This window comes from Paraburkholderia sp. MM6662-R1 (genome assembly GCF_050436245.1).
GTDB classification, from domain to species: Bacteria; Pseudomonadota; Gammaproteobacteria; order Burkholderiales; family Burkholderiaceae; genus Paraburkholderia; species Paraburkholderia tuberum.
In genome coordinates, this window is sequence record NZ_JBNDLV010000001.1 from 1,600,155 (window position 1) to 1,656,581 (window position 56,427).

Below are 56,427 nucleotides of genomic sequence, written 5' to 3' on the forward strand. Positions count from 1 at the left end.
GACCTTCCCGTTCGAATACGAAGTGGACGGCGAAATCGAGCGCGTCGCGATGGATAGCACGCTCGCCGTCAACGACGGCTCGGTGTACATCACGGCGGGTGTGTTGGGCCACGGCATCATCCAGCCGTCGCGCTTCATGGTCGCCGAGCTGATCGAGCAAGGCGCGCTCACGGAGATTCTCGGCAACTACACGAGCCCCGGTACACCGCTGTCGATTCTGTATGCGCATCGCCGCAATCTGAGTTCGCGGCTGCGCGCGTTTATCGATTGGGTCAGCGAGCTCGCGCGCAACAATCCGGACTTGCGTTTGCCCGAGGCGGCGTAACGGCTGCAAAAGAACAGAAGCCCCATGCGCAATTCAACGCATGGGGCTTTTCTGTAGTGACGGATTCAGCGCTGAGGCGACGACTTACGCAATCCGCTCTTCATTCGCCGGATCGAACAACACCGCCTTCGACGTATCGAACAGCAGCGTCGCATTGTTCTCCGGTTGCGGGTTCGACGCCGGGTGCACGCGGCTCACCACGCGCTTGCCGTTGATCTGCGCGAACACCAGCGTGTCCGGACCAGTCGGCTCGATCACGTCGACCTTCACTTCGACCGGCTGCAGCTTCGAGTCGTCGCCGTGCGCGCCGCGCGCATCGGTGATGCGTTCCGGACGCAGGCCGAGAATCACGTTGTTGCCGACGTGCGAGCGCACCTTCGCCGAATCGAACGGCAGCACCAGCGCCTTGCGCGCGACGCCCGTATCGAGTTCGATGCCGACGCCCGAGCCCTGCTCGACCAGCTTGCCTTCGATGAAGTTCATCGGCGGTGCGCCGATGAAGCCCGCGACGAACAGGTTCGACGGCGAGTCGTAGATTTCCTGCGGCGCGCCGAACTGCTGAACGATGCCGTCCTTCATCACCGCGATGCGGTCGCCGAGCGTCATCGCTTCGATCTGGTCGTGCGTCACGTAGACGATCGTCGTGCCGAGGCGTTGATGCAGCAGCTTGATTTCCGAGCGCATCTCGATGCGCAGCTTCGCGTCGAGGTTCGACAGCGGCTCGTCGAACAGGAACATCACCGGATCGCGCGCGAGCGCGCGGCCCATCGCGACGCGCTGACGCTGGCCGCCCGACAGCTGACCCGGCTTGCGATCGAGCAGATGCTTGATCTGCAGCGTGTTCGACACACGCTCGACGATCTGCGTCTGCTCCTGCTTCGGCACCTTGCGGATGTTCAGGCCGAACGAGATGTTGTCGCGGACCGTCATCGACGGATACAGCGCGTACGACTGGAACACCATCGCGATGTCGCGATCTTTCGGCGACAGGTTGTTGACCGTCTTGCCGTCGATCTGGATCTCGCCCTTGGTCACGGTTTCGAGACCGGCAATCATGTTGAGCAGCGTCGACTTACCGCAGCCTGAGCCGCCGACCAGAATCAGGAACTGGCCGTCTTCGATGTCGATGTTGACACCCTTCAGAACCGGCACCCCGTTCGGGTAGGTCTTGTACACGTCACGGATGGAAAGGCTTGCCATGCTGTGAATCCTCTAGTCTCTGGTACTGCTTGAAAACGTCTTGTCAGGCGACGACGGCACGCGTTCGGTGAAACGCCGTCGCTCCAGGGTGATTTAGCCCTTCACCGCGCCCGCGGTCAGGCCGCGCACGAAGTAACGTCCGGCGATGATATAGACGAGCAGCGTGGGCAGCGCCGCGATGATCGCGCCGGCCATGTCCACGTTGTATTCCTTCACGCCGGTCGAGGTGTTGACGAGGTTGTTCAGCGCCACGGTGATCGGCATCGAATCGACGCCGGAGAACACGATACCGAACAGGAAGTCGTTCCAGATCTGCGTGAATTGCCAGATCAGGCACACCATGAAGATCGGCAGCGACACCGGCAGCAGGATCTTCGTGAAGATCGTGAAGAAACCCGCGCCGTCGATCCGCGCGGCCTTCACGAGTTCAGCCGGCACGCTCACGTAGAAGTTGCGGAAGAACATCGTCGTGAACGCGATACCGTAGATCACGTGCACGAGCACGAGGCCGCTCACCGTGTTCGCCAGGCCGAGGATGCCTTCGAGGCGCGCCATCGGCAGCAGGATCGCCTGGAACGGAATGAAGCAGCCGACCAGCAGCATCGTGAAGATCGGATCGGCGCCGCGGAAACGCCAGTGCGTGAGCACGTAGCCGTTGAACGCGCCGATGATCGACGAGATCAGCACGGCCGGAATCACCATGCGCACCGAGTTCATGAAGAACGGCTGCATGCCGTCGCAACGCACCCCCGTACACGCGCCGCTCCACGCCTTGAGCCACGGCGCGAAGCTCCAGCTCGTCGGCGGCGTCAGCAGGTTGCCGGTGCGCAACTGGTCGATGTCCTTGAACGACGTCGACAGCATCACATACAGCGGGAACAGGAAGTACAGCGCGAACAGAACCAGAGCCGCGTAAATGACGGCACGGCTAATCGTCATCTTAGGCTGCATTGCGGGTGCTCCTCGATTCCAGATACATCAGCGGCACGAGCACGGCCACTACGGTAGCGAGCATCATGATCGACGATGCCGCGCCGACGCCGAGCTGCCCACGGTTGAACGAAAACGTGTACATGAAGATGGCCGGCAGCGACGTCGACGTACCCGGACCGCCGGCGGTCAGCGCGACGACCAGGTCGAACGTCTTGATGGTGATGTGACAAAGGATCAGCAGCACGGAGAAGAACACCGGCCGCATGCTCGGTATCACGATCTTGCGGTAGATGGTCGGCAGGTTCGCGCCGTCCATCTGCGCGGCCTTGAAGATCTCGCTGTCGACGCCGCGCAAGCCGGCGAGGAACAGCGCCATCACGAAGCCGGTGGACTGCCAGACCGCCGCGATCACGATACAGAAGATCGCCCTGTCCGGGTCGCCCAGCCAGTTGAACGAGAAGCTCGTCCAGCCCCAGTCGTGAAACACCTTCTCGATGCCGATGCTCGGCGTCAGAATCCATTGCCACGCGGTGCCGGTCACGATGAACGACAGCGCCATCGGATACAGGAACACGGCGCGCAGCGCGCCTTCGTTGCGGATCTGCTGATCGAGCAGGATCGCGAGCAACAGACCCAGACCGATGCAGATACCGATGAACGGAATGCCGAACCAGCCGAGGTTCGCGGCCGAAGTCCAGAACACGTCGTTCTGGAACAGTTCGCGATAGCGGTCCAGACCCGCGAACTCCCAACGAGGCATCAGCCGCGAAGTAGACAGCGACAGATAGCCGGTGATTGCGATAAAGCCATACACGAAGATCAGGCTGATCACGACGCTGGGTGCGAGCACCAGCTTCGGAATCCAGCGATCGGCAAGGGCCGCCATGGGCGACGTGCGGCGGGTGACGGTGGCCGTTTTCCCGTTCCCGCTGATGGAAGCAGTCACTACTCGACTCCTGCTGAAACTGTACCGTCGGGCTGCCCGTGCACGCATGGCGCGGGACCGCGACGGTCTGGGTGTGACTCCATGAAACCAGGGTGAGCCGCGTGGCGCCGGACTGCGCTGCGAACGAAAGCAGCTCGAGGTCCGACTCGACACGGCCCGAAGGGCGCGCCCGGTGCTTCGGATGCAAGCCGCCGGGCGCAACACTTCGTACTTACGCTTACTTGGTCTTCGCTGCCTTCGCGAGAGCCTGAACCGCGGTCTTCGAATCTTCCTGCGAATTCATGAACTTCGTGACGACGTCGGAGATCGCGCCTGCCGCGGCATCCGGCTGAGCCATGCCGTGAGCGAGCGACGGCACATAACCGCCGGCCTTGATCGCGATCTGCTCATCCGCGTACGACTTCTTCGCGCAGTCGTCGAACTTGTCCATCGGCACGCCGAGACGCACCGGGATCGAGCCCTTGTACAGGCTGAACTGCTCCTGGAACGCCGGCGACATGATCGTCTTCGCGAGCGCGAGCTGGCCCGGCGTCGCGGCCTTCTGGCCCTTCTGCTGGAAGAACACGAACGAGTCGACGTTGAACGTGTAGGCCTTCTCCGTGCCCGGCACCACGGCGCAGACGTAGTCCGTGCCCGACTTCTTGCCGGCGTTGGTGAATTCGCCCTTCGCCCAGTCGCCCATGAACTGCATGCCGGCCTTGCCGTTGATGACCATGGCCGTCGCGAGGTTCCAGTCACGGCCCGTGCGACCCGCGTCGAAGTAGCCCTGGATCTTGCGGACCGTGTCGAACACGCCGACCATCTTGTCCGAGGTCAGCGTCTTCTCGTCGAGGTCGACGAGCGCCTTCTTGTAGAAGTCCGCGCCCTGCGACAGCACGACGTCTTCCCACAGCGTCAGGTCCTGCCAAGGCTGGCCGCCCATCGCGATCGGCTGGATGCCCGCGGCCTTCATCTTGTCGGCCACCGCGAAGAACTCAGGCCACGTGGTCGGCACCTTGCCGCCGGCCTTGTCCAGCGCAGCCTTGTTGATGTACAGCCAGTTCACGCGGTGCACCGAGAAGGGAGCGGCGACGTAGTGGCCGTCCGCGCGAATGATCTTGTCGATTTCCGGCGGCAGGTTCTTCTTCCAGTCGCCCGCGACCGAGTCGATCGGCACCAGCACGCCCTGCGAAGCCCATTCCTGGATCAGCGGACCTTTGATCTGCGCGGCGCTCGGTGCGTTGCCCGAGATCACCTGCGTCTTCAGTGCCGTCATGGCAGCCGCGCCAGCGCCGCCCGCGACCGCGAAGTCCTTCCACGTGTAGCCCTGCTTCGTCATGTCGTCCTTGAGGACGCCGACGGCCTTGGATTCGCCGCCCGAAGTCCACCAGTGCAGCACTTCGAGAGACTCGGCGGCCTGCACGGCCGACACGCCACACATCAGACCCGCAGCGCACAGAGCGCCCATGATCGCGCGAAATTTCATTGCTTATCTCCTCCAGACACCTGAACAAAAAAACGAATGGCCCCTGATGTCGCCAGGGTGCTGTGGTTGGTTCAAACAGGCAAAACACCGGCGATCGAGCACGGTCGGGCGCATGCGCGAGGGCATGTGCCGGCGGACCGATGTCCGGCCGCTGGACGCTCAAGAGGTGAGTGGTTCGGGATGCAACTGACTGTCTCCTCTTTTGATTTTTGCCTGCCCGCATCGCGCTGCAGACTCGAGGTACCTCATACGCCAACTCGACGCCAGCCTGACGTCGGCTGCGGGCAACGACCCCGCAAGCCCGTCGACTCCCCGGCTTTCCGTAAGGTCCGCCGGCACCCTGCTGGCGCGTACCGGAAGGCGTTGTCCCATTGTCCGTCAGCGTGCCGGGGACGCCCGCCGAGTCGCAAAAAGCGTGCATTCCGTCAGTACAGCGCACGCTCTTTTTTCATCGAATTAGCGCTACCTCTTGATTTGGATTGTAGTTAAACTACAATTCAGTGTCAAAAAATATTTTATCGGACTACGGTCGCTCTTCCGGGGCGCTGCGCGTGCAGTGTCCGATCAGCGCGGCGGCCCTTCAGGACATCGACGGAGACTCATGCATACCGACACAAGCTTCATCTTCGTTCTCTTCGGCGGAACCGGCGATCTGTCGATGCGCAAGATCCTGCCCGCGCTGTTCGAGGCGCACCGCGCGGGCGGCATGCTCGCCGACAGCGGCAAGATCGTGGCGCTCGCGCGGCACGTCGAGGATCGCGGCGAGTATCTGCAGTGGGTCGACGGGCACGTCAAGCCGCATGTGTCGAAGAACGGCCTCGACGAAGCCGCGTGGACGAGCTTCCTCGCGCGCATCGAGTTCGTGAAGATCGATCTCGGCAATCCGGATGACTTCGCGCAACTGCGCGACGCGATCCAGGAGATGCCCGGCATCCGCGTGTTCTATCTGGCGACGGGTCCGTCGCTGTTCGTGCCGATCTGCCATGCGCTCGCCGCGGTGGGCCTGAACCACAACGCGCGCATCGTGCTCGAGAAGCCGCTCGGCTACGACCTGAAGTCGTCGAACGCAATTAATGATGCGGTCGGCGAAATCTTCGCGGAAGAACAGATCTACCGGATCGACCATTACCTCGGCAAGGAGCCGGTGCAGAACCTGCTCGCGCTGCGCTTCGGCAATGCGCTGTTCGAGCCGCTGTGGCGCCGCGAGTGGGTCGAAAGCATCCAGATCACGATCGCCGAGGAACTCGGCGTCGAAGCGCGCGGCGACTTCTACGACAATACCGGCGCGCTGCGCGACATGGTGCAGAACCACCTGTTGCAGTTGCTGTCGATCGTTGCGATGGAACCGCCCCACTCGATGGATTCCGACTCGGTGCGCGACGAAAAGCTGCGCGTGCTGCGCGCGCTCAAACCGGTCGAGCCGCAGGACATCGGCAAGGTCGCGGTGCGCGGCCAGTATCATTCGGGCGTGATCCGTGGCAACACGGTCCCGGCCTACGCGACCGAGCACGGCGTGAAGCCCGATAGCTCGACCGAGACCTTCGTCGCGCTGAAGGTCGAGATCGGGAACTGGCGCTGGGCCGGCGTGCCGTTTTTCCTGCGCACGGGCAAGCGGCTCGCCGATCGCGTCGCCGAGATCGTCGTGAATTTCCGTGCGGTGCCGCATTCGGCGCTTGGCGCGTCGGCGCTGCGCGCGGGCGCGAACCGCCTCGTGATTCGTCTGCAGCCTAACGAGACGATTCGTCTGTACTGTCTCGCGAAGCAGCCCGGCGAGGGTATGAACCTCGCGAGCGTATACCTCGATCTCGCGTTCGACCGGTTCTTCCGCGAAGGCCAGATGGAGGCCTATCAGCGGCTGCTGCTCGACGTGATCCACGGGCGCCTCGCGCTGTTCGTGCGGCGCGACGAACAGGAAGCCGCATGGCGCTGGGTCGAGCCGATCCTGAACGAGTGGAAGGCCTCGACCAAGCCGCCCAAGCCGTACGCGGCGGGCACGTGGGGACCGGCCGCGGCGAGCGCGATGCTCGCCCAGCACGGCACCTGCTGGCTCGAGGAAGAGAATTGAGTTTGATGAATTGATGGACGGCGCCGCGCGCGATGAACACCTCGGCGCGCGGCGCCGGCAACACCACCGACGAACTGAACGGAGTCGCGCCGGTATCGCGTCATGCGTTTGCAGGCCACCCGCCTTGCAGGCGTCGCGCGAGAGTAGTCAGGCTGATTCCGAAGACCTAACAAGAAAGCAGCACGGAGGAGAAGTGATCGAGCTTCACGCTTTCGACGACCAGCGCGCCCAATCCGACGCGCTGGCGAAAGCGGTGGGCGACGCGTTACATGCGTCGCTTGCCGCACAGGCGGCCGGCACCGGCACGTCAACCCCGCTCGCGCGCCCGGCCATGCTGGCCGTGTCCGGCGGCAGCAGCCCGCGTCCGTTCCTGCAAACGTTGTCGACGCAGACGTTCGACTGGCCCCGCATCGCGATCACGCTGGTCGACGACCGCTGGGTGCCGGAGACCGATAGCGCGAGCAACGCGCAGCTCGCGCGCGCCACGTTGCTGCAGAACGCGGCGCAACACGCGACCTTCTGGCCGCTCGTCGACACCACCCAGGATCTGCATTCGCACGTCGCCGCGCTGAACGCGGACGCGCGCTTTGCCACGGCGCCCGACGTCGCGGTGCTGGGCATGGGCGAAGACGGCCATACCGCGTCGATCTTCGCCGACGCGCCCGAATGGGATCACGCGATCAACACGACCGAGCGTTTCGTCGCCGTGCATCCGGGCGCGGCGCCGCACGCGCGCGTGAGCTGGTCGCTGTCCGCGCTGAAGGACGTGAAGCATCTGTTTCTGCTGATCGCAGGGCCGCGCAAGATGGACGTGCTCAACGCCGCGTCCGCCGCGCTACAAAAAAATGCCATCTCGCAGCTGGCAAACGACAAGGGAGTGAGACTCGATGTCTACTGGTGTGCAAACTAAAGCTGTGCCGGGCGCGGTCCAGCACGCCGATGGACCGAGGCTGCTTGCCGACATCGGCGGTACCAATGCGCGTTTCGCGCTCGAGACGGGCCCCGGCGAAATCGGCTCGGTGCAGATCTATCCTTGCGCCGACTACCCGAGTGTCGCCGACGTCATCAAGAAGTATCTGAAGGACACGAAGATCGGCCGCGTCAATCACGCGGCGATCGCGATTGCGAACCCGGTCGACGGCGACCAGGTCAGCATGACCAATCACGACTGGACCTTTTCGATCGAAGCGACGCGCCGCGCGCTCGGCTTCGACACGCTGCTCGTCGTCAACGACTTCACCGCGCTCGCGATGGCGCTGCCCGGCCTCACCGATGCTCAGCGCATGCAGGTGGGCGGTGGCCAGCGCCGGCCGAACAGCGTGATCGGCCTGCTCGGCCCCGGCACCGGCATGGGCGTGTCGGGCCTGATTCCCGCCGACGACCGCTGGATCGCGCTCGGCAGCGAAGGCGGCCACGCCACCTTCGCGCCCGCCGACGAGCGTGAAGATATCGTGCTGCAGTACGCGCGCAAGAAGTGGTCGCACGTGTCGTTCGAACGGGTGGCCGCGGGGCCCGGCATCGAGGTGATCTATCGCGCGCTCGCCGGCCGCGACAAGAAGCGCGTGCCGGCCAGCGTCAATACCGCCGATGTGGTCAAGCGCGCGCTCGAAGGCGAGCCGCTCGCGGCCGAATCGGTCGACGTGTTCTGCGGCATTCTCGGCACCTTCGCCGGCAATATCGCGGTGACGCTCGGCGCGCTCGGCGGCATCTACATCGGCGGCGGCGTCGTGCCACGCCTCGGCGAGTTCTTCGCGCGTTCGTCGTTTCGCCAGCGCTTCGAGGCGAAGGGCCGCTTCGAAGCGTATCTGCAGAACGTGCCGACCTATGTGATTACCGCCGAATACCCGGCGTTCCTCGGCGTATCGGCGATTCTGGCGGAGCAGCTGTCGAACCGCGCGGGCGGCAGCTCGTCGGCGGTGTTCGAGCGGATTCGCCAGATGCGCGACGCGCTGACGCCGGCCGAGCGCCGCGTCGCCGAACTCGCGTTGAACCACCCGCGTTCGATCATCAACGATCCGATCGTCGATATCGCGCGCAAGGCCGACGTCAGTCAGCCGACCGTGATCCGCTTCTGCCGCTCGCTCGGCTGCCAGGGGCTGTCGGACTTCAAGCTCAAGCTCGCGACCGGGTTGACCGGCACGATTCCGGTCAGCCACAGCCAGGTCCATCTCGGCGACACCGCGACCGACTTCGGCGCGAAGGTGCTCGACAACACCGTGTCCGCGATTCTGCAATTGCGCGAGCATCTGAACTTCGAGCACGTGGAACGCGCCATCGACCTGCTGAACGGCGCGCGGCGCATCGAGTTCTACGGACTCGGCAATTCGAACATCGTCGCGCAGGACGCGCACTACAAGTTCTTCCGCTTCGGCATTCCGACCATCGCGTACGGTGACCTGTACATGCAGGCGGCCTCGGCCGCGCTGCTCGGCAAGGGCGACGTGATCGTCGCGGTGTCGAAGTCGGGGCGCGCGCCCGAGCTGCTGCGCGTGCTCGACGTCGCGATGCAGGCCGGCGCGCAGGTGATCGCGATCACGTCGAGCAACACCCCGCTCGCGAAGCGTGCGACGGTCGCGCTGGAAACCGATCACATCGAGATTCGCGAGTCGCAACTGTCGATGATCTCGCGCATCCTGCACCTCGTGATGATTGACATTCTCGCGGTCGGCGTGGCGATTCGGCGCGCGGTGCCGAGCGACGACGTCGCCGAGACGCTCGAGAAAGCGCGCGAAGGCGCCGACGACGACGCGACGGCCGTGCTCGACTGGCTCAGTCACGGCGCTGCGTCGTCGGCGCGCGACTGAGCCTCCGCTCACGGCTGTCCCGATCCGCTCGCGGTGAACGAACCCGCGGCGTGTGCATCGTCTTCGATGCGCCCGCCGCGGGTTTTCCTGTTTGGGGGCGCGAAAAGCGACCGATAATAGGCGCTCTATCTCCTGGCCGAACCGCTTTGCCATGATCATCCGCCCGCATCTCCACTGGTTTCACATGCTGCTTGCGTGGCGCGGCTCGGTGCTGCCGCAGTTGCTGCCGCGGCTCCTGCTGATCTTCTTCATCTCGATCATTGCGCTCGCCGCACACGATCATCTGCTGCCCGTCAGCCTGAACCTGAACTCGATCGCGCCGTTCTCGCTGGTCGGCATTGCGCTTGCGGTGTTTCTCGGCTTTCGCAACAACGCGAGCTACGACCGCTGGTGGGAGGCGCGCAAGCTGTGGGGGCAGTTGCTCAATGAGTCGCGCTCGCTGACGCGCGAGGCGCTGACGCTGCCGTCGCGCGAGTTGCCCAAAGAAGAAGCCGCCGCGTTTCTGGCGATACTGAGCGCGCTCCCGCATGCGCTGCGTCATCAGTTGCGCAAGACCGAACCGCGCGACGACCTTGCCGCGCGGCTGCCCCGCGCACTGTTTGAACGTGTGATTGGATCGCGCTACAAGCCAGCCGCGCTGTTGCTGTGCCTCGGCGAATGGGTGCAGCGCGCGGCACGCGCGGGGGCGCTCGATCCGATGGCGGTGCTCGCGTTCGACCGCAATCTGAGCGGGCTGTCGGATGTGATCGGCGGGTGCGAGCGCATCGCGTCGACGCCACTGCCGTTCGCGTATTCGGTGATGATCCACCGCACCGTGTACTTCTTCTGCGCGTCGCTGCCATTCGGACTCGTCAATAGCATCGGCATTTTCACGCCGGTGTTCGCGGTGTTCGTCGCGTACACGTTCATGGCGCACGAAGCGATCGCGTCGCAGCTCGAAGAACCGTTCGGCACCGACGACAATGACCTCGCGCTCAACACGATGTCCGCGATGATCGAGGATGCGATGCGCGATCTGCTCGGCGAGCCGGCGCTCGCGCCGCCGCAGCCGCGCGAAGACCGTTATCGATGGGATTGAATGCGCGGTGGGCCGCGCCGCTCGGCGGCCGTCAGTGGTTGCCGGCCGTTTCGGAAAGCCGTTTGATCGTCGCGACGCGCGCGCCGATGATGTCGATACGCCCGTGCTCGTCGACGAGCCGCGTCGACGCCGTCAGATACGCGCTCCACGCGCGTTGCGCGCGCACGAGCGTCGGCCGCGATTGCGCCGGCATCTTCGATTCGAGCACACGGTAGTAGCGGTTCAGATCGAACATCGCGTGTTCGCAACGCGCGTCGGCGTTGCAGGCGCGCGGCCGGCGCGGCGCCGGACCGTTCGCATCGGCGAGCGCGCTGCGCAGCGCGAGCGCGCGGTCGCGCACCGGTTGCAGCTGCATGTCGGCTTCGGAAAGCACGTACATCGAACCCTGGGTCGTGGCGAAGACCGCGGCAAGCAACTGCTTCTCGGCATCGCGCGACGCGAGCCAGCTCGACTGGCTCCTTTCCCACAGCCTGCGCCGCGCGGGCGGCAGCTTCGCGAGCAACTGCTGGTACGCGTTGTCGACCGCGACCTTCCAGCCGATGCGCGCAGCGTCCATGCACTGCACCTGCCCCATCGTCGTCGACATGTCGGCGCGCGCGAGACATGCGCGCATCGACGCGTCGATCGGATCGGCGGCGGCCACCTCGGCATGCGCCGCCGGACTCGCGATGCCGCCGAACACCACCGTGCCGGCCGCCAGCGCGAAGACCAGCACGCCGGCCCCGCGCCGCCAGCGGCCGATCGCTGCCAGGCCCGGCAGAAACGTCACCCACCCCATCGTCAGAGGCGCACGCAATCGACGAAGTATTCGATGCGCCCGTTGACCATTTCGCCGACGAGCCCGTGGATATCCGTATGGAAGCCCGGGAAGCGCTCGTTGAACTCGCGCGCGAAACGCAAATAGTTGACGATGGTCCTGTTGAAACGCTCGCCCGGAATCAGCAGCGGAATGCCCGGCGGATACGGCGTCAACAGGATCGACGTAACACGGCCTTCGAGCTCGTCGATCGGTACCCGATCGATCTCGCGGTGCGCGAGCTTCGCGAACGCGTCGGACGGCTTCATCGCCGGCTCCATGCTCGACAGGTACATCTCGGTCGTCAGACGCGCGATGTCGTTCGCGCGATACACGCTGTGGATCTGCTGGCACAGGTCGCGCAGGCCGACACGCTCGTACATCGGATGATGCTGCACGAACTCGGGCAGCACACGCCACAGCGGCTGGTTGTTGTCGTAGTCGTCCTTGAACTGCTGCAGCTCGGTCACCATCGAGTTCCAGCGGCCCTTCGTGATGCCGATCGTAAACATGATGAAGAACGAGTACAGGCCCGTCTTCTCGACGATGATGCCGTGCTCGGCCAGGTACTTCGTGACGATCGCGGCCGGAATGCCGGTTTCGCCGAAGCCGCCGTCCATGTCGAGACCCGGCGTGACGATCGTCGCCTTGATCGGGTCGAGCATGTTGAAGCCTTCGGCGAGCGGGCCGAAGCCGTGCCACGCGTCGTTGGGGCGCAGCATCCAGTCGTCGCGCGAGCCGATGCCTTCCTCGGCGAACTGGTCCGGGCCCCACACCTTGAAGAACCAGTCGTCGCCGTATTCGGTGTCGACCTTGGTCATCGCGCGGCGGAAGTCGAGCGCTTCAGCGATCGACTCCTCGACGAGCGCGGTGCCGCCCGGCGCTTCCATCATCGCCGCGGCCACGTCGCACGACGCGATGATCGCGTACTGCGGGCTCGTCGACGTATGCATCAGATACGCCTCGTTGAAGCGATGCTTGTCGAAGCGGCTGTTCTTCGAATCCTGCACGACGATCTGCGACGCCTGCGAGATGCCGGCGAGCAGCTTGTGCGTGGAGTGCGTCGCGTACACCATCGCGCCGATGCGCGGACGGCCTGCGCCGATGGCGTGCATGTCCTGATAGAACTCGTGGAATTCAGCGTGCGGCAGCCACGCTTCGTCGAAGTGCAGCGTGTCGAGCCATTCGCCCAACATCTCCTTGATCATCTCGACGTTGTAGATCACGCCGTCGTAGGTGCTTTGCGTGATCGTCAGAATGCGCGGCTTCAGGTTCGGGTTCTTCGCGAGCGCTTCGCGCGCGAACGGGTTCGCCTCGATCTTCTTGCGGATGTTCTCCGGTTCGAACTCGCTGCGCGGAATCGGGCCGATGATGCCGAAGTTGTTGCGGGTCGGCGTCAGGAACACCGGGATCGCGCCGGTCATCGTGATCGCGTGCAGGATCGACTTGTGGCAGTTGCGGTCGACCAGCACGATGTCGCCCGGCGCCACCGTGCCGTGCCAGACGATCTTGTTCGAGGTGGAAGTGCCGTTGGTCACGAAGAACACGTGGTCGGCGCTGAAGATGCGCGCGGCGTTGCGCTCCGAGGCCGCGACCGGACCGGTATGGTCGAGCAGCTGGCCCAGTTCGTCGACCGCGTTGCAGACGTCGGCGCGCAGCATGTTCTCGCCGAAGAACTGGTGGAACATCTGGCCGAGCGGGCTCTTCAGGAACGCGACGCCGCCCGAGTGACCCGGGCAGTGCCACGAGTACGAACCTTCTTCCGCGTACTGCACCAGTTCCTTGAAGAACGGCGGCGCCAGCGAGTCGAGATACACCTTCGCCTCGCGGATGATATGGCGCGCGACGAACTCCGGCGTGTCCTCGAACATATGGATGAAGCCGTGCAGCTCGCGCAGGATGTCGTTCGGCAGATGGCGCGAAGTGCGCGTTTCGCCGTACAGGAAGATCGGAATATCGGCGTTGCGGCGGCGCACTTCGGTCACGAACGCGCGCAGCGCGACGATCGCGGCGGCAAGCTCGGGCGTCTCGCCTTCGACGACCACGTTATCGACGTACGGCAGCAGCTCGTCGTCGTCGATCGACAGGATGAAGCACGATGCGCGGCTCGACTGCTGCGCGAACGAGGTCAGATCGCCGTAGCTCGTCAACCCGAGCACTTCCGCGCCTTCTTTCTCGATGGCTTCGGCCAAAGCCCGGATGCCGGAACCCGAGATGTTCTCGGAGCGGAAATCTTCGTCGATGATGACGACGGGGAAACGGAACTTCATGGGCGATTCTCCAAAAAGAAAACGACCGCTGCGTTACGTAAAAAGCGCAGCGGTCACCCGAATAACTGGTGGGTCAAGACGCTGCCGGCGTCACGTTTTCGGCAATGTGACGCCGTGCTGACCTTGATACTTGCCGCCGCGATCCGCGTACGACGTTTCACAAATCTCGTCGCTTTCGAAAAACAGCACCTGGGCGACGCCTTCGTTCGCGTAAATTTTCGCAGGCAAAGGTGTCGTATTCGAGAATTCGAGCGTGACGTGGCCTTCCCATTCCGGCTCGAACGGCGTCACGTTGACGATGATCCCGCAGCGCGCGTAGGTCGATTTGCCGAGGCACACGGTCAGCACGCTGCGCGGAATACGGAAATACTCGACCGTGCGCGCGAGCGCGAACGAGTTCGGCGGGATGATGCAGACGTCGCCCTTGAAATCGACAAACGACTTCTCGTCGAAGTTCTTCGGATCGACGATCGTCGAGTTGATGTTGGTGAAGATCTTGAATTCGTCGGCGCAGCGGATGTCGTAGCCATAGCTCGAGGTGCCGTAGCTGACAATCTTCCGGCCGTCTTCGGAGACGCGAACCTGATCGGGCGCAAACGGCTCGATCATCTTGTGCGACTCGGCCATGCGCCGGATCCACTTGTCAGATTTGATGGTCATAGGTGAGAGCTGCTCGACGTGAATATCAGGTGTGACGAAAGATAGATGAAAACGGCCGGCGGCGGCGCCCAGCCGGCAAAGGCCGCTTATTTTACGCGATCACGGAGACGCTGCCGCAGATGGCGCGAGGCGCGCCCGATGAAGGGGGTCCGCCGACTGGCACGACGCCGTTGCGGGGCGGGCGCGGCGAAAGCGCGCTCGCGCTTCACTGCTGGCGAATCACGCCGCAGGCGATCGCCGCGCCCGCGCCATGCTGAGGATAAGCGTAGGGATCGGTCGCATCGCGGTGGAGCAGTACCGCGCGCTGCAGCACCGAGCGGATGCCGTCGAGCGACACGTCCGGCGCGACGATGAAGCCGGTGGCCACGCCGTTCGCGTCCGCATGGATGTTGCCGAGATCGCCCTCGACGCGCGCGCCGGCCTTGAGCCGTTCGGCCGCCGGCGAAAACACCGGACCGGCGCTGGAGCCGTCGGCGGCGTTGCAGTCGCCGCGCTCGTGCACCTGCAGCGCGTGGTCGCTATTGGGCGGCAAGCCCGTGAGATTGTAGGTGACCTGGACGCCGTCCGAGCGCTCGATAAAGGTCACGAGACCGTGCGCCTGATTGCCCACGGTGGGCAGCAGTTGCGCGTCGGCGCGCTTTTCCTGTGGTCTCAGGAATACGCCACAGCCGCTCAACAGCACACAGCCGGCAGTCAGGACGATGAACGCATGTACCGCGTGCCCGTCGATTCGTTTTCCCATGCGATCCTCTTGTCGGCCTGGCGGCTGCCCCTGCGGCCGCCGAGCCGAACTCGTGAAGTCGACATGATACCGCGAGAGTTCGTGAAAATAGGGATCGAGATCACCCCTAATCCCTCGCCCGAACGGCCGCTCAGGTGTTCTGTACGACGATGTTCGGAAACTTCGAGCTCATGTCGCGCGCGCGTTCGGCGATATGCACCGCGACCTTGCGCGCGATCGAGCGATAGAGCTCCGCAATGCGCCCGTTCGGGTCCGCGACGACCGTGGGACGGCCCGAGTCGGCCTGCTCGCGGATCGTGATGTCGAGCGGCAGGCTGCCGAGCACCTCGACGCCATACTCCTTGCCCATGCGCTCGCCGCCGCCGGCGCCGAAGATGTGCTCCTCGTGCCCGCAATTCGAACAGATGTGCAGGCCCATGTTCTCGACGATGCCGAGAATCGGGATGCCGACCTTCTCGAACATCTTGAGGCCCTTCTTCGCGTCGAGCAGCGCGATGTCCTGCGGCGTCGTGACGATCACGGCGCCCGTAACCGGCACGCGCTGCGCGAGCGTCAGCTGGATGTCGCCGGTGCCCGGCGGCATGTCGACGATCAGATAGTCGAGTTCGTGCCAGTTGGTCTGGCGCAGCAGCTGTTCGAGCGCCGAGGTCGCCATCGGGCCGCGCCACACCATCGGGTTGTCCGCCTCGATCAGGAAACCTATCGAGCTGGCCTGCACGCCGTGGCCGGTCATCGGGTTCATCGATTTGTCGTCGGGCGATTCGGGACGACCCTCGATGCCGAGCATGGTGGGCAGCGACGGGCCGTAGATGTCGGCGTCGAGAATGCCGACCGCCGCGCCCTCGCTCGCGAGCGCGAGCGCGAGATTCACGGCGGTCGTGCTCTTGCCGACGCCGCCCTTGCCCGAGGCAACCGCGACGATGTTCTTCACGCCGGGCAGCAGTTTCACGCCGCGCTGCACGGTGTGTGCGGCAATCTGTTGCGAAACCTCGACGCGCACGTTCGCGACGCCCGGCACCGCGCGCAACGCGTCGGCGAAGCCCTGGCGGATCGCGTCGAACTGGCTTTTCGCCGGGTAGCCGAGCGTCACCTGAAGGTTGACCGCGTCGCCCTCCACAACCACGTTGCGGATGCTCTTCGCGGCCGCGTACGGCGCGCCCGTGTTGGGGTCAGTGACGGCCGCGACGGCGGCGTCGACCAAAGCCCGATCGATACTCATTGATACTCCGTGGGGAAGAGGTGCGGCGCGGCGAGATGGACCGATCGGCCACGCGGCGGAATTTGCAAGAAATTGTTATGCGGCATTGCGAAAATCGAACGTGCCGGGCACCCTTCGGGGCACGCGGGACGCCGTAGGGTCGCATCACTGTGTGTTTCAGGCACTATTGTAGTGTCTGACGGCACACGCTGCCCTAAGACCCTTCTTCGCTGTAGGACCGCGCGAAGCAAGGCGCAGGAATCGTTCCCGAACTTTCTGAGTGGTCGGTGCATTGCCGTAATGTTCGCTGCATAGACTGACCGCTACCCGCTAGCTCATTCGCACTCGAAAGGAAACCAAAATGAATGCAAGAATCATGACTCGCGTGGCCGTATTCGCCGTGGCCGGCTCGCTGGTGGCAGGCTGCGCAACCCAACAGGGCACCAACACAGCAGTCGGCACCGGCGTGGGCGCTGGTGCCGGCGCGGCGATCGGCGCGATCTTCGGCGGCGGCAAGGGCGCGGCGATCGGCGCGGCCACCGGCGCCGCGGTGGGCGGCATCACCGGCTACAACTGGGACAACATCCGCAACCGCATGTCGGGCGCGACCAAGGGCACCGGCACGCAGATCACCGAGCAACCTGACGGCTCGCTCAAGCTGAACATCCCGAGTTCGGTCACGTTCGACACCAGCAGCTACGCGATCAAGCCGTCGTTCGCACCGGTGCTCGACCAGCTCGCACAGACGCTGCAGCAGAATCCGGAAGTCGTCGCGTCGGTCGTCGGCCATACGGACAGCACCGGCTCGCTGCAATACAACCAGACGCTGTCGGTCAATCGCGCGCAGAGCGTGACCGGCTATCTGGCGCAACGCGGCATCGCGCCGCAGCGCCTGTCGGCCACCGGCATGGGCCCGAACCAGCCGATCGCCGACAACAACACCGAAGCCGGCCGTGCGGCCAACCGTCGCGTCGAGATCTATCTGCGCGCCACGGCCCAGCACGCGACCCAATAAGGGCAAGTCTCAAGGAGAAGGCGCCGCCGGGCCGGCCGGGCTTCAGCCGCACGCGCCCGGCTTGCGGGCGGGACGAGCCGCCGGACCGGTTTGTCGACGGATCGAAAAAATTTCGAACTCTGCGGAAAATCCGCGGTCTCTCTTTACGGTACGTGGCTGGCGAAGCCATCACGTCACCATTCTCCTCTTGTCGTTGTTGCTCCGGGGTTTATCGACCCCGGTTTTTTTTTGCCCGCGCGGTTTTGCACCCCGCTTCGCCAGGCATCGTTCCTGGCGGTCCCCCAACCGCAGCGCCCGCCCCCATCCCCCTCTGTTCCGCGCGTCCAGCCCGCCGCGCCCGGTCCGCGTGCGGCGTGCGCCCTGCTAAAATCACCGTTTCGTCCCACCGCAGGCACCCCCGATCCTTATGTCAGCACCCGCCACCGACCTCCCAGCAGGCGCGCCGCCCGGCCGCCGTCAGATTCTCGTCACGTCGGCCCTTCCTTATGCGAACGGGCAGATTCATATCGGCCATCTGGTCGAATATATCCAGACGGACATCTGGGTCCGGGCGCTGCGAATGCACGGCCACGAGGTCTACTACGTCGGCGCAGACGACACGCACGGCACGCCGGTGATGCTGCGCGCGGAACAGGAAGGTCTGACGCCGAAACAGCTGATCGATCGCGTCTGGCTGGAACACAAGCGCGACTTCGACAGCTTCGGCATTTCGTTCGACAACTACTACTCGACGGACTCCGACGAAAACCGCGTGCTCAGCGAAAACGTCTACCTCGCGCTGAAGGAAGCGGGGCTGATCGACGCGCGCGAGATCGAACAGGCGTACGACCCGGTCAAGGAAATGTTCCTGCCGGACCGCTTCATCAAGGGCGAGTGCCCCAAATGCGGCGCCAAAGACCAATACGGCGACAGCTGCGAGGTCTGCGGCTCGACCTACCAGCCCACCGAGCTCGTCAATCCGTACTCGGTCGTCTCGGGCGCGACGCCGATTCGCAAGACCTCGACGCACTACTTCTTCCGCCTGTCCGATCCGCGCTGCGAGAACTTCCTGCGCGCCTGGGTCGGCGGCCTCGCGCAGCCGGAAGCGACCAACAAGATGCGCGAATGGCTCGGCGACGCTGGCGAAGCCAAGCTCGCCGACTGGGACATCTCGCGCGACGCGCCGTACTTCGGCTTCGAGATTCCGGGCGCGCCCGGTAAGTATTTCTACGTGTGGCTCGACGCGCCGGTCGGCTACTACGCAAGCTTCAGGAACCTCGCCGAAAAGCGCGGCCTCGACTTCGACGCGTGGGTCCGCAAGGGCTCGACGGCCGAGCAGTACCACTTCATCGGCAAGGACATCCTGTATTTCCACACGCTGTTCTGGCCCGCGATGCTCGAGTTCTCGGGCCATCGCACGCCGACCAACGTGTTCGCGCACGGCTTTTTGACCGTCGACGGCGCGAAGATGTCGAAGTCGCGCGGCACCTTCATCACCGCGCAAAGCGTGATCGACACCGGCCTGAATCCGGAATGGCTGCGCTACTACTTCGCGGCCAAGCTGAACAGCACGATGGAAGACCTCGACCTGAATCTCGACGACTTCCAGGCGCGCGTGAACAGCGATCTGGTCGGCAAATACGTGAACATCGCGAGCCGCGCGGCCGGCTTCCTGATCAAGCGCTTCGACGGCCGCGTGCAGGACAGCGCGATGCATCATCCGCTGCTCGGCACGCTGCGCGCAGCGCTGCCGCAGATCGCCGCGCACTACGAGGCGCGCGAGTACAGCCGCGCGCTGCGTCAGACCATGGAGCTCGCCGACTCGGTCAACGCCTACGTCGATACCGCCAAGCCCTGGGATCAGGCGAAAGACCCGGCCAACGCGGTCGCGCTGCACGAGACCTGCAGCGTCAGCATCGAGGCGTTCCGTCTGCTGTCGCTGGCCCTGAAGCCGGTGCTGCCGAAGCTCGCCGAAGCGGTCGAGGCTTTCCTCGGCATCGAGCCGCTCGTGTGGGCCGACGCCACCGTGCCGCTCAGCTCGGCGCGCCCGATCAACGCGTACAAACATCTGATGACGCGCGTCGATCCGAAGCAGATCGAGGCGCTGCTCGCGGCCAATCGCGACTCGCTGCAGGCCACGCCGGAAGCGGCGCCGGCCGACGCGAAGGCCAAGGCGAAGGCCCACGCCAAGGCCGTCGCCGCGAAGGAAGAAGAGGCCGGCATCATCACGATCGACGACTTCGCGAAGGTCGATCTGCGCATCGCGAAGATCGTCGACTGCAAGGCGGTGGAAGGCTCGGACAAGCTGCTGCAACTGACGCTCGACGTCGGCGAAGAGAAGACCCGCAACGTGTTCTCGGGCATCAAGTCCGCGTATCAGCCGGAGCAGCTGATCGGCAAGCTGACCGTGATGGTCGCGAACCTGGCGCCGCGCAAGATGAAGTTCGGCATGTCCGAGGGCATGGTGCTGGCGGCATCGGCGGCGGACGAGAAGGCCGACCCGGGCCTCTACGTGCTCGAGCCGCATAGCGGCGCGAAGCCCGGCATGCGCGTGAAGTAACGCGCGGCGCCTTCGGGCGCCTCGCCCCACCTCGCCGCAGGCAGGTATGACGAAAACGGCACGCTTCCAGGCGTGCCGTTTTTTTATGTTGCCCGCGTCACCACGAGATCCGGTCGAAGCGCCGCGTGTACAGCACGTCGGCGCCATAGAACGTGCCGCCATACACGACCAGCGACCAGTATCGCGTCAGATTGATCGTCGCCTTGATCGCATTGCTCGCCGACTGCAACCCCTGCTCGTAGCCGATCACGAGCCGCTCGTTGATCGCCTTCGACACCATCACGACTTGCGGATCGGTCAGGCCGACGTCGCTGCGGCCGATCGAAAACTCGTCGAGCCCGACGGTCTGCGCGATCCGCTGACCCGTCGCGCTGCCGAGCAGCGCGAGCGCGGTCGTCATCGTGCTCTGCTGGCCGAGGTTATTGCCCTGGTCGGTGCCGTGGCCGAACAGCAGCCACGACAGTTTTTCGTTGTCCGACACGCTTGGCTCCGACACGAGCCGCGCGACCGGCGCCTGCAGCGTGCCCGTTACCTGTACGCCGGCCTCGACCTGCTGGTTGCGGCGCATCGCGAGAATGTTGATGCCCGGATTCGTGACTGGCCCGTTGAACGTGAAGAAGCCGTTCTCGATCGCGAGCTTGCGGCCGAATGCGGTGTAGGTCGAACCCGGCGTGACGCGCACGTTGCCGACCGCGCGCAGCGGCGTATTCGGCGCGCTCGTCGCGGTGATCGTGCCGGCGAGGCCGAGATCGGCGCCCTTCCCACGGAAGCGGAAGTCGTTGCCGAGGCCGATCTCGATGTTCGCGCGAGGCGCGAACGGGCTCGCCGGCGGCTGGCCGCCTTCGCTCGGACGCGGCCGGCCGCCCGAGCGCGTGCCGTCCGGGCGGATGATCACGACGTCGTCGCCGAGGCTCGGCGCGGCCTGCTCGGGCAGATCGAACCGCGCGCTGTCGACCACGAACTTGCCGTCGATCACAGGGCCGCGCTCCACGCCGCCGTTCGAGATGTTCGCACTGCCCGACAGCGACAGATGGCGGTCCGGCGACGCGAACACATCGAGCTTGTCCGCGACGATGCTCGCGGTCATGTCGGGCTCCGGGCTGTCGAGACGCACGCGCCCAGTCGCGCGCAGCGTGCCGCTCGCGCCGTGGAACTCGACCTGCTGGAAGTCCACCATGTTCTGCGACAGCGCGATGCGCACGACCCCGTCCTTCAGTTGCACGCCCTGGCTCACGACCGTCGCGGACAGACCGTCGCCGGTCAGCGAGCCGGTCACGTTCGGTTTCGCGACCGTGCCGCCGAGCTCGAGCTTCAGCGCGAGATGGCCGTCGAGCAGATAGCTGGGGCCGAGCAGGCCGCCCGTCGTGCGCAGCGACGGCACGTTCGCGTTCACGTTGCCCGACAGCGCGCTTTGCGGATCGACGCTCAACATGCCGTCGCGCAGCACGAGCGGCGTGTGCGCGTCGGCATCGATCACGCCGACGCGGCTCGCCTGCGCATGCACGGTCGCATTGAGCCGGTTGCCGCCGGTGAATTCGGCGCGCGCTCGGATGTCGCCAATGCCCATCGACGAGAGCCCGCGGCCGATCTCGACCGTCACGTCGCCGCTGCGCCGGCGCAGCTCGATGTGGCCGCTCGCCGTCGCGCCGAGCGAGAAGTCCCAGTCGCCGTCGAACACGAGGTCGGTGTGCACGGCCGGCGGCTCGCCGGTGATCTGGTGACGCAGCTCCTGCAAGTGCGCGAGCGACACATCGGTCAGGCTACCGGCCGACTGGATGCGGCCGTGATCGAACGCGAATGACTTCAGGGTCAGCACCGAGCCTTCGATCGTCAGGCGCGTTGCGCCGAGCGTGAGGTGCCCCGGCCCGGCGCTGAGCGCGAGCGGCGATTCGAGATTGAGCGCCGGCGTGCCGCGATTTTGCAGACGCGTGACGGTGCCGTCCCAGCGCGAGCCGTCGCGCGTGTCGGTCAGCTTGCCGTTGGCGGCGAGCGTCAGATCGAGCGGTCGGTCCTGCAGCTTGCCGGTCGCGGCGGCTTCGAGCGTGTGGTTCGCGCGTGTGCCGGACAGGCGGGCGGTCAGCGTGGCGAGGTCGACGCCGCCCGCGTTGACATTGCGCGCGTCGGTCGTGAACGCGAGCGCGCCGTTCGCGCCGTCGCGCAACTCGGCGTGGCCTTCCGCATGGCCGATGCGGTTGCTCGCGAACACGACGCTGTCGGCCTTGTAATTCAGCGTGACGTTCGGATGCGCGAACGAGCCGGTAACGTCGCCGTCCGCGGCGACCGCGCCCGCGAGGCCGAAGCCGAGCCGATCGAGCTGCGGCGCGTCGATGCCGAAGCGCAGCCGGTCGCCGGCCGCGCCGAAGCTGCCTTGCAGATTCACCCGGTTGCCCGCCACCGAAAGATTCGCGTGGCTCGGCAGGATTCGCGAGCCGGCCAGCTGGATCATGCCGCCGCCCGTGAGCGGCAGGTCGTTGTAGACGCTCGGACCGAGCGTGAATTCGGCGCGCGTCGTGAAGACCGGCGCGAGCACACCTGCTGCCGTGACCGTGGCGTTCACGCGCGCCTCGATCCTGCGCGCTGGCGGACCTGCATGGGCGGCCGCGCGTGGCGCATGGCCCGCGCCATGCGCGGGCGGTGGCGTCCCGCGCTCGAGCACTTCGGTCTGCACCGCGGCCTGCGCGGTGTTCTTCGCGATGGCGGCGGCCTGATCGCCGGACGCCGCGCTCTTCGCGCCGGCGGTGCTGCCCACGAGCGCCGCGGCTTGCGCTTGCCGCTCGCGTTGCGCGCCGCTCGCGGCGGACGCGCCGGATGTCGTGACAGGCGTGCGGGCGGGCATCTGCGAGGTCAGCGACAGCGGATCGAAATCGGTCAGTTGCGCCTTCAGGTTGTAGGTCGAGTTCTCATCGTGCTTCAGCGCGCCCGATAGATCGATGCGGCCACGGCCCGACGTGACACGCACGTCGTTGAAGCTGATGCGTGCGGGGTCGAACGTAATCTTGCCCTGGGCGCGCAGCGCGGCGGCGGGGTCGGCGAGATCGAGCGTCAGGGTCTGGATGTCGTCGTTCAGGCGGATGCCGATCGGGCCGGACAGCTGCGTCGGCCGCAGGGTCGCCTGCAGCGCGTTCAGGTCGAGCCGCGCGACGCTCAGATCGAGCCGGCCGTGCCGGCCGCTCAGCGCACCGCCGCCGGTGAGCGTCGCGTTGCGCACGAGCCGCACGTTCAGGTTCGAGATGCTCTGCGTGTGGGCGTCGAGGCGCACGTCGGCGTTCGCATCGATCAGCGGCAGCAGTTTCTGGTCGATTGCGCCGGGTTTCGCGTTGACGATCGAGACATGGCCGGCGACGGCGAAACCCGCCGCCGGTTGGGCCGGCGCGTGGTGGTCGCCGAAGATGTGGTGCGGATGGCTCGCGGCCGACGGTTTCGCCGCGCTGGCTGTGCCAGGGGCGGTCGCCGCGCCCTGCTCGACCGGCTGCAGCTCCGCGCGCACCGCCAGATCGGCCAGCGGCGCACCCGGCGCGAAAGCCTGCGGATTCACATGATCGAAGCTCAGCGTCGCGCGCTGCAACGGCACCGCGGCGAACGGCGCCGCTTCGACCCGCGCGTGGCCGGCAAGCTTCATGCCGCTCGCATCGAGCTCGGCGACGAGCTGCTCGAGCGTGCCGCTCACATGGCCGGCCACCTGCACCGCTTCATCGTTGACCTTGCCCGCATAACCGACTTCGCCGGTGAGCGGAAACGGCCGCACGCCATCGAGTTTCGCCGCTGCCGTCAGCGCCCCGAACGGCGTATCGAGCCGATCGATCACGGCCTCGTGATGACGCCCGTCGCTGCGCCCATGAAACGCGAAGCTGGACAGCTCCGTCGTCGACGCGCCCTGGTGCAGCAGCAGCCGCTCGACCCGCACGTCGCGGATCTCCAGCTGCATCGGTAGCTGCAGATCCTGCGGCAAGCTCAGCGGCTCACTGGTGCTCGCCGACGACGGGCCGACGCGCGCCTCGATCGTGCCGACGTGCAGGTAGTCGATCGTGAACCGCCACGGCTCGCGCGCGAGCGCCCAGCTGCCCGCGATGCGGTCGATTTCGATGTCGGTGCCGCTGCCGTCGAGGCTGCGCCAGCGCACGTCGCGCAGTTGCACGCCGCGCGCGAGCGTGCCGCCGTCGAGCGTGCCGGCGAGCCGGCCGCCGAGCAGCTTCACAGCCGCGTGCCACGCGTACGCGGTGCCGCGCTCGGTCGTCAGCGCCCCGTACAGCAGACCGACCGCGAGTGCGGCGAGCAGTACCAGCATGACCACCGTGCCCGCGACCGACTTCAGCAGCAGCCGGCCCCAGCGCCGCTTCGGCGGCGGCGTGTCGGGCGGCTGCTGCCCATCCGGCGGTCCTGGCGGCATGGCGCCGGGCGGCTGCGCGGGGGGCGGGGCGGTGACGTCGGTGGTCATGCTTGAATACGGTGGCAAATAAGGTAGTGGGTTGTCGTCAAAACGTCAGAACGCGATGCCGAGCGTGATATACGGCCGCACCCGGTTATCGCGGATCCCGTAAGCGACATCGAGATTGACCGGGCCGACCGGGCTGCGCCAGCGCGCGCCGACGCCGGCGCCCGGATAGAAAACTTTTTCGCCCCAGGTGTCGGTCGCGGTGCCGATGTCGAAGAATACGGCCGCGCCCCAGTTGTGCGAGAACCAGTGCTGGTATTCGGCCGCGCTCGTCAGCAGGTACTTGGTCGGCAGGATCGAGCCGGCGACGTTGTTACCGATGCTCTGGAAGCCGTAGCCGCGCACCGAGTTCGAGCCGCCCGCGCGGAACAGCAGCGACGCCGGAATGCCGCTCGAGCTGCCGCTCGTGAATACGCCGCCGAGTTCGGCGCGGATCAGCACGATGTCGTCGACGCCGATCGGGAAATACTGCTGGCCGCGCGCGTAGCCGCGGATGAACGACTGGTCGGCGAGCAGACCTTTCACCGCGAAGCCCGCCTCGACGTGGATCAGGTTGCCGCGGCGCGGGAACAGCGGGTCGTCGGTGTCGCGCCGCGTCCACGACCACCCCGGCACCAGCGCGTGCGCGCGGCTCGGCGGCGCCGCGTTCTGGTCGAGCTGATCGTCGTAGAACAGCAGCGAATAGCTGTAGTCGAGGAACTGCGACGTGCGCGAGCGCTGCACGCCGCCGCGGATGCTGTAGATGCGCGTGTCGGAGACGTCGGTGGTCGTGTACGACGCGAGCGCGCTATTGGTCCACCCGTGCTGGCCCGGCGGCATCGACAGCTGGATCTGCCCGTATTGCTGCGTGTTGTCGGCGCGGCCCTCGACGGTGAACGGCCACGCCGCGCCGAACGTGTTCAGATACGTGTAGCCGCCCTGCACGAGCGGGCCGTTGTCGGTCGAATAGCCGACGCCGCCGCGGAAGCTGTTATACGGAAACTCCGACACCTTCACGTGCACCGGCGTGTCGAGCGGCTTGGCGGGGTTGTCGTCGAGGTCGATCGCGACGCTCGCGAAGTACGGCGTGTTCTGCAGTTGCCGCTGCAGTTCGGCGACAGTGCGCGTGTCGTAGATTTCGCCCGGCGAGATCGGATTGACGTTGTGGACGATGCGCTCCGGATAGCGCTTCATGCCCTGCACGTCGAGTTGGCCCATCGTGAAGGTCGGCCCGCTGTCGTAGATCACCGACAGCTTCGCCGTGTGCGTGCGCGGATCGATCAGCGCCTCCGAGTGGTAGATCTTCGCGGCGAGGTAGCGGCGCGATTGCAGCTCGTGCAGCGACGCGTTCTTCGCGTCGTCCCAGGCGCCCTGCGAGAACGGCTGGCCCTCGTGCAGCGAGAACGCGAAGCGCGTCGCGTTTTCGCGCGATGGGTCTTCGGTCAGCACCGCGCCGCGAAACGACAGATCGACCGACGTGACTTTGGTCTGCGGGCCCGGCTCCACGCGCACGGTGACCTGCCGCAGGTTGTCGACGGTGCGCACGTCGGTGCTGACGAGCGGCGAGAAATAGCCCTGCGTCGCGGCGAGATCGCGCACCTGCTGCGGCGTCGCGGTGATCAGGAACGAGAACTGGTCGTCGGTGACGTCGGGCCGCTTCGCGAAACGCGAGATATCGAGGTGCTGTTCGAGCAGCCGGCGCAGCGCGCGCGGCTCGGCGACCACCTCGACCTTGTAGCTCGGTGCCTTGCTCGCCGCGTGAGCCTTGCCCGCGGCGAGCAGCAACATCAGGAGGCCGAGGCCGATGGCGAGCGACGCACGTAGCCAGCACCGCGCGAGCGCCTCGCGCTCACGCGCGCGCCCGCGCGCCTGGCCGGTCTCGCCGCGCAACGCACGCGGCATGTCGATCGTACCTCCCGCCAAACAGGACCTCCGGCCTCAATGAGTGAATTCTCGCGCCCCGGCCGCGCATGCGATCGAGGCATGCTATTTGACCACAACGCGACCCCGATCGGCCTGTCTCGTACCCCTGGCGGAGCTCCGCGCTTCATCTCAAAAATGGGCGGCCCGCGGCGATTTTCGACCGCCCGCGACGCATGCGGTAAAATCGCGGACGACGGCGCCCTCCCCGCGGCACCGCGCAGCGGCCAGCCCGAGAGCCGCCACCCTACCCACCACGGACGTCGAGCCATGTATCAATCGGACATCACCCAGTTCCTGAACCAGCTCAAGCAACAGAAGCCCAATCTGGAGGCCGAGCAACGCAAAGGCCGCGCACTGCTGTGGGACAAACAGCCGATCGATCTGGAAGAGCGCGCCGAGCAGAAAACTTCGCGCGTGGAGCAGACGCCTTACTCGTACTACCAGAACTTCTAAGCTCCCCAGTCACGCCGACGATGAGTCACGCTGACGAGGTGCATGGTCCGCTTCACGGCCCGATACACGGTCCAATACACGGCCCGGTTCACGGCCCAGCGCCGGCACCGTCCGACACCGCGCTTTCCGCGCCCGCCACCGATTCGACGCCCGACACGGTCGACGGCGTCGCGTTCGCGCGTCTGTACGGCGAGCCGCTGTTCAAGCTGCCGAACGACCTGTACATCCCTCCGGACGCGCTCGAGGTATTCCTCGAGACCTTCGAGGGGCCGCTCGACCTGCTGCTGTATCTGATCCGCAAGCAGAACTTCAACGTGCTCGACATCCCGATGGCGGATGTCACCGTGCAATATCTCGGCTACGTCGAGCAACTGCGCAAGACCAATCTCGAACTCGCGTCCGAGTATCTGCTGATGGCCGCGATGCTGATCGAAATCAAGTCGCGCATGCTGCTGCCGGTCAAGAAGGCCGACACCGGCGAGGAAGCCGAAGACCCGCGCGCCGAACTGGTGCGCCGCCTGCTCGAATACGAGCAGATGAAGCTCGCCGCGCAACGCATCGACCAGTTGCCGCAGCTTGGGCGCGATTTCCTGCGCGCCGAGGTCTACATCGAGCAGAGTGTCGCCCCGCGCTTCCCGGACGTAAACAGCGACGACCTGCGCGCCGCGTGGGCCGACGTGATCAAGCGCGCGAAGCTGGTCCAGCATCACAAGATTTCGCGCGAGGAGTTGTCGGTGCGCGAGCACATGAGCCTGATCCTGCGGCAGTTGCAGAATGCGCGCTTCATCGAGTTTTCCGATCTGTTCGACACGAGCCGCGGCGTGCCGGTCGTCATCGTGAATTTCATCGCCATGCTCGAGCTGTGCCGTGAATCGCTCGTCGAAATCACCCAGGCGGAGCCGTTCGCGCCGATTTACGTGCGACTGGCGTATCTACCGGCCTGAGCGCTGAATGACGGCCGCTTGACGGCCGGACCGCGGCCGGACCGTGGGAGTCTCGCTACGAACACCGTCGCAGCGAAGCCTGGCGGGCCTCAGCGGGGAGTGCGCGGCAAGCTCGTCGCGCGCCGCTCGGAAGTGCCGCCGCGTTTCGGTGCGTCCGCTGCCCAAATCCACTACAATCCGCGCTCCGAACCCGTCATTTGCCGGTGAGGCGATGAGCCGCGCGATTCCGCCAGGTGTCGCGCCAACCGGATCGCGCGCCGCGCGAGCCTATCCCTGTCCGATCATGAAAGTCATCAGCTCGATCCATGAATTGCGCGACCAGTTGCGCGGCCAGAATCGCACGGCCTTCGTGCCGACGATGGGCAACCTGCACGAGGGCCATCTGTCGCTGATGCGCCTCGCGCGCCAGCACGGCGACCCGGTCGTGGCGAGCATCTTCGTCAACCGCCTGCAGTTCGGCCCGAGCGAGGATTTCGACAAATATCCGCGCACGCTCGAAGCCGACATCGAGAAGCTGCAAAAGGAAGGGGTCTACGTGCTGTTCGCGCCGACCGAAAGGGACATGTATCCGGAGCCGCAGGAATACCGCGTGCATCCGCCGCACGATCTCGGCGACATCCTCGAGGGCGAATTTCGCCCCGGCTTCTTCCACGGTGTGTGCACGGTCGTGATGAAGCTGATGTCGTGCGTGCAGCCGCGCGTCGCGGTGTTCGGCAAGAAGGATTACCAGCAGCTGATGATCGTGCGCCAGATGTGCCACCAGTTCGCGCTGCCGACCGACATCGTCGCCGCCGAAACCGTGCGCGACACCGACGGCCTCGCGCTCAGCTCGCGCAACCGGTTCCTTTCAGCCGCCGAACGCGGCGAGGCGCCGATGCTGGCCGCCGAACTCAATCGGGTGCGCGACGCGGTGCTCGCGGGCGAGCGCGACTTCGCGAAACTCGAAGAGTCGGCCAAAGCGACGCTCGCGACGCGCGGCTGGAATCCCGATTACATCGCGATCCGCAAGCGCTCGAACCTGATCGCGCCCGGCGCGCAGGACGCCAACGCACCGCTCGTGGTGCTGGCCGCCGCGAAGCTCGGCGCGACCCGGCTCATCGACAACCTCGAAATCTGACGCCGCAACCGCCCGCGCGAACACAGTTACACTGCGCAGTCACACAGGATTGGATTGATCATGCAACGCAATATGCTGAAGTCGAAGATTCACCGCGTCGCGGTCACGCACTGCGAGCTCCACTACGAGGGCTCGTGCGCGATCGACGAAGATCTGCTCGAAGCGGCGAATATCGTCGAAAACGAGCGTATCGACATCTGGAACATCAACAACGGCGAGCGCTTCTCGACCTACGCGATCAAGGGCGAGCGCGGCAGCGGCATGATTTCGCTGAACGGCTCGGCCGCGCGTCGCGCGCAGCTCGGCGATCTGGTCATCATCGCGGCGTTCGCGGTGGTCGACGAGGCGGAGTTGAAGGCGGGCTGGAAGCCGGACCTCGTGTTCGTCGATGAAAACAACAGGATCAAGGGCAGCCGCGACCACGTGCCCACGCAGGCCTGGAGCTGAGCGAAGCTCAGCTTGACGCTTGACTGATGGTGGGCAGCCCCCGCCTCAGCCCTTCTTCCCCGCGCCGTTCGTCCACTCGACGATCGGCTGCCACTGCTCCAGATCCTTCTCCACACGGCTTTTCGCGACGTCCCACAGCGTCAGGCCGTGCGCCGCGAGCTGCACGTAGTTCTGCGTGTCGCGCAGAAAACCGAGCACCGGCAGCTTCAATCCCTCGACGAAGCGATGCAGCTGCTCGGCCGAGCGCGTGCGCGCATCGACGCGCATGCCGACCACGCCGACCTCGATCGCGCCCTTCCTGACCGCCTTTTCCTTCGCCAGCCGCTCGAGAAATTCCTGGGTCGCGAGAATATCGAACAGCGACGGCTGCAACGGCACGATCACCTTGTCGGCGAGATCGAGCGCGATGTTCAGGCGATTGCCGTGCAGGCCGGCCGGCGTGTCGACGACCGCGTGCTCGAGGCCTTTCGGCGGCTTGGCCGGCGTGTCGGGGTTGACCTCCCAGGTTTCGATATTTGGTAGCGTGGCGGGCCGTAATTCGAGCCACGCATGCGCGGAGTGCTGCTTGTCGAGGTCGGCCAGCGCGACCCATTCGCCCGCCGCGGCGAAATAGCCGGCCAGATTGGTCGCTAGCGTGCTCTTGCCCACGCCGCCCTTCGGATTCGCCACCACGATCACCGACATGAAATCTCCCGGAAAGAAGGCTGGACACCGCCAGCCGGTTTGCCGCGCTATTGCTCCGTCCCCGCCGATCCGCTGTGACCGGCGCCGGCGGGCTCCACGATCGCTGCCGTTCGAAGTCCGGTTTCCAGGGACGCCCGCCGGTCCAGCCGTTGATAATATCGACAAATTCAGCGCGGCCGAAGCCCCCGCATCGCGAATCGGCCGCTCCAACCCGCCGTTTTTTTCGAGAAGGACCTGAAATCTCATGAGCAAACTACGCCCGGAATACACCGTCGAACGCCTGCTGGAGCGCCAGAAGGGCACGCTGCCGGACCTGCTGGGCCTGCGCGTGCTGACCGTGGACCAGGGCACGCTGGTCGCCGAACTGACCGTGCGCGAGGCGCTGCTCGCGCCGAACGGCTTCCTGCACGCGGCCACGGTGATCGGCCTCGCCGACACCGCGTGCGGCTACGCGTGCATCGCGCATCTGCCCGAAAACTCGCGCAACTTCACGACGATCGAGCTGAAGAGCAACTTCCTCGGCACCGCGACGCAGGGCACGATCCGCGCGGTCGCCAAGGGTGTGCACCTTGGGCGCAGCACGCAGGTCTGGGACGCGACGGTCACCGGTCCGGATGGTAAGACCATCGCGCTGTTTCGTTGCACGCAGATGGTGTTGTACTGAGCGAACCGCCCGCGCAGCAATCGCGTTCAAGCCGATAAAGAAGACCGGCGCAAAGCGTCACCCCAGCGCCGCGAACAGCCTGCGCATATCGACGTGCCCGGCCAGCGTATCGGCCAGCCGCTCCAGCGACGCCTCGCGCAACGCCGGATAGTCGAGCGCTTCGGCATCGCTCAAATCCGCCCATGCGAGCAGCGCCGCGCACGCGGCCGGCGTGTCGAACAGCCCATGCACGTAGGTCGTGAGAATCTGGCCATCGGCGGACATCGCGCCATCGGGACGGCCAAACTCCGCGCCGCCCTCGTGCGGGCCAGCGTGGTCGAGTCGCAGCGCCGGCGTGTCCAATGCCGGCCCGCGCGTCTCGCCCATATGAATCTCGTAGCCGGCGACGTCCGGCGTGCCGGGCAGCGCCAGGCGCCCGGTCACATTCTTCAGCGTCTTGTCGCGCGTGAGCACCGTCGCATAGTCGAGCCAGCCGAAGCCCGCGAAGGTGCCCGGCGCGCCCTCGACGCCATGCGGATCGGCGATCTCGCGGCCGAGCATCTGCATGCCGCCGCAAATGCCGATCACGCGGCCGCCGTAGCGCAGATGCCGCGCGAGCACGTCGTCCCAGCCCTGTGCGCGCAGAAACGCGAGGTCGTCCGGCACGTTCTTCGAGCCCGGCAGGATGATCAGATCGGCGGCCGGCGGCGACGTACCCGCGCGCACATAGTGAAAATCGACCTGCGGATGCGCGCGCAACGCGTCGAAGTCGGTGTGATTGCTGATGTGCGGCAGCACCGGCACGACCACGCGCAGCAGACGGCGCGAATCAACGCTCGCCGCCGCGCGCAGTTCGGGCGGCAGCATGTCCTCGGCGTCGAGCGTCAGGCCATGCAGATACGGCACGACACCGAGCACCGGCTTGCCGGTCTTCGCTTCCAGCCAGTCGAGCCCGGGCTTCAGCAGACCGATGTCGCCGCGAAAGCGGTTGATGATGAAGCCGCGCACGCGCGCCTGCTCGCTGTCGGACAGACACGCGAGCGTGCCGGTCAGGTGCGCGAACACGCCACCGCGATCGATGTCGGCGACCAGCACGACCGGGCAGTCGACCGCCTCCGCGAAACCCATGTTCGCGATGTCGCGCTCGCGCAGATTGATCTCGGCCGGACTGCCCGCGCCTTCGACGAAAATCGTGTCGTACGACGCGCGCAGCCGCGCATACGACTCCAGCACCGCCTCGAACGCGACCGGCTTGTAGTCGTGATACGCGCGCGCGTCGAGATTGATGCGCGCCTTGCCGTGGATGATCACCTGAGCGCCGCGATCGCTGGTCGGCTTCAGCAGCACCGGGTTCAGATCGGTGTGCGCGTCGATGCCCGCGGCGAGCGCCTGCAATGCCTGCGCGCGGCCGATCTCGCCGCCGTCGACGGTCACCGCGCTGTTCAACGCCATGTTCTGCGGCTTGAACGGCGCGACCCGCGCACCCGCGCGCCGCGCGAGGCGGCACAGTCCCGCAACCAGCGTGCTCTTGCCCGCGTCGGACGTGGTGCCCTGGATCATCAGCGTGCCGCGCGGCACGGGCAGGGTGTCGGGAGGAATGGTCATTCGGGTCACGGCCGTGCAGGTGGAAGATGGACAGTGGCGTTGCAATGCTATCGAGCGGCATTATCCCATCGCGCCGGTACAATCATAGGATGACTCCCCGCGACCTCACCTTCGTCCTCGGCGGCGCCCGCTCGGGCAAGAGCGCGCATGCCGAGCGGCTCGCCAGCGACAGCGCCTTCCCCGTCATCTACATCGCCACCGCCCGCGTCACCGACGACGCCGAATTCAACGCGCGCATTGCGCATCATCGCGAGCGGCGGCCCGCGCATTGGGGGCTCGTCGAAGCGGACGACGACCTCGCCGGCGCGCTCGCGCAACACGACGCGCCGGGCCGGTGTCTGCTGATCGACTGCCTGACGCTGTGGCTCGCAAACCTGCTATGTCCCGCCGACGGCGCGGCGGCGCCGCTGTCGCACTACTACGAGCAGGCCGCCGCGTTCGAAGCGGCGCTCGCCGGCGCGCGCGGCAAGATCATCGTCGTCAGCAACGAGATCGGCCTCGGCGTCGTGCCGCTCGGCGAAGCCACGCGTCTTTACGTCGACGAACTCGGGCGCTTGAATCAGCGCATCGCCGCGTTGAGCAGCGCGGCCACGCTGATGGTCGCGGGACTGCCGCTCGCGCTGAAAAGCGCGAGCGGCATGTGATGCCGCCGCTGACCATGCCGCTGGTCGCGACGCTCGCGGTCGCGGGCGTCGCCGTCGACCGCTGGTTCGGCGAGCCGGGCCGCCGGCATCCGTTGGTCGGCTTCGGCAACTGGGCGGCGCGTATCGAGGCGCGCTTCAATCACGACCGGCGTCTGCGGCTCAGGGGCCTGCTCGCATGGGCGCTCGCGGTTCTGCCGCCGGTGTTGATCGCGTGGTGGCTCGTCGCCGTGCTGCCGTTGTTCGCGGCCTGCGCGCTGCATGTCGCGCTGCTGTGGTTCGCGCTCGGCGCGCGCAGCCTGCGCGATCACATCGCGCCGATCGCGCGGGCGCTCGGCCAACGCGATCTGGCCACGGCACGTGAGTTGACCGCGCGGATCGTCTCGCGCGACACCGCGCAGTCGGACGAGGCCGCGCTCGCGCGCGCCGCGATCGAATCGGCGCTCGAAAACGGCAACGACGCGATCTTCGGCGCGCTGTTCTGGTTCGCGCTCGCGGGCGGGCCCGGCGCGCTCGGCTTTCGCCTCGCCAATACGCTCGACGCGATGTGGGGTTATCGCACGCCGCGCTATCTGCGCTTCGGCTGGGCCGCCGCGCGCATCGACGACGTGCTGAACTGGATTCCCGCGCGCCTGACTGCCACGAGCTACGCGCTGCTCGGCGACACGCTGATCGCCTGGCGCTGCTGGCGCGAGCAGGCGCCGCGCTGGGACAGCCCGAACGCGGGCCCGGTGATGGCCGCCGGCGCCGGCAGCCTGAACGTGCTGATCGGCGGGCCGGCCGTGTATCACGGCACGCTCGAGCACCGGCCGACGCTGGGCTTCGGGCGTCCCGCCGAGGCGCGTCATGTGGGCGCCGCGTTGATGCTGGTCGAACGCACGGTGATTCTCTGGCTGGCCGTGCTGATCGTGCTGGCGTTGTTGAGCGTGCCGTTTCATGGCTGAGCGGAACGACGCGCGTAGCGATGGGATGAGCGCATGACCGACTGGACGCAACCGCGCGAGCACGCCGCAAGCGGCCCGATCGCGCACGGCGGCAACCTGCACGAAGCGGCGGCGCGCTACGGCATTGCGTACGCGCAGTGGCTCGATCTGTCGACCGGCATCAATCCGCACGGCTATCCGGTGCCGCCGCTGCCCGCCGACGCGTGGCGCCGTTTGCCCGACGAAGGCGACGGCTTCGCCGAGCGGGCCGCGCGCTACTACGGCGCGCCCGATGCCGCGCACGTGCTGCCCGTCGCCGGCAGCCAGGCGGCGATTCGCGCGCTGCCCGCGTTGCTGTCGCCCGCGACGGTCGGCATCGCGCCGCTGACCTACGGCGAGTACGCGCCCGCGTTCGCGCGCGCCGGACACGCGGTCGCGCCGCTCGAGGTGGATCGCGACACGCTGCCCGCCGCGCTCACGCACGTCGCGATCGTCAACCCCGACAATCCGACCGCCACGCATATCGATGCCGCCAGGCTGCTGCACTGGCACGCGCAGTTGCGCGAACGCGGCGGCACGCTGCTCGTCGACGAAGCGTTCGCCGATACGCTGCCGGCCGCGCGGGTCGCGTCGCTGGCGGCGCATACGCACCGGGACGGGCTCGTCGTGTTGCGCTCGCCCGGCAAGTTCTTCGGGCTCGCGGGTGTGCGCGCCGGCTTCGTGCTGGGCGCGCCCGCATTGCTCGCCGCGTTGCGCGACAGGCTGGGGGCGTGGACCGTCAGCGGTCCCGCGCGTCATGCGGTGAGCGCCGCGTTCGACGATGGCGCGTGGCAAACGCGCATGCGTGAGCGGCTCATCGGCGACAGCGCGCGGCTTGCCGGGCTGTTGCATGCGCACGGTTTCGCGACACGCGGCACGCCGCTTTTCGCATGGACCGACGATGCGCGCGCCGCCGCGTTGCATGAAGCGCTCGCGCGGCGCGGCGTGTGGACGCGTCTTTTTCCACCATCGCTTCGGGTGCCATCGGCCAGCGTGCGCTTCGGGCTGCCGGGCGACGAAGCCGAATGGACCTGCTTCGAGCAACAGTTGCAACAGGCGGTTGACTCGATCGATACCGCGCGGTCGAGTTAGCGCAGTGACCTTCGCACCCAAGCCGCTCAACGCTTCGTGATCCGCCCTCGTCCGATGATCCGCTTTGCACCTTCCATCCGCATTGCCCCGCCCGCGCACCGCTTCATCCATTGGTTCGGCGCCGCAGCGCTCGCGCTGACCGCACTGAGCGCGCACGCCGCGATCACCGTCACCGACGACAGCGGCGCGACCGTCACGCTCGCCGCGCCCGCGCAGCGCGTGATCAGCCTCGCCCCGCACGTGACCGAATTGCTGTACGCCGCGGGCGGCGGCCCGAAGATGGTCGGCGCCGTGTCGTACAGCGACTATCCGCCCGAAGCGAAGCAACTCCCGCGCGTCGGCGACAACAAGGCGCTCGACCTCGAACGCATCGTCGCGCTGAAACCGGACCTGATCGTCGTGTGGCGGCACGGCAACGCGCAGCGCCAGCTCGAACGCTTGCGCGAGCTACACGTGCCGCTCTTTTTCAGCGAGCCGCGCCGTCTCGACGATATCGCCGTGTCGCTGACCAAGCTCGGCCGGCTGCTCGGCACATCGGCGAGCGCGGATGCGGCGGCGGCCGCCTTCCGCGACGACATCGCCCGTCTGCGCGCGCGGTATGCGAACCGCCCGGCCGTCAGGGTCTTCTATCAGGTATGGGACCGGCCGCTGATGACGCTCAACGGCGAGCACATGATCAGCGACGTGATCACGCTATGCGGCGGCCGCAATGTGTTCGCGGACCTGCAGCCGCTCGTGCCGACCGTGTCGATCGAAGCGGTGCTCGCGGCGAATCCGCAGGCGATCGTCACCGCCGCGCCCGGCGCGACGCGGCCCGACACGATGCTGCCGCAACTCGACACATGGCGCGCATGGCCGGGCCTCGCGGCCGTCGCGAACAACAACCTGTTTGCGATCGACGGCGATCTGATCAATCGCCCCGCGCCGCGCATCGCGCAAGGCGCGCGGCAACTGTGCGAGGACCTCGAACTGGCGCGCTCGCGCAGCAAGCAGCCCGCACCATGACGGCGCCGCGTGTGGCGAGAAAAAAGGATCGGTTTTCCGGATGACCACGCGGGTCACGCATTCCATCGCACGAGCGACCACTGCAGCGTCTCGTCGTTACGTCGCAACCAGACGATCCCGGTCATATCTAGCGACCACTGCAGGCAATGCGCGAGCGGCACCTCCAGCACCCACGACGCGATCGCGCGCATCACGCCCGCGTGCGTGACCACGTATGCGGGCGACAGCTCGCGCGTCAGCGCGAACGCATCGAACCACGCTCGCACACGCGCGACGAATTGCGCGACGCTCTCGCCGCCGTGCGCGCGCGCATGTTCGAAATTGGCGGCCCAGTCGTCGAGCAGCGCGCGATCGATCGTATCCCAGCGCTGCGCTTCCCACTCGCCGAAATCCATTTCCTTCAGGCGCTCGTCGTGGCTGACCACGCAGCCGAAGTCGTTCGCGATCTCGGTCGCTAGCGCGGCGCAGCGCGTAAGCGGACTCGTGATCAGCACACGCGGCGCCGGCACCTGCAAGCTCGCGAGCTTCACCGCCAACGCATTGGACGTGACCTCGGCGCTTTCCGCCAACGCGACATCGCTATGGCCGTAACACACCCCCGCCTCGAGCGCGACAGCGGGATGTCGAATCAGGACGATATCCATGCAAGCCCCACCAGGTAGATGCTCAATTCGAAGATCTGCTGCGCGAAGCCGAGGCAGTCGCCGGTATAGCCGCCGATGCGTCTGACGAAATAACGGCCCATTGCAAAGCGCAGCGCGAACAGCACAGCACACGTGAGCGCGGCGAAACGCCAGTCGGGCATGCCGGGGCCGTTCGGCCACAGCAGCCACGGCAGCCCGAACAGCACGGCGCACAACAGCGCCGGCCCGCTCAAACGCTGCGCGACCGGCTTGGCTTTGCCGGCCGCGCGCACATAGTCGAGCGTGGCCAGGTAACTGATCGCGCACGCGCGGCTCGCGCCATGCGCCGCAAGCATCAGGCTTGCGGCGCGCAGCGGTGGCAATGCCGCGAGCGTTTGCCACTTGATCGCCAGAGCGATCACGAGCGCGATGGCGCCGAAAACACCGATGCGCGAGTCGTGCATGATGCGCAGCGCATCGTCGCGCGTATAGGCGCCACCGAACGCATCGATGCAGTCGGCGAGACCGTCCTCGTGAAATGCGCCCGTGACCACGAGCGACGCGGCCATCGACAGCAGCACCGCGACACTCGCCGGAAACACGCGCAGCGCGGCCAGATAGACGAGCGCGCTGAAGCCGCCGACCAACACGCCGACGAGCGGAAAATAGCGCGCCGCGGCGTTCAGATAATGCGGCTCGAAACCGACCCAGCGCGGCACGGGCACGCGCGTGAAGTAACCGAGCGCCGTGAAGAAATAGCGCAGTTCCGCGAGGGGGTTCATGAATGTGGCGAGTGCAGGTTCACGGCGCTGCGGGCCGAGCTTCGCGTTATCGCGAAGCGCGTGCTCGCGCGCTTCACGGTTCGCGATCGGCGACGCCCGCCGAATCGAAGCTGGCCATCTCGTTGACGAAGGCCACCGCCGCGCGCAGCAACGGCACCGCGAGCGCGGCGCCCGTGCCTTCGCCGAGCCGCATGTCGAGCGACAGCAGCGGCTGCGCGCCGAAATGATCGAGCATGCGCCGATGCCCGGCCTCGTTCGACGCATGCGCGAACACGCAGTACTCGCGCACGTCGGGCGAGAACGCATCGGCGACCAGCAGCGCGGACGTCGCGATGAAGCCATCGACGAGGATGGTCATGCGCGCCTCGGCGGCCGCCAGATACGCGCCCGCCATCATCGCGATTTCGAAGCCGCCGAAGGTCGCGAGCACGTCAAGCGGCGCGCGTGCATCCGCATGGCGCGCGAGCGCCGCCGCGAGCACGTTGCGCTTCTTCGCGAGTCCGGCATTGTCGAGACCCGTGCCGCGGCCGACGCAGTCGTCGATCGGCAAGCCGCACAGGCGGCTCATCAGACACGCGGCCGCCGACGTGTTCGCGATGCCCATCTCGCCGAAGCCGATCACGTTCGTGCCGAGCGCCGCGTGATGACGCACGCGCGCGGCGCCCGCCTGCATCGCGGCGAGCGCTTCGGCGTGCGTCATCGCGGCTTCGTGTGCGAAGTTGCGCGTGCCGGGCCCGACCGGAATGTCGACGAGTCGGTCCGTGGACGGCAGCGGCGTCGCGATGCCCGCGTTGACCACTTCGAGTTCGAGACCCGCGACGCGACTGAGCGCGTTGATCGCCGCGCCGCCCGCGATGAAGTTCGCGACCATCTGCGCGGTCACCGCTTGCGGATAGGGGCTCACGCCTTCGGCGGCGATGCCGTGGTCGCCCGCGAAAACGATCATCGCGGGACGCTGCACGGTGGGACGCGTACTACGCTGGATCAGGCCCATCTGGCGCGCGAGCGTTTCGAGCCGGCCGAGGCTGCCGGGCGGTTTGGTGCGCGTATCGATGATCCGCTGCAGTTCGGCGCGTAGCGTCTGATCGAGCGGCGCGACTTCGGGCAAACCGGCTGGGTGTGGGATGCGAGTCATAGGTGTGATCGAAACAAGGGATAGGAATAAATATCAGCCTGACTGCGCGTCATGGCCGGCAGGCGATTCGTGACGCGCGCGCGGCGCGGGTATCAGCGCCTCGTGCTCGCCGTCGCGAATCAGAATCAGCGGATAGCCGAACGCGCGGCTCGTCAACGCAGGCGTCAGCACGTCGCGCACTGGGCCCGCATACGCGCCGCCCGCGCCGTCGAGCAGCAACGCGTGCGTCGCGAAGCGGCGCGCGAGGTTCAGATCGTGGCACGAGAACAGCACACTACGGCGCGGTTCGCGCGTCCATGCGACGAGCGCTTCGAGACAGTCGACCTGATGATGCAGGTCGAGATGCGACAACGGTTCGTCGAGCAGCAACAGCGGCGCGTCCTGGCACAGCACCGCCGCGAGGGCAACGCGCTGACGCTCGCCGCCCGATAGCGACAGCACGTCGCGCGCCGCAAAGTCCGCAAGGCCGAGCCGTTCGAGCGCCGCCCGCGCGGCCGCGCGATCCTCGTCGCGCTCCCAGCCCCAGCCGCCCAGATGCGGGAAGCGGTTCAGCAGCACGATGTCGAGCACGCTTGCGTTGAACGCATCGGCCGCGCTTTGCGGCATCAGCGCGCGGCGCCGTGCGAGCGGCAGCGGCTGCCAGTCGGCCACGCGCACGCCATCGAGTTCGACATGGCCCGCCGCCGGATGCAACAGCCCCGCCAGCGTCGATAGCAAGGTGGTCTTGCCCGCGCCGTTCGGCCCGGCGATGCACCAGATTTCGCCCGCATGGAACGTGTGCGTGAACGCGTCGAGCAAGGTGCGCGCGCCGGCGCGCAACGTGAGGCGCTGCGTGCTCAGCATCGAACAGGTGGGGCTGGGTTTGGCTCGTATCATCGGCGGCGTTTGAGCAGCATCCACAGGAACACCGGTACGCCGACCAGCGACGTGATCACGCCGACCGGCAATTGCGCGGGCGCGATCACGGTACGCGCGATCAGATCCGCGCCCATCACCGCGACACCGCCGCCGAGCGCGGCCGCCGGCAGCAGCATGCGCTGATCGTTGCCGAACGCGAGCCGCAGCATGTGCGGCACGACGAGACCGACGAAGCCGATCGTGCCCGCAGTCGTCACCGCCGCGGCCGCCGCCAGCGACGCGACCAGGTACACACGCAAACGCAGCGGCATCACGGCGACGCCCAACGCCTGGGCGGCCGCGTCGCCGCGCAGCAACACGTTCAGACGCGGCGCGGCCGGCACGATCGCAAGCAACACGAGCACGAGCGCCATCAGCGCGGTCCACGGCAGCGCGCCGCCGTTGAGGTCGCCGGTGAGCCAGAACAGCATGCCGCGCAGACGGCTGTCGGGCGCGAGATTGAGCAGCAGCGTGATCAGCGCGCCCCACCCGGCCGCGATCACCGCGCCGGTCAATAGCAAACGGGGCGACGTGTCCTGCGGCTCGCCGCGCCATAGCTCGCGACGCGCGAGGCCGAGCACCAGCAGGATCGACACGAACGCACCCGCGAACGCGCTCGCATCGACGAGCCACCATGCGCCGCCCGCGATCATCGCAACGAGCGCGAACGTCGCCGCGCCGCCCGACACGCCGAGCACGTATGGCTCGGCCAGCGGATTGCGCAGCAGCACCTGCAGCAGCGCGCCGGCGAGCGCGAGCAACGCGCCGCACGCGAAGCCCGCGAGCGCGCGCGGCAAACGCAACGTACGCACGATTTCGCCGGCGAGATCGTCGCTGCCCGTGCCGCCGAAGGTGTGCGTCGGCACGAGCGCCGCAAGCACGCGCGACGGCGCGAGCGGCACGCTGCCGAGCACCAGCGAGGCGCCGAGCACCGCCACGGCGGCGAGCGCGAGGCCGAGCCAGATCGCGGCCGCGCGTTTCGCGTTCATCGGGTGCGGCGTCGCCATCGCGGCACGCAGCGAAGCGGACCCGCGACTCATCCGCGTGCGCTCACGCATGCGGCCACCCCGGCGCGCGCGTCACTGCTGCTGCCAGCCGAGCGTGAGATACGCACCGCGTCGCGGCGAGTTATACGAGTAGGCCGTTTCATAATCCTTGTTGAACAGATTGTCGATTTGCGCACTGACGTACCAAGCTTTGGTGACGTTGTAGCGCGCCGACAGATTCACGATGCCATAACCGCCGAGGTTGCCGGTGCTATCGGTGCGCGGACCGCTGACGATCCACTCGCCGCCAACCCGCCAGCCACCGATGCTGCGATTCACCGCGAACGACCCGAACCGACGCGCGCGCCGCACGAGGTCGGTATCGTTGTCGAGATCGACCGGGTTCTGCAGCGTCACCGTTGCGCGCACGTCGGTCTTGCCGACATGACCGCTCCACGATCCCTCGAGTCCCTGCACCTTCGCACGGCCGACGTTCTCCGCGAGGTAGATGCCGGGGATCGTCTGCACGTAGTCGATCAGATTCGTATAGCGCGTCTGGAATGCGTTCAGACGCATCACGCCGAGCGCATCGGTCGCGTACTGCAAACCGGCTTCGACCGAATGACTGCGCTCGGGTTGGATCGACGGGTTGCCGCTGATCGGATAGTACAGATCGTCGAAGCTCGGCGCGCGGAACGCATCCGAATAGCTTGCGGTTACCTTCCAGCGCGACGTGATGTCGAATCCGTAGCCGAGATAGTAACTGTTCGCTCCACCGAAATCGGAGTACTGGTCGCGTCGCACGTTGGCCTGAATCTGGTTGCGGCCGAAGCGCGCGCTGTAGCCCGCGAAGACCGAATCGACGCGACGGTCGGGCGCGGCGAACGTGTCGGAGTCGAGCGTCTGGTCGAGATGCTCGTAGCCGAGTTGCAGCTTCTGGTTCGCGGCGAGCGCGAAATCGTTCTGCCACGTGTACTGGCGATTGTCGGTATCGAAGCGGCCGTTGTAGATGCCATTGGTGTTCGACACGCTGCGGTCGTCGCCCTCGGCGAGCGTGACGTGGGTGGTCCACCAGTCGGTCAGCTTGCCGTTCGCGAATACCGACACCTGACGCACCTTGCTATAGAGATTGTTCAGATCGGTGGGCTCGCCGTACGCATTGTCGTAGCTGTTGTCGTTGTTCGACTGGAAGTAGCTGACGCCCGCGTCCCACCTGTCGGTGAACTTGTGACGCAGCGACGCGCTGATGCTCTCGTTCAGATTGCCGTTTGCGTTCGGATTCGCGTTCGGCGCCTCGAGCGGATTGAGCGACGAAAAGCCGTCGTCCTTCGTGCGCGCGAGCGAAATATTGAAAGTCGTGCGGCCGTCCTGATCGAGCGCGCCGTTCACGCCGGCTGTTTGCGTCTGCGTGCGATAGCTGCCGTAGCCGACCGAAAAATTGAAACGCGGCGGATGATCGCCGCCGTCTTTCGTGAACACCTGCACGACGCCGCCGATCGCGCCCGAGCCATACAACGCCGACACGTTGCCGTTCACCACTTCGACGTGATCGACCTGATCGAGCGGAATCTGTGCGAGTTGAGCTGAGCCGAGACTCACCGAATCGACGCGCACGCCGTCGATCAGCAGCAGCGATTGCGTCGACGATGCGCCGCGCAGAAAGAGGCTCGTGGTCGAACCGGGGCCACCCGTGCGCGAGATTTGCGCGCCTGGCGCGAGTTGCAACAGGCCGGGCAGATCGGTCGCGGTCGTGTCGGCGATGTCCTGCTGATCGAACTGCGTGGTCTGCGGGATCGCATCGCGCAACGCTTGCGGTCCGCGTTGCGCGGTCACGACGATCGGCGACAGCACGCTGCCCGACGCATCGGCGGAGGTGAGATTGGCCGCGTCGGCAACGTTTGCGGCGCTCGCAGCGGTTGCATCCGTCGCGGACGATGAAGACGCAGGCTCGGCGCTTTGCGCATGCACGACGAGCGGCAGGCTCGCGAACGCGAGCAGCGTTGCGCGGGCGATGGGGGACAGCATGGGATGACATTCCTGTGGATAGCGTGCGCGGCCTGCTTCCCCGCAGGCCGACGCGTCACGAGGCGTCCCCTTGTTCAACGTTTTCGCGGGGGACGTCCCTCTTTTCTGGCCGGTATCCGGGCTACGACACATCGATCCCGCCTTCCCACGCGTGACGCGCAGTGGCACACTCGCACGTTGAACTTCCAACCTTGCGACCAGGACCGACCTGCATGAGCACATCACATGCGGTCGCTTACCGTTGCGGGGGCAGCGCAGGTTCGCGCATCCGGTTTTGGCACCGCGCGCGTCCTGCTTCCCGTTTAACTGCGCGCGCCGAGAAGCGCGCGCGGGCACCAGAGTGCGGGAAGTTTACGAGCGGCCTCGCGGGGCGTCAAGAAAGGTCAACCGGAGCGCAATCGGTTCTGTTGAATGCAGGTTATTGTCCGATGGATTACCGGTTTTTTACCTTATGGTCGACGACACGACACGCAACGAACCTGCACGTAGCGATGCTGTTACGTCTCGAAACGAGACAATTGTCGGAACCTGTAATATTCCGCGCTAAAATGCGATGTCTTTAGAGGACGCAGCACATGCTCACCGAACTCGAATCACTCTCCCAGAACATCGGCAAGCTGATTGCGATCAGCCAGCGCCACAACGAAGCGCGGCTCGCGCTCGAAGAGCAGCTCGCGCAAACGCGTGCCGAAGTGCAAGCCACGCATGCGGAACTCGCGCAATTGCGCGAAGAGCGCGACGCACTGCAGGCGGAACGCGACGCGCTGTCCGCCAAGATCGACGACGCTCAGGTGCGCCTGAATGCCATTCTCGAAAAATTGCCGCGCGCACGCGCGAGCAGCGAACCGGATAACCAGCTCGATCTGCTCGAGTCCGCCCAGCCCGGACACGAGGAAGCGGAAAGCGACGTGAGCCGACACGGAGAAAGCGCATGACCACCAAGCAGATCGAAGTATCGATTCTCGAAGTACCCTATCGTCTCGCCTGCTCGCCGGAAACGGAAGGCGCGCTGCTCGAGGCGGTCGCGCGCGTCGACGCCGAGATGAAGAAAATCCGCAGCGGCAGCAACGTGCGCGGCACCGATCGCATCGCGGTGATGGCTGCGCTGTCGCTGGCATCGGAACTGCTTAAGCTGCAAAGCAGCGTGCGACACGGAGAAGCATTTCCCGCTGAAGAAATCCGGCGTACAATGCAGCAAATGAACGAACAGCTAGGTACTGTGATCGAGCAGTACAGCTTGCAGTAAGCAGTAGTGGGCCGGTTTCGAATCGGTCACGTGTTGAACGGTTTGGGTTGTAGCTTCATCGGTTTAGCTTCCCTGCCTGGTTCGCCAAGGTCATACATTCCTTGAACCAATGCCATGTGCACGGTTGCGGAAATTTGTAGCACGGGTGTGCGCGTCACTCAGTCTGATGTACCCGAAGTGTTGCTAACTGCGACCAATTCTGAACCCTCGGTTCAGGATGCCGGCCTAGCGGCTAAGGCGGGGACCTTATCTGGAACGGCATCGGACTTCGGTTCGATGCCGTTTTTCTTTGGTCGTCGTTTTTTCGTTTGAGCGCCTTTTTCAGGGGCTTTTCCGTACGCGCCTGCTGTTGTTGCGCTTCGTTCAATCTCACACGCTCACTCCGATTCATGCGCTACTGGCTGATGAAGTCCGAACCGGACGAAGCAAGCATCGACGACCTCGCCAACGCACCACATCGCACCTTGCCGTGGACCGGCGTACGCAACTATCAGGCGCGCAACTTCATGCGCGACGTGATGCAGGTCGGCGACGGCGTGCTCTTCTATCATTCGAGCTGTCCGGAGCCCGGCATCGCGGGCATCGCGGAGGTCTCGTCGACCGCGTATCCGGACCCTACGCAGTTCGATAAAAAGAGTCCGTACTACGACGCGAAATCGTCGCCGGAAACGCCGCGCTGGATGCTCGTCGACGTCGTGTTCAAGAAGAAAATCGGGCTGATTCCGCTTGCCGCGCTGCGCGAGCATGCCGAATTGCAGGACATGCGCGTGCTCGCCAAAGGCAATCGCCTGTCGATCACGCCGGTGACCGAAGCCGAATGGCGCTTCATCACTAAACAGCTGGTTTAAGGGCGAACGCGCGACGCGGCACCTGTCGTGATCGCATCCAGGTCATCGTTTCCGATGTGGCGGCGAAGCACTAATTGGGGAACCAAGCGTCGGTAAAACGCGCCTAATCGGTCGACGAAAGCGTGAACTCGAACCGGCCGCTCGACGGCAAGCCGATGCATTCACCAGCGCATCCGTCAAACCGCGCGCCACTACCCGGCGCTCGCGTCGAACGTGCACAACCTGTTCAAAAGGATTCCAGTCATGACGACAAAAACCGCACGGTCCCTCGCACTTGCGCTCGCCTTGGGCGCGCCTGTGGCACTCGCACTGAACCCTGCGACCGCTCGAGCGCAGACCATGATGCCGCAGCCCTCGGGCGTGCTGTCGCTGAATGCGCAGGCGAGCGCGGAAGTCCCCCAGGACGAAGTCGAAATCACGCTGTTTTACGAGCAGGAAGCGAGCGAGCCGTCGTCGCTGACGTCGACGCTGAACGAACGCGCCGACGCGGCATTGCAGAAAGCGCGCGGCGTCAGCGGCGTGACCGCGCGCTCGGGCGCGTTCTCGATCTTCCCGTCGACGGACCGCGACGGACGCATCACGACGTGGCGCGGCCGCACGGAAGTCGTGCTCGAATCGCGCGACTTTGCCGCGGCATCGAAGCTCGCCGGACAGATGGCATCGATCATGCAGGTTGGCAACGTGCGTTTCTCGCTGTCGCCGCAAGCGCAGCGCGCGGCCGAACAGCGGCTCAGCGGCGAGGCGATCAAATCGTTTCGCGAGCAGGCCGCGGCGTCCTCGCAGGCGTTCGGCTTTAGCGGCTATTCGATCCGCGAGGTCAACGTGAATCACAGCGGCGTGATGCCGCGTCCGATGATGATGATGAGCGCACGCGCGATGGGCGCCGACGCGAAGAGCGCGCCGCTGTCGCTCGAAGGCGGCACGTCGACGGTGACGGTCAACGTGTCGGGGTCGGTGCAGATGAAGTGACGCGCAAGCGCAAGCCCAAACAGAAAACGCCACGGCATCCATCGATGCCGTGGCGTTTTTTCATGCAACACTCGCTACGCTAGCCGAGCGCCGCTCAGTTCGCGCCAACCGCCTGCGCCTGCTCGCGACGCCCACGGCGATACGCCCACACCATCAGGCCGATGCCCGCGAGAATCATGGGCAGCGACAGCCATTGACCCATCGACAGCCCCATCGCGAGCAGGCCGAGGAAATCGTCCGGCTCGCGCGCGAATTCGACCGTGAAGCGCGCCAGGCCGTAGCCGATCAGGAACATCGCGGAAATCGCGCCGAGCGGCTTCGGTTTGCGCGAGAAAAAGATCAGCACGAAGAACAGCGCCACGCCTTCGAGCGCGATCTCGTACAGTTCCGACGGATGTCGCGGCAGCATGTGATATTGCGCGAACACTTCGTTCAGATGCCATTGCGCGGCCAGTTGCGGATGCGCGGCGAGCCATGTGGCGTCGTCAGGCGCGGCGCCGGGAAACAGCATCGCCCACGGCGCCGACGGATCGGTCACGCGGCCCCACAGCTCGCCGTTGATGAAGTTGCCGAGGCGCCCCGCCGCGAGGCCCGTGGGCACCATCGGCGCGACGAAGTCGGTGACTTGCAGCCACGAGCGCTTGCGCTGATAAGCGAACAGCATCATCGCGATCGTCACGCCGAGAAAGCCGCCGTGAAACGACATGCCGCCTTCCCACACCTTGAAGATGTCGAGCGGATGGGCGAAATAAAAGCTCGCCTTGTAGAACAGCACATAGCCGAGCCGGCCGCCGAGGATCGTACCTAGCACGCCGTAGAACAGCATGTCGTCGATATCCTTCGCGGTCCAGCCTTGCGCGGCGACGTACGGCAGCCGCAGCCGCAACCGGGCAACGACGATCGCCGCGACGAATGCGACGAGGTACATCAAGCCATACCAGCGCACGGCGAGCGGCCCCAGATGGATGGCGACAGGGTCGAAATTGGGGTGAATGAGCATCGTGTAGTTATGGGCAGTTCAGGTTCGAAAGCAGTTTTTACAGGGAATCAGAAGCGGGATCTAGACACGTGACGCGACGCTCGCCGCATGCGCGCGCACGATGTCGATGAAGCCCGCCAGCACCGGGCTGACCTCGTCGGTGCGCCAGACGAGGCCCGTCTCGATCGCGGGCACCGACTCGGACAGCGGCCGGTACACGACGCCCGTGCGCCGCAGGTTACGCAACGATTGCGGCACCAGCGCGACGCCCATGCCGGCCGACACGAGACTCACGATGGTCTGCATCTGGATCGCCTCCTGGCCGATCCGTGGCGCGAGGCCCGCAACGCCGTAGCAATCCATAATGATGTCATAAAAGCCTGGCGCGAGACGCCTTGGGAAGATCACGAGCGGCGCGTCGGCGACATCGCGCAGGCTGACGGGCATGTCGAGCCATTCGGCGGCGGGGTCTTGCGCGGCGCTGCCCTTGCCGTTTGCGTTCACGCTGCCCCGCAAGCCTTGCGCCATCTCCGTCGACATCGCGATCACGAGCGGCTCGCGCGCGATCGGCAGCCACGACAACTGCGCCGCATGCCGCGACGGCAGCGGCGCGATCACCAGACCCGCGTCGATACGCCCGGCCACCAGTTCCTCGACCTGCACGTCGCTGGTCGCCTCGGTCAGTTCGAGCCGCACGCGCGGATGCCGCGCGCCGAAATCGCGCAGCAGCAGCGGCAGTAGGCCGTAATCTGCAGTCGACACGAACGCGAGCGACAGCACGCCCGCCTCGCCGCGCGCGAGGCTCTGCGCGAGCGGCCTGAGCCCTTCCGCGGCCGCGAGCAGCCGCTGCACCTCCGGCAACAGATCGGCGCCGACCGCCGTCAACTCGACCGAGCGCTTGGTACGCGCGAACAGCTCGACGCCGAGCGTCTCCTCGAGCGCGCGGATCGCCTGCGACAGCGGCGGCTGCGTCATCGACAGACGCGCGGCCGCGCGCCCGAAGTGCTTTTCCTCGGCGACGGTGACGAAATAGCGCAACTGGCGCAGGTCGGGGATCGTCGGCAGCATGATTGATATATTTTACGACCTGAACAACCGCGAATAATACACACGACGCGTGTCACGCAAAACCGCCGGTTTGCACGGTCTGGCGGAACTACACTGAACGGATGCGCGCGCGCACGCCGCCGCGCGCTTTCATCAGAACAGCCAGACTGGAGCTCCCCATGGCCTACAACCGTCGTTCGAAGAACATCACGCAAGGCATCGCGCGTTCACCGAATCGCTCGATGTACTACGCGCTCGGCTACCAGAAGGAGGATTTCGACAAACCGATGATCGGCGTCGCCAACGGCCACTCGACGATTACGCCGTGCAACGCCGGCCTGCAGCGTCTCGCCGACGCGGCCGTCACCGCGATCAGGCGCGCCGACGCGAACCCGCAGACCTTCGGCACGCCGACGATCTCGGACGGCATGTCGATGGGCACCGAGGGCATGAAGTACTCGCTCGTGTCGCGCGAGGTGATCGCCGATTGCATCGAGACCTGCGTGCAAGGGCAATGGATGGACGGCGTGGTCGTGATCGGCGGCTGCGACAAGAACATGCCGGGCGGCATGATCGGCCTCGCGCGCATGAACGTGCCGGGCATCTACGTGTACGGCGGCACGATCCGGCCGGGCAACTGGAAAGGCACCGATCTGACGATCGTGTCGTCGTTCGAGGCCGTCGGCGAATTCACGGCGGGCCGCATGTCGCAGGAGGATTTCGAGGGCATCGAGAAAAATGCGTGTCCGTCGACCGGTTCGTGCGGCGGCATGTACACGGCCAATACGATGAGCTCGTCGTTCGAGGCGCTCGGCATGTCGCTCATGTATTCGTCGACGATGGCGAATCCCGACCAGGAGAAGGTCGACTCGGCCGCCGAATCGGCGCGTGTGCTCGTCGAAGCCGTCAAGAAGGATCTGAAGCCGCGCGACATCATCACGAAGCAGTCGATCGAAAACGCGGTTGCCTTGATCATGGCGACCGGCGGCTCGACCAACGCGGTGCTGCACTACCTGGCGATCGCGCACGCGGCCGAGCTCGAATGGACGATCGAGGACTTCGAGCGCATGCGCAAAAAAGTGCCGGTGATCTGCAACCTGAAGCCGTCGGGGCAGTACGTCGCCACCGATCTGCACAAGGCGGGCGGCATTCCGCAGGTGCTGAAGATCCTGCTCAACGCCGGGCTTCTGCACGGCGATTGCATGACGATCACCGGCAAAACGATCGCCGAGGAGTTGAAGGACGTACCAGCCAAGCCGCGCAGCGATCAGCAGGTGATCTTCCCGATCGACAAGGCGCTCTACGCCGAAGGCCATCTCGCGATCCTGAAGGGCAATCTGGCCGAAGACGGCGCGGTCGCCAAGATCACCGGGCTCAAGAACCCCGTCATCACGGGCCCGGCGCGCGTATTCGACGACGAGCAGAGCGCGCTCGAAGCGATCCTCGCCGACAGGATCGTCGCCGGCGACGTCGTCGTGCTGCGCTATCTTGGCCCGAAGGGCGGCCCCGGCATGCCGGAAATGCTCGCGCCGACCTCGGCGATCATTGGCAAGGGGCTCGGCGAATCGGTCGGGCTCATCACCGACGGCCGCTTCTCGGGCGGCACCTGGGGCATGGTGGTTGGGCACGTCGCGCCGGAGGCGTTCGTCGGCGGCACGATCGCGCTCGTGCAGGAAGGCGATTCGATCACGATCGACGCGCACCAGCTGCTGCTGCAACTGAACATCGACGATGCCGAGCTGCAACGCCGCCGCGCCGCATGGCAGGCGCCGAAGCCGCGCTACACACGCGGCGTGATGGCCAAGTATTTCGCGCTCGCGCAGCCGGCGAATCGAGGGGCGGTGACGGGGTAATGACCGCGGCCGGCGTGGCCCGCCCCGACAGGGATAACCCGCGCCACGTTACGCGAAAACGCAAGGGGCGCACGAAAATCCGTGCGCCCCTTTGCTCTTATAATGCGTGCACCACGAGCCGGGCATCTGCACTGGCGGAGACCATAATGAAATCGATGTCGTACGCGGCCGTGGCAGCCACTGTTGCGCTCGCCGCCGCATTGAGCGCCGCCAGTCCCGCAGCCCGTGCCGAAACAGCCGGGCTCGCGCTCGCCCAGCAGAAGAACTGCATGAGCTGCCACTCGGTCACTCGCCCCTTCATGGGGCCGGCGCTGCACGACGTTGCTATCCGTTATGCGGGACGCGAAGACGCCGCGACCTATCTGAAGCGCAAGATCCTCGATGGCGGCACCGGCGTATGGGGAACCGTGCCGATGCCCGCGAACACGCAACTGACGCCCGATCAGGCGGCCACGCTGGCGGCTTGGGTGCTGACGCTCAAATAACGGCGCTCTCAGATCACCGCGGCGTCAACGCGAGCGCCGCGCGATTTCTTCTTCCACCGCTTCACGTACCCAATCGGTCATCTCGGCTTCGAGCGTCTGCGCGACCTCGCGCGTGATCTGACTCACGAGCAGACTCGTTTGCTGCTGCACTGCATCACGGCAGCGCGCCTCGATGATGCCGCGCCCCTCGCCCGTCAGAAAACGCTGGAAGCGTCCGTGCAAACGTGCGGCGAGCGCGTCGGCATCGAGCGTGGGCTGAGCGGGAGCGCCTTCGTGCGCGCCTTCATGGTCGATATCCGGCGGCACGGTCGCGCCGGCTTCGAGCGGTATGAAGGGCTCGGTACGATCGAACACGCCGGGCGACACCTCCACGTCCTCACGCAAGTCATCATGCAAGTCGTCATGCCCATGTCGCACATGAATGCCGTGATGCGGCCGTGCGTGTTTTCTCGGGTGCGTGTGATCAGCCACGTGCGGCTGATGAAGCTCGGTCTGCGCGAGAGGCTCATGCTCCGCCGCATGCGGGGCTTCTCGCGTCGGCATCGGCTCCGGCACGAGCACGGGCTCCGGCGAACTCAGTTGCTCGGGCGTGGGCACCGGTTGGGGCGCGAGTACCGGCTCGGGCGCCAGCGTCGGGTCGGCTCGATGCGCGGGCGGTGGCACGAACGCGGGCTCCGTGCGGGAAGCGGGCTCGGGCACCGCCGCCGGTTGCGCGACGGCTGGGCTTGCGGGCTCGGCGCCCGGCTGGGATGCAGGCGCGGCGGCATCGGTCGACGCCTCGCGCGTCTCGCGCGCGCGGCCCGGCACGAGGACCTCGTTCAGGACCGGAATCGAATTGTCGTGGGGATCGGACACGTGCGCTCTCCGTGTTTGAGTCGAAGCCAGGGCAGGCGGTCCGCATGCCGCGTTCCTCGCGGCCATGACGCGCAGCGCAACGAACTAGCCGCCCTGCTTGTAGTTGTTCAAAGCATAGCCGCGATCGCGATAGAAGCGATAGCGCTCGCGGCCCGCAGCGAGTTCCTCGTGTGCGTTACCGACCACTTCGAGCAATCTTTCGAAGCGCGCGAACTGCGCCGGAACCGTTGCGCCCAGATTGAGCAGCACCTGATGATGCGGCACGTCGTCGAGATTCGTGGCCAGCACGACGGGCGTGTCGGTGGCAAGCGGCGCGCCCGCCATGCAGTGCGGCACGAAGTCGAGCGGCGAGAAGGTCCACAGCATTTCGTCGAAGGCGCGCAGGCGCGCGGGCTCGGCCAGCACGACGAGCGGCTGGCCCGCCAGATACGCCTTGCGCACGAGGCGACACGCGTACAGCAGCGAATCGCCGACGTTCGAGTGAAAGTCGATTCTCGTCATCGGCCGCTCCGCCCCGCTTGCCGCGCGCCGTGCGCGCGCTTACCGCACTGCGTCATTGGCCGGCGCGGTCGATCAGGAACTGCGCGAGCAGCGGCACCGGACGGCCCGTCGCGCCCTTCGCGGTGCCGCTCTTCCACGCGGTGCCGGCGATGTCGAGATGCGCCCACGGGTACGAATCCGTGAAACGCGACAGGAAGCACGCGGCCGTCACGCTGCCCGCCGGACGCCCGCCGATATTCGCGACGTCCGCGAAGTTCGACTTCAGCTGGTCCTGGTACTCGTCGTCGAGCGGCAGGCGCCATGCCGGGTCGGCCGCTTCACGCGACGCGTCGAGCAGTTCTCCGGCGAGCGCGTCGTCCTTCGAGAACAGGCCGCTGTTGTGATGGCCGAGCGCGATGATGCAGGCGCCCGTCAGCGTCGCGATGTCGATGACCGCGGCCGGCTTGAAGCGCTCCGCGTAGGTGAGCGCGTCGCACAGAATCAGGCGGCCCTCGGCGTCGGTGTTCAGCACCTCGATCGTGAGGCCCTTCATGCTGGTGACGATATCGCCCGGCTTGGTGGCCGTGCCCGACGGCATGTTCTCGACGGCCGGAATGATGCCGACCACGTTGATCTTCAGGCCCATCTCGGCGACCGCGCGCAGCGTGCCGAGCACCGAGCCCGCGCCGCACATGTCGTACTTCATCTCGTCCATGCCCTCGCCCGGCTTCAGCGAGATGCCGCCCGTGTCGAACGTGACGCCCTTGCCGACCAGCACGACCGGCGCGGCCTTCGCGGCGGCGCCCTGGTACTGCAGCACGATGAACTGCGCCGGCTCGACCGCGCCCGCGGTGACCGACAGGAACGAGCCCATCTTCAGCGCTTCACACTGTTTCTCGCCGAGCACCTCGACCTTCAGCTTCCAGTCTTTCGCGAGCTTCTTCGCGGTGTTCGCCAGATAGGTCGGCGTGCAGACGTTGCTCGGCAGATTGCCGAGCTCGCGCGTCAGGTCCATGCCGTTGGCGAGCGCGGCGCCCTGCCTGGCGGCGAGCTTGGCGGCCTTCTCGTCACCGGTGTTGACGCTGAACACGATGCGCTTCAACGCGCGCGGCGTGTTCTCCGGCTTGCTCTTCAGTTGCGTGAAGCGGTAGGTCAGCTCGCGCAGCGCGAGGATCGCGGCGCGCACACACCAGTCGGCCGTGCGTTCGAGCACCGGCAGTTGCGCGAGCGTGAACGTGACCTGCACGATCTTCGTGCCGAGCAGCGCGCGCCATGCGGCGCGGACCGCCTCGCCGTAGGCTTTCTGACTGAAAGCGTCCTGTTTGCCGAGCCCGACGAGCAGCACGCGCGACGCGCCGATGCCCGACACCTCGTGCAGGAACAGCGTGGTACCCGCCTTGCCGTCCATGTCGCCTGCCTTGATGACGCGCGTGAGCAGGCCCTTGGTGGCCGCGTCGATCTCCAGCGCGGCGCCCGACAGCGTTTGCGACTCGAACACACCGATCACGATGCAATCGGATTTCCCCGTCAGGAAACCGTTCGTCGAGCCTTTGGTCCAATCACAGGCTTTTATGCTAAAGTCCATCGCGCTTGTCCTCGGATAAAATCTGGGCTTAGGATGAAAGCCGCAATTATCCGCTATTTTTCCCGCGGCGGCTGCACCGGGGGCGTGACGGGAACGAACACCCCCGCGTCGCCGTGAGCGCCCCCTCTCGTCATCAACAATGATCTTTGAACGCTCCCTCCAGCGCGAGCTCGCGTACACGGCTGGCGCCGTGTTCATGGTTCTCCTCACGCTCGTGCTGACGACGATGATGATCCGCATCGTCGGCTTCGCGGCCTCGGGCGAGGTCGACCCGCGCGACGTGCTGGTCCTGATCGGCCTCACCGTGATCGGCTATCTGGCCATCATGCTCGTCGCGACGCTGTTCGTGTCGATCCTGTTCGTGCTCACGCGCTGGTACCAGGACTCCGAGATGGTCGTGTGGCTGTCCTCGGGCGTCAGTCTCACGCAATTCATCAAGCCGATCGGCATTTTCGCCACGCCGATCATCATCCTGATCATGTTCTTCGTGTTCGTCGGCTGGCCGTGGTCGAACCAGCAGAGCAAGCTGATCCGGGCGCGCTTCCAGCAGCGCGACGAAGTCTCGCTGCTCGCGCCGGGGCAGTTCCGCGAATCGCCGACCACGCATCGCGTGTTCTTCATCGAGAAGATGTCGCCCGACCAGGGGCATGTGGAAAACGTGTTCGTGACGAGCACCGAGGGCGGCAAGGTCAACGTCGTGGTGTCGAAGAACGGCCACATCGAGACGCACAAGAACGGCGACCGCTTCGTCGTGCTGGAAAACGGCCGCCGCTACGACGGCGAACCGGGCCACCCCGATTTCCGCATCATGGAGTTCGAGCGCTACGGCGTGAAGATCCAGAGCCAGCCGGTCGTCAATACGCCGACCACCACCGGCTTGCCGACGCTCACGCTGCTGCGCAATCCCACTAAAGAGAACCTCGCCGAATTCGCGTGGCGCGCGGGTCTTCCGTTGATCGCGATCAACCTGATGCTGCTCGCCATTCCGCTCGCGCACCAGAACCCGCGGCGCAGCCGCACGATCAACCTCGTGATGGCCGTGTTGATCTACCTCACTTATTCGAATCTGCTGAACGTCGTGCAGGCGTGGATCGAGCAGGGCAAGATGTCGTTCGGCGTCGGGCTCGTGATCCTGCACGTGATCGTGCTCGGGATCGTCGCGTTTATCTTCTGGATGCGCGTGCGCAACCGGCCGCTATTTACGCGCGCCATGTTCAGCCGTTCGCAGGGAGCCTGAGCGATGCGCATTTATGAAAGGTATTTCGCGCGTCAGATCTATCTCACGTTCGTGTTCATCCTGTTTGCATTTTCAGGTCTGTTCTTCTTCTTCGACCTGATCAACGAACTGAACTCGGTCGGCCACGGCAACTACAAGTTTCAGTACGCGGTGCTGCGCGTCGCGCTGCAAACGCCGTCGCGTTTCTACGAAATCATTCCGGTCGCGGCGCTGATCAGCGCGATCTACGTGTTCGCACAGATGGCGGCGAACTCCGAATACACGATCTTCCGCGTATCAGGCCTCGCGACGAATCAGGCGCTGCGCTCGCTGCTGAAGATCGGCATTCCGCTCGTGATCGTCACCTATCTGATCGGCGAAGTGGTCGGCCCGTATACGGATCAGCTCTCCGAGCGCGTGCGGCTCGAGGCGCTCGGCTCGTCGGTGTCGAGCAACTTCCAGTCGGGAGTGTGGGTCAAGGACACGCTGACCGAGCGCGCCGACGGCGAGCAGGTCACGCGCTTCGTCAACGTCGGCGAACTGAAGCCCGACGCGACGATCAGCAACGTGCGCATCTACGAATTCGATTCGAAGTTCCGCCTGACGAACATTCGCATCGCGCAGAGCGGCCGCTATCAGCCGCCGGGCCACTGGCTGCTGACCGGCGTGACCGATACGCAACTGCTCGACGTGGCCCCCGCTCCGGGTACGCCGGCAGATGCGCTCAATCCGGTCTATCGCGCGAAACAGGTCACGCTGCCCGAGTATTCGCTGCGCTCGGAGCTGACGCCGCAGATCCTGTCGGTGCTGCTGGTGTCGCCGGACCGGATGTCGATGTTCAATCTGTTCCGCTATATCCAGCATCTGACCGAAAACCATCAGGACACGCAGCGCTATGAAATCGCGCTGTGGCGCAAGGTGCTGTATCCGTTCGCGGTGTTCGTGATGCTGGTGCTGTCGCTGCCGTTCGCGTATCTGCATACGCGCGCGGGCGTGGTCGGCGTGAAGGTGTTCGGCGGCATCATGCTCGGCATGAGCTTCCAGCTGTTCAACACGCTGTTCTCGCATATCGGCACGCTCAATACGTGGCCCGCGCCGTTGACCGCGGCGACACCTGGGCTCGTCTACCTGGTGCTGGGGCTCGTCGGGTTGAAGTGGGTCGACCGGCACTAACGCCAGTGCGTTGAGGGGCATCGTCAGGGAGCTGATGCGATGGCTATGCACGGACTGATTCTGTTTGGCCACGGCGCGCGCGATGCGCGCTGGCGCGAGCCGTTCGAACGGCTCGCCGACAAGCTGCGCGCCGCGCGCGCGGCGACGGGCGAAGCTCCTGCGGTTACGCTCGCCTTTCTCGAACTGATGGAGCCCGACCTGCCGACGGCCGTCGCGCAACTCGTCACGCAAGGCTGCGATGCGATCACCGTGGTGCCGGTGTTCTTCGGGCAAGGCGGTCATGTCCGCAAGGATTTGCCCGCGATCGTCGATCATTGCCGCGCCGCGCATCCCGGTGTCGAGATTCGCTGCGCGGTGGCAGTCGGCGAGGACGATTCGGTGCTGGATGCGCTCGCGCAGTATTGCTTGCGGCAGCTCTGATTTTTTCGTTCTGGTTGCTCAGATTCGCCGCACTCGGGTCGGCCCTGCCGAGGATGTTCAGGCCGCGACCAGCATCCCATTCGACGCGCGCTTCGCCTCGGTCTGCCGCGCCGCGAACGCCTCGCCGATCATCAACAGACTCGGCTGCGACGCATCGACCCAGCGCTGCGCTTCGCCGGCCGCAAGATCTTCCAACGTCAGCGTCAGCATGCGTTCGCGCGGCGTGCTGCACGCCTCGACGATCGCCACGGGCGTCGTCGCGGGCTTGCCAGCATCGATCAGTTGCTGCGCGATTTCGACGCCGCTGTCGCGGCCCATGTAGAACACCAGCGAATCGGCGTTGACCTGCTCGCGGATCTCATCGGAACCTGGCGCGCGGCTGAACGTCGCGAGCGCGACGCTGCGCGACACGCCGCGCAGCGTCAGCGAACGCTTCAGCGTGGCCGCGCTCGCCAGCGCGGCGGTGATACCCGGCACGACTTCATACTCGATGCCCGCGGCTTCGAGCGCGCGCATCTCTTCGTCGGCGCGGCCGAACAGCATCGGATCGCCGCCCTTCAAACGCACGACCACGTCGTGCTCCAAAGCCGCATCGACGATCTGCTTGTTGATGAACTGTTGGGCCGTCGATAGCTGGCCGCAGCGCTTGCCGACCGCAATGCGCTTCGCGCGCGCGGGCGCGTAGTCGAGCATCGCCGGCTCGACCAGCGCGTCGTGCAGCACGACGTCGGCAGCGCCGAGCAGCCGCGCGCCGCGCACCGTAATCAGGTCCGCGGCACCGGGCCCCGCGCCGATCAGATAAACCTTACCCATTGACATCAACCTGTTCGTTGGAGCGTACGCGGCGGCGCGCTGCGCCG

At 66.0% G+C, this 56,427-nt stretch carries 50 protein-coding genes, 1 other RNA gene and 1 riboswitch (1 of these 52 cut by a window edge); of the genes, 26 read left to right on the forward strand and 25 right to left on the reverse strand.

Going from position 1 to position 56,427, the window contains the following annotated elements:
- Nucleotides 1–325: the final stretch of a LysR family transcriptional regulator gene (locus OKW39_RS07575; RefSeq protein ID WP_090803470.1), read on the forward strand. Its footprint begins 596 nt before the window's first position; the window shows 325 of its 921 coding nt (coding positions 597–921); its start codon lies beyond the left edge, outside the window; it ends in the stop codon at nt 323–325.
- Between the two features lie 84 nt (nt 326–409).
- Here OKW39_RS07575 and OKW39_RS07580 read toward each other — a convergent pair whose 3' ends face one another.
- The 4 genes from OKW39_RS07580 to OKW39_RS07595 form a co-directional block, all read right to left on the reverse strand.
- Nucleotides 410–1,525, reverse strand: a complete 1,116-nt coding sequence (locus OKW39_RS07580) for an ABC transporter ATP-binding protein (protein ID WP_090803468.1) — start codon at nt 1,523–1,525, stop codon at nt 410–412.
- Between the two features lie 93 nt (nt 1,526–1,618).
- On the reverse strand, nt 1,619–2,476 hold the full coding sequence (locus OKW39_RS07585) for a carbohydrate ABC transporter permease (protein ID WP_167368627.1): 858 nt from the start codon (nt 2,474–2,476) through the stop codon (nt 1,619–1,621).
- Nucleotides 2,466–3,404, reverse strand: a complete 939-nt coding sequence (locus OKW39_RS07590) for a carbohydrate ABC transporter permease (RefSeq protein ID WP_187614129.1) — start codon at nt 3,402–3,404, stop codon at nt 2,466–2,468. The genes OKW39_RS07585 and OKW39_RS07590 overlap by 11 nt, the downstream gene beginning before the upstream one ends.
- 217 nt (nt 3,405–3,621) lie before the next feature.
- The gene (locus tag OKW39_RS07595; RefSeq protein WP_090803463.1) at nt 3,622–4,869 is read right to left on the reverse strand and encodes an ABC transporter substrate-binding protein; all 1,248 of its coding nucleotides are present in this window, start codon (nt 4,867–4,869) and stop codon (nt 3,622–3,624) included.
- Between the two features lie 601 nt (nt 4,870–5,470).
- On the opposite strand from OKW39_RS07595, the gene zwf reads away from it, so the two are divergent.
- The 4 genes from zwf to OKW39_RS07615 all read left to right on the forward strand — a co-directional run bounded on the left by zwf (nt 5,471) and on the right by OKW39_RS07615 (nt 10,816).
- The gene (gene zwf, locus OKW39_RS07600; protein WP_429562358.1) at nt 5,471–6,934 is read left to right on the forward strand and encodes a glucose-6-phosphate dehydrogenase; all 1,464 of its coding nucleotides are present in this window, start codon (nt 5,471–5,473) and stop codon (nt 6,932–6,934) included.
- Nucleotides 6,935–7,127: 193 nt separating this feature from the next.
- Nucleotides 7,128–7,844 carry a 6-phosphogluconolactonase gene (pgl, locus tag OKW39_RS07605; RefSeq protein ID WP_090803460.1) on the forward strand — a complete coding sequence of 239 codons (717 nt, stop codon included), beginning with the start codon at nt 7,128–7,130 and terminating at the stop codon, nt 7,842–7,844.
- Nucleotides 7,822–9,738, forward strand: a complete 1,917-nt coding sequence (locus OKW39_RS07610) for a bifunctional transcriptional regulator/glucokinase (protein WP_429562359.1) — start codon at nt 7,822–7,824, stop codon at nt 9,736–9,738. Before pgl ends, OKW39_RS07610 begins: the two co-directional genes overlap by 23 nt.
- A 151-nt stretch (nt 9,739–9,889) precedes the next feature.
- Entirely contained in the window at nt 9,890–10,816 is a 927-nt protein-coding gene (locus OKW39_RS07615; protein ID WP_429562360.1) for a bestrophin family protein, read from the forward strand.
- 31 nt (nt 10,817–10,847) lie between these two features.
- Here OKW39_RS07615 and OKW39_RS07620 read toward each other — a convergent pair whose 3' ends face one another.
- From OKW39_RS07620 to apbC, 5 genes are all read right to left on the reverse strand, one after another.
- Nucleotides 10,848–11,594, reverse strand: a complete 747-nt coding sequence (locus tag OKW39_RS07620) for a lysozyme inhibitor LprI family protein (protein ID WP_429563469.1) — start codon at nt 11,592–11,594, stop codon at nt 10,848–10,850.
- A 2-nt stretch (nt 11,595–11,596) separates the two neighbouring features.
- Nucleotides 11,597–13,882, reverse strand: coding sequence for an arginine/lysine/ornithine decarboxylase (locus tag OKW39_RS07625; protein WP_090803453.1), 2,286 nt, complete (start codon nt 13,880–13,882; stop codon nt 11,597–11,599).
- A 90-nt stretch (nt 13,883–13,972) separates the two neighbouring features.
- Nucleotides 13,973–14,542: a dCTP deaminase gene (dcd, locus tag OKW39_RS07630; protein WP_008924193.1), complete on the reverse strand. Its 570-nt coding sequence runs from the start codon at nt 14,540–14,542 to the stop codon at nt 13,973–13,975.
- A gap of 205 nt (nt 14,543–14,747) precedes the next feature.
- Nucleotides 14,748–15,284, reverse strand: a complete 537-nt coding sequence (locus OKW39_RS07635) for a superoxide dismutase family protein (protein WP_090803451.1) — start codon at nt 15,282–15,284, stop codon at nt 14,748–14,750.
- 130 nt (nt 15,285–15,414) lie between these two features.
- Nucleotides 15,415–16,503, reverse strand: coding sequence for an iron-sulfur cluster carrier protein ApbC (gene apbC, locus OKW39_RS07640; protein WP_429562361.1), 1,089 nt, complete (start codon nt 16,501–16,503; stop codon nt 15,415–15,417).
- Between the two features lie 340 nt (nt 16,504–16,843).
- Between apbC and OKW39_RS07645 the strand changes: the two genes are divergently transcribed.
- Together OKW39_RS07645 and metG are read left to right on the forward strand one after the other, a co-directional pair.
- Nucleotides 16,844–17,497 (forward strand): OmpA family protein, encoded by a 654-nt coding sequence (locus OKW39_RS07645; RefSeq protein WP_090803447.1) that lies wholly within the window; start codon nt 16,844–16,846, stop codon nt 17,495–17,497.
- A gap of 406 nt (nt 17,498–17,903) precedes the next feature.
- Nucleotides 17,904–20,036: a methionine--tRNA ligase gene (metG, locus tag OKW39_RS07650; RefSeq protein ID WP_429562362.1), complete on the forward strand. Its 2,133-nt coding sequence runs from the start codon at nt 17,904–17,906 to the stop codon at nt 20,034–20,036.
- A 97-nt stretch (nt 20,037–20,133) separates the two neighbouring features.
- On the opposite strand, the gene OKW39_RS07655 is transcribed toward metG, so the two are convergent.
- Both OKW39_RS07655 and OKW39_RS07660 read right to left on the reverse strand, forming a co-directional pair.
- Nucleotides 20,134–24,471 carry a translocation/assembly module TamB domain-containing protein gene (locus tag OKW39_RS07655; protein ID WP_429562363.1) on the reverse strand — a complete coding sequence of 1,446 codons (4,338 nt, stop codon included), beginning with the start codon at nt 24,469–24,471 and terminating at the stop codon, nt 20,134–20,136.
- 45 nt (nt 24,472–24,516) lie between these two features.
- Nucleotides 24,517–26,370 (reverse strand): autotransporter assembly complex protein TamA, encoded by a 1,854-nt coding sequence (locus OKW39_RS07660; RefSeq protein WP_429562364.1) that lies wholly within the window; start codon nt 26,368–26,370, stop codon nt 24,517–24,519.
- Between the two features lie 267 nt (nt 26,371–26,637).
- On the opposite strand from OKW39_RS07660, the gene OKW39_RS07665 reads away from it, so the two are divergent.
- The 4 genes from OKW39_RS07665 (at nt 26,638) to panD (ending at nt 29,331) form a co-directional block, all read left to right on the forward strand.
- The gene (locus OKW39_RS07665; protein ID WP_090803441.1) at nt 26,638–26,823 is read left to right on the forward strand and encodes a DUF3460 family protein; all 186 of its coding nucleotides are present in this window, start codon (nt 26,638–26,640) and stop codon (nt 26,821–26,823) included.
- A gap of 20 nt (nt 26,824–26,843) precedes the next feature.
- The gene (locus OKW39_RS07670) at nt 26,844–27,767 is read left to right on the forward strand and encodes a segregation and condensation protein A (RefSeq protein WP_429362131.1); all 924 of its coding nucleotides are present in this window, start codon (nt 26,844–26,846) and stop codon (nt 27,765–27,767) included.
- 283 nt (nt 27,768–28,050) lie between these two features.
- Nucleotides 28,051–28,884, forward strand: coding sequence for a pantoate--beta-alanine ligase (gene panC / locus OKW39_RS07675; RefSeq protein ID WP_429335908.1), 834 nt, complete (start codon nt 28,051–28,053; stop codon nt 28,882–28,884).
- 60 nt (nt 28,885–28,944) lie between these two features.
- Nucleotides 28,945–29,331: an aspartate 1-decarboxylase gene (gene panD, locus OKW39_RS07680; RefSeq protein WP_184045579.1), complete on the forward strand. Its 387-nt coding sequence runs from the start codon at nt 28,945–28,947 to the stop codon at nt 29,329–29,331.
- Nucleotides 29,332–29,376: 45 nt separating this feature from the next.
- Here the strand turns inward: panD and OKW39_RS07685 are convergent, their stop codons facing one another.
- On the reverse strand, nt 29,377–30,015 hold the full coding sequence (locus OKW39_RS07685) for a ParA family protein (protein ID WP_090803440.1): 639 nt from the start codon (nt 30,013–30,015) through the stop codon (nt 29,377–29,379).
- Nucleotides 30,016–30,259: 244 nt separating this feature from the next.
- Here OKW39_RS07685 and OKW39_RS07690 point away from each other — a divergent pair, with 244 nt between their 5' ends.
- The gene (locus OKW39_RS07690) at nt 30,260–30,679 is read left to right on the forward strand and encodes a PaaI family thioesterase (protein ID WP_090803438.1); all 420 of its coding nucleotides are present in this window, start codon (nt 30,260–30,262) and stop codon (nt 30,677–30,679) included.
- 57 nt (nt 30,680–30,736) lie between these two features.
- On the opposite strand, the gene OKW39_RS07695 is transcribed toward OKW39_RS07690, so the two are convergent.
- The gene (locus OKW39_RS07695) at nt 30,737–32,263 is read right to left on the reverse strand and encodes a cobyric acid synthase (RefSeq protein ID WP_429562365.1); all 1,527 of its coding nucleotides are present in this window, start codon (nt 32,261–32,263) and stop codon (nt 30,737–30,739) included.
- Nucleotides 32,264–32,352: 89 nt separating this feature from the next.
- Here OKW39_RS07695 and cobU point away from each other — a divergent pair, with 89 nt between their 5' ends.
- From cobU to OKW39_RS07715, 4 genes are read left to right on the forward strand one after another with little or no spacing between them, the layout of a single operon-like run.
- Nucleotides 32,353–32,907 (forward strand): bifunctional adenosylcobinamide kinase/adenosylcobinamide-phosphate guanylyltransferase, encoded by a 555-nt coding sequence (gene cobU, locus OKW39_RS07700; protein ID WP_429362137.1) that lies wholly within the window; start codon nt 32,353–32,355, stop codon nt 32,905–32,907.
- The gene (gene cbiB, locus OKW39_RS07705) at nt 32,907–33,848 is read left to right on the forward strand and encodes an adenosylcobinamide-phosphate synthase CbiB (RefSeq protein WP_429562366.1); all 942 of its coding nucleotides are present in this window, start codon (nt 32,907–32,909) and stop codon (nt 33,846–33,848) included. The genes cobU and cbiB overlap by 1 nt, the downstream gene beginning before the upstream one ends.
- A gap of 33 nt (nt 33,849–33,881) precedes the next feature.
- Nucleotides 33,882–34,958, forward strand: a complete 1,077-nt coding sequence (gene cobD, locus OKW39_RS07710; protein WP_429562367.1) for a threonine-phosphate decarboxylase CobD — start codon at nt 33,882–33,884, stop codon at nt 34,956–34,958.
- Nucleotides 34,959–35,012: 54 nt separating this feature from the next.
- Nucleotides 35,013–35,963, forward strand: coding sequence for a cobalamin-binding protein (locus OKW39_RS07715; RefSeq protein ID WP_429563470.1), 951 nt, complete (start codon nt 35,013–35,015; stop codon nt 35,961–35,963).
- A gap of 53 nt (nt 35,964–36,016) precedes the next feature.
- Here OKW39_RS07715 and cobC read toward each other — a convergent pair whose 3' ends face one another.
- The 6 genes from cobC to OKW39_RS07745 all read right to left on the reverse strand — a co-directional run bounded on the left by cobC (nt 36,017) and on the right by OKW39_RS07745 (nt 42,411).
- The gene (cobC, locus tag OKW39_RS07720) at nt 36,017–36,607 is read right to left on the reverse strand and encodes an alpha-ribazole phosphatase (protein ID WP_090803430.1); all 591 of its coding nucleotides are present in this window, start codon (nt 36,605–36,607) and stop codon (nt 36,017–36,019) included.
- On the reverse strand, nt 36,592–37,368 hold the full coding sequence (locus OKW39_RS07725; protein WP_429335903.1) for an adenosylcobinamide-GDP ribazoletransferase: 777 nt from the start codon (nt 37,366–37,368) through the stop codon (nt 36,592–36,594). The genes cobC and OKW39_RS07725 overlap by 16 nt, the downstream gene beginning before the upstream one ends.
- Before the next feature lie 73 nt (nt 37,369–37,441).
- Complete coding sequence (gene cobT, locus OKW39_RS07730; RefSeq protein ID WP_429362147.1) at nt 37,442–38,503, reverse strand: nicotinate-nucleotide--dimethylbenzimidazole phosphoribosyltransferase; 1,062 nt, start codon at nt 38,501–38,503, stop codon at nt 37,442–37,444.
- 33 nt (nt 38,504–38,536) lie between these two features.
- Nucleotides 38,537–39,379 (reverse strand): ABC transporter ATP-binding protein, encoded by an 843-nt coding sequence (locus OKW39_RS07735; protein ID WP_262419922.1) that lies wholly within the window; start codon nt 39,377–39,379, stop codon nt 38,537–38,539.
- Complete coding sequence (locus OKW39_RS07740; RefSeq protein WP_429563471.1) at nt 39,376–40,440, reverse strand: FecCD family ABC transporter permease; 1,065 nt, start codon at nt 40,438–40,440, stop codon at nt 39,376–39,378. The genes OKW39_RS07735 and OKW39_RS07740 overlap by 4 nt, the downstream gene beginning before the upstream one ends.
- A 39-nt stretch (nt 40,441–40,479) precedes the next feature.
- Nucleotides 40,480–42,411: a TonB-dependent receptor domain-containing protein gene (locus OKW39_RS07745; protein WP_429562368.1), complete on the reverse strand. Its 1,932-nt coding sequence runs from the start codon at nt 42,409–42,411 to the stop codon at nt 40,480–40,482.
- 90 nt (nt 42,412–42,501) lie between these two features.
- Nucleotides 42,502–42,766: riboswitch (cobalamin riboswitch) on the reverse strand.
- A 220-nt stretch (nt 42,767–42,986) separates the two neighbouring features.
- Here OKW39_RS07745 and OKW39_RS07750 point away from each other — a divergent pair.
- The 5 genes from OKW39_RS07750 to OKW39_RS07770 all read left to right on the forward strand — a co-directional run bounded on the left by OKW39_RS07750 (nt 42,987) and on the right by OKW39_RS07770 (nt 45,474).
- Entirely contained in the window at nt 42,987–43,346 is a 360-nt protein-coding gene (locus OKW39_RS07750) for an ATPase (protein ID WP_090803421.1), read from the forward strand.
- Nucleotides 43,343–43,657, forward strand: a complete 315-nt coding sequence (locus tag OKW39_RS07755) for a cell division protein ZapA (protein WP_018419691.1) — start codon at nt 43,343–43,345, stop codon at nt 43,655–43,657. Before OKW39_RS07750 ends, OKW39_RS07755 begins: the two co-directional genes overlap by 4 nt.
- A 66-nt stretch (nt 43,658–43,723) precedes the next feature.
- A non-coding RNA gene (gene ssrS, locus OKW39_RS07760) (6S RNA) lies at nt 43,724–43,905 on the forward strand.
- Nucleotides 43,906–44,046: 141 nt separating this feature from the next.
- On the forward strand, nt 44,047–44,505 hold the full coding sequence (locus tag OKW39_RS07765; RefSeq protein ID WP_090803419.1) for an EVE domain-containing protein: 459 nt from the start codon (nt 44,047–44,049) through the stop codon (nt 44,503–44,505).
- Between the two features lie 243 nt (nt 44,506–44,748).
- Nucleotides 44,749–45,474, forward strand: a complete 726-nt coding sequence (locus tag OKW39_RS07770) for an SIMPL domain-containing protein (RefSeq protein ID WP_429362151.1) — start codon at nt 44,749–44,751, stop codon at nt 45,472–45,474.
- 94 nt (nt 45,475–45,568) lie between these two features.
- Here OKW39_RS07770 and lgt read toward each other — a convergent pair whose 3' ends face one another.
- Entirely contained in the window at nt 45,569–46,474 is a 906-nt protein-coding gene (lgt, locus tag OKW39_RS07775; RefSeq protein WP_184065302.1) for a prolipoprotein diacylglyceryl transferase, read from the reverse strand.
- Between the two features lie 60 nt (nt 46,475–46,534).
- Entirely contained in the window at nt 46,535–47,521 is a 987-nt protein-coding gene (locus OKW39_RS07780) for a LysR family transcriptional regulator (RefSeq protein WP_429562369.1), read from the reverse strand.
- Between the two features lie 158 nt (nt 47,522–47,679).
- Between OKW39_RS07780 and ilvD the strand changes: the two genes are divergently transcribed.
- Together ilvD and OKW39_RS07790 are read left to right on the forward strand one after the other, a co-directional pair.
- Nucleotides 47,680–49,353, forward strand: a complete 1,674-nt coding sequence (gene ilvD, locus OKW39_RS07785; protein ID WP_429562370.1) for a dihydroxy-acid dehydratase — start codon at nt 47,680–47,682, stop codon at nt 49,351–49,353.
- Between the two features lie 146 nt (nt 49,354–49,499).
- Nucleotides 49,500–49,838, forward strand: a complete 339-nt coding sequence (locus OKW39_RS07790; protein ID WP_090803412.1) for a c-type cytochrome — start codon at nt 49,500–49,502, stop codon at nt 49,836–49,838.
- Nucleotides 49,839–49,862: 24 nt separating this feature from the next.
- Here OKW39_RS07790 and OKW39_RS07795 read toward each other — a convergent pair whose 3' ends face one another.
- The 3 genes from OKW39_RS07795 to OKW39_RS07805 form a co-directional block, all read right to left on the reverse strand.
- Entirely contained in the window at nt 49,863–50,693 is an 831-nt protein-coding gene (locus OKW39_RS07795; RefSeq protein ID WP_429562371.1) for a DUF2486 family protein, read from the reverse strand.
- 84 nt (nt 50,694–50,777) lie between these two features.
- On the reverse strand, nt 50,778–51,194 hold the full coding sequence (locus OKW39_RS07800) for a DNA polymerase III subunit chi (RefSeq protein ID WP_187628559.1): 417 nt from the start codon (nt 51,192–51,194) through the stop codon (nt 50,778–50,780).
- 52 nt (nt 51,195–51,246) lie between these two features.
- Nucleotides 51,247–52,758, reverse strand: coding sequence for a leucyl aminopeptidase (locus OKW39_RS07805; protein ID WP_429335895.1), 1,512 nt, complete (start codon nt 52,756–52,758; stop codon nt 51,247–51,249).
- Nucleotides 52,759–52,897: 139 nt separating this feature from the next.
- Between OKW39_RS07805 and lptF the strand changes: the two genes are divergently transcribed.
- From lptF to OKW39_RS07820, 3 genes are read left to right on the forward strand one after another with little or no spacing between them, the layout of a single operon-like run.
- Nucleotides 52,898–53,995, forward strand: a complete 1,098-nt coding sequence (lptF, locus tag OKW39_RS07810) for an LPS export ABC transporter permease LptF (protein ID WP_429335894.1) — start codon at nt 52,898–52,900, stop codon at nt 53,993–53,995.
- A 3-nt stretch (nt 53,996–53,998) separates the two neighbouring features.
- Nucleotides 53,999–55,147: an LPS export ABC transporter permease LptG gene (lptG, locus tag OKW39_RS07815; RefSeq protein WP_184065287.1), complete on the forward strand. Its 1,149-nt coding sequence runs from the start codon at nt 53,999–54,001 to the stop codon at nt 55,145–55,147.
- Between the two features lie 39 nt (nt 55,148–55,186).
- Nucleotides 55,187–55,567, forward strand: coding sequence for a sirohydrochlorin chelatase (locus OKW39_RS07820; protein WP_018419678.1), 381 nt, complete (start codon nt 55,187–55,189; stop codon nt 55,565–55,567).
- 57 nt (nt 55,568–55,624) lie between these two features.
- Here OKW39_RS07820 and cobA read toward each other — a convergent pair whose 3' ends face one another.
- Entirely contained in the window at nt 55,625–56,380 is a 756-nt protein-coding gene (gene cobA / locus OKW39_RS07825; RefSeq protein WP_184059800.1) for a uroporphyrinogen-III C-methyltransferase, read from the reverse strand.
- Between the last annotated feature and the right edge of the window lie 47 nt (nt 56,381–56,427).

What these genes read in the sequence shown, in the direction of transcription:
- OKW39_RS07580 (WP_090803468.1), bottom strand. Translation starts at nt 1,525, where the DNA reads ATGGCAAGCCTTTCCATCCGTGACGTGTACAAGACCTACCCGAACGGG.
- OKW39_RS07585 (WP_167368627.1), bottom strand. Translation starts at nt 2,476, where the DNA reads ATGCAGCCTAAGATGACGATTAGCCGTGCCGTCATTTACGCGGCTCTG.
- OKW39_RS07595 (WP_090803463.1), bottom strand. Translation starts at nt 4,869, where the DNA reads ATGAAATTTCGCGCGATCATGGGCGCTCTGTGCGCTGCGGGTCTGATG.
- zwf (WP_429562358.1), top strand. Translation starts at nt 5,471, where the DNA reads ATGCATACCGACACAAGCTTCATCTTCGTTCTCTTCGGCGGAACCGGC.
- OKW39_RS07610 (WP_429562359.1), top strand. Translation starts at nt 7,822, where the DNA reads ATGTCTACTGGTGTGCAAACTAAAGCTGTGCCGGGCGCGGTCCAGCAC.
- OKW39_RS07615 (WP_429562360.1), top strand. Translation starts at nt 9,890, where the DNA reads ATGATCATCCGCCCGCATCTCCACTGGTTTCACATGCTGCTTGCGTGG.
- OKW39_RS07620 (WP_429563469.1), bottom strand. Translation starts at nt 11,594, where the DNA reads ATGGGGTGGGTGACGTTTCTGCCGGGCCTGGCAGCGATCGGCCGCTGG.
- OKW39_RS07625 (WP_090803453.1), bottom strand. Translation starts at nt 13,882, where the DNA reads ATGAAGTTCCGTTTCCCCGTCGTCATCATCGACGAAGATTTCCGCTCC.
- dcd (WP_008924193.1), bottom strand. Translation starts at nt 14,542, where the DNA reads ATGACCATCAAATCTGACAAGTGGATCCGGCGCATGGCCGAGTCGCAC.
- OKW39_RS07635 (WP_090803451.1), bottom strand. Translation starts at nt 15,284, where the DNA reads ATGGGAAAACGAATCGACGGGCACGCGGTACATGCGTTCATCGTCCTG.
- apbC (WP_429562361.1), bottom strand. Translation starts at nt 16,503, where the DNA reads ATGAGTATCGATCGGGCTTTGGTCGACGCCGCCGTCGCGGCCGTCACT.
- OKW39_RS07645 (WP_090803447.1), top strand. Translation starts at nt 16,844, where the DNA reads ATGAATGCAAGAATCATGACTCGCGTGGCCGTATTCGCCGTGGCCGGC.
- metG (WP_429562362.1), top strand. Translation starts at nt 17,904, where the DNA reads ATGTCAGCACCCGCCACCGACCTCCCAGCAGGCGCGCCGCCCGGCCGC.
- OKW39_RS07655 (WP_429562363.1), bottom strand. Translation starts at nt 24,471, where the DNA reads ATGACCACCGACGTCACCGCCCCGCCCCCCGCGCAGCCGCCCGGCGCC.
- OKW39_RS07665 (WP_090803441.1), top strand. Translation starts at nt 26,638, where the DNA reads ATGTATCAATCGGACATCACCCAGTTCCTGAACCAGCTCAAGCAACAG.
- OKW39_RS07670 (WP_429362131.1), top strand. Translation starts at nt 26,844, where the DNA reads ATGAGTCACGCTGACGAGGTGCATGGTCCGCTTCACGGCCCGATACAC.
- panC (WP_429335908.1), top strand. Translation starts at nt 28,051, where the DNA reads ATGAAAGTCATCAGCTCGATCCATGAATTGCGCGACCAGTTGCGCGGC.
- panD (WP_184045579.1), top strand. Translation starts at nt 28,945, where the DNA reads ATGCAACGCAATATGCTGAAGTCGAAGATTCACCGCGTCGCGGTCACG.
- OKW39_RS07685 (WP_090803440.1), bottom strand. Translation starts at nt 30,015, where the DNA reads ATGTCGGTGATCGTGGTGGCGAATCCGAAGGGCGGCGTGGGCAAGAGC.
- OKW39_RS07690 (WP_090803438.1), top strand. Translation starts at nt 30,260, where the DNA reads ATGAGCAAACTACGCCCGGAATACACCGTCGAACGCCTGCTGGAGCGC.
- OKW39_RS07695 (WP_429562365.1), bottom strand. Translation starts at nt 32,263, where the DNA reads ATGACCATTCCTCCCGACACCCTGCCCGTGCCGCGCGGCACGCTGATG.
- cobU (WP_429362137.1), top strand. Translation starts at nt 32,353, where the DNA reads ATGACTCCCCGCGACCTCACCTTCGTCCTCGGCGGCGCCCGCTCGGGC.
- cbiB (WP_429562366.1), top strand. Translation starts at nt 32,907, where the DNA reads ATGCCGCCGCTGACCATGCCGCTGGTCGCGACGCTCGCGGTCGCGGGC.
- cobD (WP_429562367.1), top strand. Translation starts at nt 33,882, where the DNA reads ATGACCGACTGGACGCAACCGCGCGAGCACGCCGCAAGCGGCCCGATC.
- OKW39_RS07715 (WP_429563470.1), top strand. Translation starts at nt 35,013, where the DNA reads ATGATCCGCTTTGCACCTTCCATCCGCATTGCCCCGCCCGCGCACCGC.
- cobC (WP_090803430.1), bottom strand. Translation starts at nt 36,607, where the DNA reads ATGGATATCGTCCTGATTCGACATCCCGCTGTCGCGCTCGAGGCGGGG.
- OKW39_RS07725 (WP_429335903.1), bottom strand. Translation starts at nt 37,368, where the DNA reads ATGAACCCCCTCGCGGAACTGCGCTATTTCTTCACGGCGCTCGGTTAC.
- cobT (WP_429362147.1), bottom strand. Translation starts at nt 38,503, where the DNA reads ATGACTCGCATCCCACACCCAGCCGGTTTGCCCGAAGTCGCGCCGCTC.
- OKW39_RS07735 (WP_262419922.1), bottom strand. Translation starts at nt 39,379, where the DNA reads ATGATACGAGCCAAACCCAGCCCCACCTGTTCGATGCTGAGCACGCAG.
- OKW39_RS07740 (WP_429563471.1), bottom strand. Translation starts at nt 40,440, where the DNA reads ATGAGTCGCGGGTCCGCTTCGCTGCGTGCCGCGATGGCGACGCCGCAC.
- OKW39_RS07745 (WP_429562368.1), bottom strand. Translation starts at nt 42,411, where the DNA reads ATGCTGTCCCCCATCGCCCGCGCAACGCTGCTCGCGTTCGCGAGCCTG.
- OKW39_RS07750 (WP_090803421.1), top strand. Translation starts at nt 42,987, where the DNA reads ATGCTCACCGAACTCGAATCACTCTCCCAGAACATCGGCAAGCTGATT.
- OKW39_RS07755 (WP_018419691.1), top strand. Translation starts at nt 43,343, where the DNA reads ATGACCACCAAGCAGATCGAAGTATCGATTCTCGAAGTACCCTATCGT.
- OKW39_RS07765 (WP_090803419.1), top strand. Translation starts at nt 44,047, where the DNA reads ATGCGCTACTGGCTGATGAAGTCCGAACCGGACGAAGCAAGCATCGAC.
- OKW39_RS07770 (WP_429362151.1), top strand. Translation starts at nt 44,749, where the DNA reads ATGACGACAAAAACCGCACGGTCCCTCGCACTTGCGCTCGCCTTGGGC.
- lgt (WP_184065302.1), bottom strand. Translation starts at nt 46,474, where the DNA reads ATGCTCATTCACCCCAATTTCGACCCTGTCGCCATCCATCTGGGGCCG.
- OKW39_RS07780 (WP_429562369.1), bottom strand. Translation starts at nt 47,521, where the DNA reads ATGCTGCCGACGATCCCCGACCTGCGCCAGTTGCGCTATTTCGTCACC.
- ilvD (WP_429562370.1), top strand. Translation starts at nt 47,680, where the DNA reads ATGGCCTACAACCGTCGTTCGAAGAACATCACGCAAGGCATCGCGCGT.
- OKW39_RS07790 (WP_090803412.1), top strand. Translation starts at nt 49,500, where the DNA reads ATGAAATCGATGTCGTACGCGGCCGTGGCAGCCACTGTTGCGCTCGCC.
- OKW39_RS07800 (WP_187628559.1), bottom strand. Translation starts at nt 51,194, where the DNA reads ATGACGAGAATCGACTTTCACTCGAACGTCGGCGATTCGCTGCTGTAC.
- OKW39_RS07805 (WP_429335895.1), bottom strand. Translation starts at nt 52,758, where the DNA reads ATGGACTTTAGCATAAAAGCCTGTGATTGGACCAAAGGCTCGACGAAC.
- lptF (WP_429335894.1), top strand. Translation starts at nt 52,898, where the DNA reads ATGATCTTTGAACGCTCCCTCCAGCGCGAGCTCGCGTACACGGCTGGC.
- lptG (WP_184065287.1), top strand. Translation starts at nt 53,999, where the DNA reads ATGCGCATTTATGAAAGGTATTTCGCGCGTCAGATCTATCTCACGTTC.
- OKW39_RS07820 (WP_018419678.1), top strand. Translation starts at nt 55,187, where the DNA reads ATGGCTATGCACGGACTGATTCTGTTTGGCCACGGCGCGCGCGATGCG.
- cobA (WP_184059800.1), bottom strand. Translation starts at nt 56,380, where the DNA reads ATGGGTAAGGTTTATCTGATCGGCGCGGGGCCCGGTGCCGCGGACCTG.